Source organism: Jutongia huaianensis (assembly GCF_014384985.1).
GTDB classification, from domain to species: domain Bacteria; phylum Bacillota; class Clostridia; order Lachnospirales; family Lachnospiraceae; genus Jutongia; species Jutongia huaianensis.
Genome location: NZ_JACRSX010000010.1, coordinates 57,672 through 105,153, shown reverse-complemented (window position 1 = coordinate 105,153; position 47,482 = coordinate 57,672). Strand labels below are relative to the sequence as shown.

The following is a 47,482-nucleotide window of genomic DNA, read 5'->3' as shown; positions in this document are numbered from 1 at the left end:
CTCATTTGAATCGCTCCTTTCATTCTGTTACGAACTTACATACTATACTCAGATATTCTTGTTTCCAGAGCATTCAGCATTGTCTGTTCTTTTTCTTATTCTTATTCATTAGCAATACAATACAATGGAAAACTCAATTTAACCTCAACAAGGTTTGTTTTTTTATCCATGCAAAATCTTCTTTGTACAACAGACTGTTAGATATAGCAAAAACGGCCTTTCAAAAACAGTTAATTTCTAAATCAACTGTTTTTTGAAAGGTCGTTTCATCAGATTCTTATAGCAATCCAGCAAATAATCTCATAAATAATTGTCCCAGTCGCAAATATGCACTTCGTCCGGTTTGATATTGGTCTGTCACATCACGACATTCTCCCATCGTCCTTATCAGATCATTTTTTATTTCCACAACTGCCTGACAATCTGCCATAAAACAGCCGTTTTCAAAATGGTGATATAAACTTCGATAATCCAGATTAATTGTTCCACAAGTTGCCATACAGTCATCTGCCACACTCATTTTTGCATGACAGAAACCAGGAGTCCACTCATAAACACGAACACCATGTTTAACTAATCCATGATAAAAAGAACGAGTTATATTATAAATGAATTTTTTATCAGGGATACCAGGTGTGATAATTCTTACGTCTACCCCTCGCTTAGCAGCCAGACATAACGCATGCGTCATTTCATCTGTTATGATTAGGTATGGAGTCATAAACCAACAATATTTTTCAGCTTTATTTATCATACTGATATAAACTTCTTCTCCTACCTGCTCATTATCCATAGGGCTGTCTGCATAAGGTTGAACAAACCCAGTTTGCTGTGCCGCATAATCATAGTGGAAAAGGTATTTACTAAAATCAGGATCATTAGCATCCTTAGCACTTACTGCATTCCACATTTCCAAAAATGTCACCGTAAGCGACTGAACAGCATCTCCTTCTAAACGAATACCTGTATCTTTCCACTGTCCATACGGGTGTGTGTAATTAAAATATTCGTTTGCTAGATTATATCCACCTGTAAATCCGACTTTTCCATCAATAACTGTTATTTTTCTATGATCACGATTGTTCAAAAACAGATTTAAACCTGGCATAAACGGATTGAATACACGGCAATGAATTCCTATTGCCTCCATCTTTTTCACAAAATCTGTGTTAATAAAGCCTATAGAACCCATATCATCGTAGAATACTCTAACTTCCACACCTGCTTTTACTCGCTCTTCCAGAACATCTTGAATCTTATGCCATGTGTCTCACACTATACTAATACCAAGCAACCAGAAACTACAAATTAACTATGGAGGTATTATTATGGCAAATTACACAAAAACAACTATTGGAAAGGAAAACCGAATTGAGCTGCATGAAAAGTTGTCTTTAACAGGTGCAGAAATCAGTTTAAACGAACTACCTGCAGGAGTAAATGTCCCATTTGTTCATTCTCATAAAGAAAATGAAGAAATCTATGGAATTCTTTCAGGTAACGGCAAAGCCATAATTGATGGAGAAGAAATTAGCCTTTCAACTGGAGACTGGCTAAAAATCGCACCTGCTGCAAAGCGTCAGTTTTTTGCATCCGATATTTCTGGAATTACTTATATCTGCATTCAGGTAAAAGAAAATTCTCTGGAACATTTTACAGCAGAGGATGCCGTAATCGGCTAATTAAAAGTATTTATTTAAAAAAATGCACAGTTCACGATAAGCTAAGAACTGTGCATTTCTTTTTTGTTCAATATTACGTTTTCTCAATTTTTCAAACAAGAAGTTATCAGTGATTATCTTTTAGAAAACAGTAAACTACAGCGACGCCAAATCCAAGAACACCTAGGACATATCCCCAAAAATTATTTGTTGTCACAGCAATTCCTAAAGGTATTATTGCAATCCCCAATAACTCAATCTTAATTCCTTTCATCGCAAATACCTTCGTTACAAACTTGAATTTACTTTAATAAATATTTTTCAAACGCTTTATGATTATCAAAGTGGACTTCTCTAAAAAACAGAACTAACCAAATAATATAGGTTGGTATAGCTATATATGGGGTTAAAAAGCAGGATAATAATGCTCCTGCCAACATTATAATAGCCCACATAAAGCACTGATTTCTTATATCACGAGAGATATGAGCTTTATCATACAATGCCTGTTCTTCTTTAGAAAATGAATTAAATCCTGAAACAAATTTTGCTGCTTTTTCCTTAAAAATCGCAAATAACACACCTATAATCAGAAATGGTATTACCAAAATTATACACGACCAAAATCCTATATTCATAATACATACCTCCGCTTCAAACTCCGATTTCTCAGTTTCAAAAACCGGAAGTTGAAAGTTCCTATAAATTACAAATCATAATATATTCTTCATCATTTTCATCAACGATTTCAAATCCTACCTTCCTATACATACGGACAGCATAATTCATCTTTTGAACAGCTAATGATGCTTGTTTATATCCTTCTAGTTTTAATTTCATTAGCATCTGTTTCATTAATTCTGTTCCGATACCATAGTTTCTATACTCTTTAAGAAGTGAAATCGCAAAAGACGGTGTTTCATTATCTATATGACCGTAATCATTCATAATCCGAACCCATACAGCACCAACAATCTCATCCGCAACTTGAGCAACCAAACATAAGTCTCCCTTGTTCTCACCAAAGTCCTTTACATATACCTGCAAATCTGGTTTGTTAATGATATCTTTGGACGGTGCTGGAACACCTTCAGGAATAAAAATTGCCTCGTATAAAAAAGTATCTAATATCTTATTTTCATCTCGTTTTAATTCTCTTATTGAATAATTCATATAAACCTCCGATTTATTTTTATTTATAAATCAGTTGTCATTCCACACATAATGATTCCTCCGTTAAATATCGAATTGTGCAAAAGCCCAAGGGACTTTAATGTCCCTTATGCTTTTCTCTTTTCTTTTGCTGTTTCAACTCAAACATTCGCTGTTCTTTAGCCTCTTTTTTCTTGCGGCTTCTCTCTTTACGCTCCTGATTGTTCTGTTCCTGTTGTAATTTTAATGCCTGCTGCGATTTTGTGCCGATGCCTGTTTCCATCGTCTGCTTTTTTGCTTCTCGTTGCATACGCTTTGGATTTCTTTTTATATCCTTTACAACAGTTTCAACAGCCGGACTGAATTTCAAACTAAAATAGTATTTTTGAATATATTCCTGCACTTCGTAATCCTTTGGTTCTGCACCAAATGTTACCTTCGCCACAAATAGTTTACCATCTTCAATACGTTCAAATACACCTACCCAAAATGGTTCTTCAAAATATACCGTCAGTTTTCCACTTGCTTTGTCCATAAGAATTCTTGCAGTGACAGCTGAGCATATGTATCTGTGAACCATTGATATAATTCGCCAAGCTGATTCCACTTATAATTATCCGAAGGAGTTTTAACAGGAATACCCTTTCTTTCGTCTGATTCCCATTTAATAACAAGAGTTGTCCAGCCAACCTGATAAGCAAGATTTTCTGCCGGAGTTCGATCGATCTCATCAATTCTCTTATCTTTTAAATGCTCCGGAATATCATTAAATTCTGAAATATATTTTGCAAAGCTTTTATTTATCTCGTTTTTAAGCTCGTCTTTATTCTCATATGTTCTCAATAGTCTATCTCCTCAGCTTCCGATTTTCCAGTTTCAAAAACAGGAATTTTCAAATTAGTCTTTGCAAATAACCTTTGAACCTTCACCATCAATTACAATTCCCTGACGGTTGTTAATCGGGCATAGATTCAAATCCGAAAACTCAGTCATTATTTTCTCGGTAACTTTCTTAAATGGTGCTGTAAGATAATGCGGAAGAACATAGAAATCAATCAAATCAAGCCCTGCATCATCTTCTTGTGAGTAGTCCTCTGGCTTTTCATCCATTTGCTCGATATATTGGATGCTTGGAGCGCATATAATTGCGCCTGCCGACTCGCCGATCATCAATTTTCCATTTGCCAATTCCTTTTTCAGTAGCCCATCAGTTCCCGTTTTACGGAGCTGGTCCATAAGAAAGAAAGAATTTCCGCCGGTAAAATATATCACATCTGCTTCTTCAAAAACAGACTGTATCGTTGAATAAGCCTCCGTTGAAATATCAATTTCAGTTACGATTGCTCCCAACTTTTTGAATAATTTTCGAGCCGAGCCGACATAACCGGTGTAGCCTTCACGCAGTGAAGCTGTTGGAATAAATGCGACTTTCTTATTTTCAATTTCTTCCTTTATCAGACTTCCCACACTTGAAAAGTGCGAACATAAAAATAGTTTCATCAATATTCTCCTTTATAAATTTCGATTGAGATTTCACCTGTTTTAAGCGATTTTATAACTGTTATATTTTGTTATTAAATTTCTCACAAACCCTTGAAAACACTAAATTTGTAACAGGTGAGCTTTCCCTTATTGTTTCCCTTGTGTTATATCGTCCCATCGGTGTTTACGAACTCTGATAAGGGCAAATGCAAGGGCAAAATTTTCTGATAACACATTATAACACGAAATAAAAGTGACATGGTGAACTGATTGGAATGCTTCTGATTTTCTGATTTTGTCCAGTTCTGTACCATATTGTTATTTGTATCAGTTAAATACTTCTTGTCGTGTCATTTGCTATTCAACCACTTTGTAACCTGCATTCGTTATTACATAAATTGCATCGCTTTTTCTTTCAATATAATTAGCATGCAAACATGCGTTCAACGCTTCATCCCAAATAGCATATTGTCGTCTATCTGGATATTCCTTTGCCACTACTTCGCCGCCAATCTGGATATATGTACCTAATTCCAAACTAAAACCTATCAATATCTGCCCTTCTGGTACGGCTGCTACTTTTCTAAGGAGTTGCTTCATTTCTTCTGTAATTGTTACTGATGCAGGAGTGGTATTGTCCTTTTTTTCTAAAGTCGGATCATTTATTTCACGGATAAACTTGTCTCTTGCATCTTCCCAAATAATATCCTCGTTATCCGGGATATTAAATTCTGCTTCTAATTCCCGTCTTAACTGATTTAAACGATCTTTTACTTCTGACTGATCCCCATCCAACTTAATAGCAATGCTGTCGCTGCCAATCACACCTTTCATTCCAGAAAAATCAAAACCTGGGAGAAGAAGTGAAGTTGCATTAGATTTCAACACCCATGCAGCCCCCATCTCATTCAAACTCACTGCACTCTCATAATATTCTGGTGAGTGCACGAAAATAATATGTAAGTCATAGTTCAGGAATTGTTCTCTTAAAAAGTCAAATATATTAGCTCCGTTTGGTATTCCATATCCTGGAAGAGAACTACAAAAAATATCTCTGCGAGGGCTTAAATTGATTGAGCGCAGTAATTCAGCAATTTTCGCAACGTGAGCTTTATTCTTAGAAGAATGACTTATGAAAATAAGCGGCTTCTTTTTCACTTCAAATACACCTCCCTGTAATTGTGACAGTTCGAGTACTTCTTTTTCTTCTGGATAGTATTTATCAATGTGTTTTCTAATAGCCTGAAGTTTTCCAACAAGCTCAATAAAATATTTTTTCTCCGTAAAACCATCCAGAGGCTTGCCGCACAAATTTACAGTCTCCCAAACAAAAGTATCGTGAGTTCTGTCATAAATTTCCTGCAATTCCAATTTTATTTCTTGAATCCAGCTCTGAAACTCAGGTACATCACTAATTCGTTCAAAAGATGTATCCCGGTAAGTGCTTGCCGTAGACTGACCATCCGCCAAAACTGTCAAAATATCATTCCGAACCTCTACTGTTAGTTCTTTGTGCGGCAGCAATGCTGCCATACCGAACTTTGTGATAGAAGGAAAGATGCTCTGCATACTACTAATGGAAACCTTGCTCTGTGTTTCTCTCTGAAGCTGATCTGCCATCGCAGCTGCCACTTCATACCGCATCGCATCCGAAATAATCACAAATATCTTAGTATCCGAAGTTTTAATACGGGAACGATAAAATTCTTCCTGCTGCGGCACTTCCAAAACCTTACCGAAAGTTGCCATTTCATCCGCACACACATCCGACCAGTTATTCCCCAGCTCACCTAAGAACCAATGAGTATAGAGCCCTTCCACTTTATCGACAACGTGCTTGAATAAATCATCCAGCAGAATATTGGAAGTCTCCAGACTCTTTTGGAAACTCAGATGGAACAAACGGTAATAGGTATCCATCTGATAGTAATTTTCCGTATACTCTTTCCAGATGCCTTTTGCTTCTGCAGTGTGAAATCCAGCAGAATGTTCCTTAAAAAAACTCTGCATATTCGCCACTTGTAAAATACCGTCATAGAAATTCTCAAACGACTCATACCATGCGCATGTTCTGCGTTTTTCGACCGTGGAAGTTATGGTATCTACATCAATGATCTGGTCACTAATCTCCGTCATAATCTTGATCAGAATCACTTCGTTGATACACGGGAAACACTCGGTTCCTGCCAGGTCATCCACAGACAACTTTTCAAAACGCTGATGGAGATGCGCTTCCTCCTCAACATACCGTGCCACATCGTATAGCTGCCCCACATCCTCACTATGAAGCCATTCAGAAATAAAATCATAACAATATGCCTGATGCGGCATGGAAATAAAACTATCCAGTCCTGCAAGATACTCCTGCCGCATGGTACGGGTAGCAGCGGTCAACAACAAATGAATTGCCAGCCGTCCAAGGTCTGGTTCTTCCTCTGTAAATCCGCAGCCCTGGCGAACCATCGCCCAGAAAGCACTGTCTGCATGATATTTTATGAAATCCTGATAAATTGTATTGTTGTTCAAATCCAATCCTGCACGGAACGTGCTGCGAATAATCATATCCGGCTGTGCATCTTTCAATCCACATATTGCTGCCATAACAGCCTTGTGTAGCTGCGCCGGGGTTGTCGGCACCTTATTCTGTGTGCTAACTTTCAAGCGACGATCTTTTGCATTGAAATAGGCACGATAATTCTTGACCTGCTTCCGCATGGCCGGATTCGATACAAGCCCCATCTCATCCATCCAAATGGAAATCAAATCTGCCCGGAACTCTTCACTGTAAAGCTCCACATCTAGAAGCCAGTTATCATCTGGGCGGTCATATGCTAATGGACTGTAAACCAGATAGTTTGTCGAATATCGAAAGGAGACATACGATTATGGCAAAAGGATCTGTAAGAAAAAAAGGAAAGAAATGGTACTACCGCTTCTATGTAGAGGATGCAAGCGGCAATCTGGTTCAGAAAGAATATGCCGGAACCGAAAGCAAAAGCGAAACGGAAAAACTGCTCCGTAAGGCAATGGAGGATTACGAAAGCAAGAAATTCATTGCAACGTCGGAAAACATTACTGTTGGAGAACTGCTTGATATGTGGGCAGAAGAAGAATTGAAAGTTGGAACACTCAGCAATGGTACAGTAGAAAATTATCTTGGTGCGATCCGTTGTATCAAAAAGCATCCGATTGCAAACCGCAAATTAAAAACTGTTACCGCTGAGCATTTACAGTCATTTCTAGATCTGCTTACATTCGGTGGCAGATTTCCTGATGGAAAGACACGAAAGGGTTACAGCAAAGATTACGTTCATTCCTTTTCAGCAGTATTACAGCAGGCTTTCCGGTTTGCAGTATTTCCAAAACAGTTGATCACTTTTAATCCGATGCAGTATATTAAACTAAAAAAGCAGGCGGAGGATGTGGATCTATTTTCCGATGAGGATATCGAGGAAGGCGTTCAGCCAATCTCACATGCTGACTATGAAAGACTGATCAAATATCTCGAAGAAAAAAATCCACCTGCCATCCTTCCAATCCAGATAGCTTATTATGCAGGACTTCGTATCGGTGAGGTATGCGGATTAACCTGGCAGGATATCAACCTTGATGAACAATTCCTGACGATCAAAAGAAGTATCCGCTATGATGGTGTCAAGCACAAAAACATCATCGGACCTACCAAGCGAAAGAAAGTAAACCTGTCTTGCCTGCCAGAGTGCCATACCAGTCTTCACTCCCTGCCACTTCGCCAGATAATTCGCTGTCAATACGATTCCATGTCTTGCCTGTGGATCACCGCCTACTGCCATCGGCACATTCCTCATCTGCGGACGATGTAACATCTCCACACTCCCATAACAGGAAGTCCCTACTTTTTGGTACTGTTTACCAATCGTTTTTATCTAGTTCCTAAATGTACACTTTTTGATACCACCTCCTTAAAAATGGGTACAAAAAAAGAAGGCGTATTTCAACCTTCTTTGAATTTTACTGTCATTATCTTTCAGTTTCGTAATATTTTATTTCTGACGAAAATCTTATTTGTAAATTTAATTTATCATCAGCAGCAACAATTGTTCTCTCATATTACACCTTCTTTTCTGATTACGAAGTAGCACCTTTTATTACGCATTCAATAAAAAACCTCACCAGTATTTCTACCAGTGAGGTTATTATATCATATCGCCACTTCCATAAGCATCAAATCTGCTCATTCTCTACATCGTTTGGCGTAAAATTGGCGTATTTTTGTAATTTTACGAATTTCCACCAATAAGGTACATCACGTTTTTAGTAGAGCTTTGCACCTGCTGGAATGTGGTTATCAACCATAAGAAGATGAAGTTCTTCATCCTCTGAATCTTTAAGATTATTTACTGCAGAAAGCAGCATACCACAGGAATCAATTCCCATCATCTTTCTCGGTGGCAGATTGGTGATTGCGATCAATGTCTTGCCAACAAGCTCCTCAGGCTCATAATAAGCATGGATACCACTGAGGATCGTGCGGTCTGTGCCTGTTCCATCATCCAGCGTAAACTGTAATAACTTCTTTGACTTTGGTACAGCAACACATTCCTTAACCTTTACCGCTCTGAAATCAGACTTGCTGAAGGTTTCGAAATCTACTTCTTCCTCAAATAAAGGCTCAATCTTTACATTGGAGAAGTCAATCTTCTCTGCCGGCTTATCTGCCTCTGCAGAAACTGCCTTGGAAGACTTGGATGCTTTCTTGTCAGAATCCAGGCTCTTCATCGTCGGGAAGAGTAATACATCTCTGATCGCCGGTGAATTTGTCATCATCATTACCATACGGTCGATACCAAATCCAATGCCACCTGTCGGAGGCATACCAATGCTAAGTGCATTCAGGAAATCCTCGTCCGTATGCTCTGCCTCATCATCTCCGGCAGCCAGAGCCTTCTCCTGTGCCTCAAAACGAGCCCTCTGATCAATCGGATCATTCAACTCGGAATAAGCATTTGCCATCTCCCATCCATTCATAAAGAACTCAAAACGTTCTACATAATCCGGATTGTCCGGCTTCTTTTTTGTCAGTGGAGATATCTCAATTGGGTGATCCATAATAAAGGTAGGCTGGATCAGATGATCCTCTACATACTCCTCAAAGAACAGGTTCAGGATATCCCCCTTCTGATGACGCTCCTCAAATTCAATGCCTTTTTCCTTTGCCAGAGCCTTTGCTGCCTCAGTATCCGGAATCTCGTTAAAATCAACTCCTGCGTATTTCTTGACGGCATCTACCATCGTCAGTCTCTCGAACGGCTTGGAAAGATCCATCTCATGATCACCATACTTGAGGATCTCGGAACCTGTCACTTCCTTGGCAACGTGACGATAAAGCTTCTCGGTAAGATCCATCATACCGTGATAATCTGTATACGCCTGATAAAGCTCCATCAATGTGAACTCCGGATTATGTCTGGTATCCAGTCCCTCATTACGGAACACACGACCAATCTCGTAAACACGTTCCATGCCACCTACGATCAGTCTCTTGAGATACAGCTCCAGAGATATTCTCAGCTTCAGATCCTCATTCAGGGAATTGAAGTGAGTCTCAAATGGTCTTGCAGCAGCACCGCCGGCATTGGATACCAGCATCGGTGTCTCCACCTCCATAAAGCCCTGCTCATCCAGGAAACGCCGGATACAGCTGATCACCTTGGAACGCTTAATAAAGGTATCTTTTACATCCTCATTCATGATCAGATCCACATATCTCTGACGATATCTTGTATCGGTATCCGTCAGTCCATGATGCTTCTCCGGAAGGATCTGTAAACTCTTGGACAAAAGAACGATCTCCTCTGCATGAACAGAGATCTCGCCTGTTTTGGTCTTAAACACCTTACCCTTTACTCCAAGGATATCACCGATATCATACTTTTTGAAATCTGCATAGGATTCCTCACCGATCTCGTCTCTTGCAACATAAAGCTGCATCTTCCCTTTGAGATCCTGAATATTACAGAAGGATGCTTTTCCCATCACACGCTTAAACATCATACGGCCTGCCAGAGAAACCTCCTGTCCCTCCAGCTCATCATATCGGTCTCTGATATCCTGAGAATGTACGGTTACATCATATTTTGTAATCTGAAAAGGATCCTTTCCGGCTTCCTGTAAATTTGCAAGTTTCTCATGACGCACCTTCAACAAAGCATTGACATCCTGCTCTGCCTGCGGCTTTTTATTCTGCTGTGCCACTTTTCTATCACTCCGTTTCTATCTTATTTTGACTTCTGGATCTCCAGAATCTCGTACTTCACAACCTCTCCATTTGGTGTCTCCACCTCAATGGTGTCTCCTGCCTTCGATCCGATCAAAGCCACACCAACCGGAGACTCATTGGAAATCTTATTGCCAAGGACATCTGCCTCTGTAGATCCTACGATCTTATAAACCATTTCCTCATCAAACTCAATATCCTTTAAACGGACAGAACATCCGATATTGACCGCATCATTGTCAACATCCTCCTCAACAACGACCTCTGCGTTTTTCAGGATCTTGTCAATCTCCTCAATACGAAGCTCAATATCTCTCTGCTCATCCTTCGCTGCATCATACTCTGCATTCTCGGATAAGTCACCCTGCTCACGAGCCTCTTTGATCTTTGCGGCTACCTCTTTACGTCTATTCAGCTTTAAATCCTGAAGCTCATCCTCCAGAGCCTTCAAACCTTCATAGGTTAATATGTTTTTCTTCTCTGCCATGTTAAATCCTCCAAATTAAGACTATAAAACTTAACGCTATCGTGTTATTCTAACACGAATCCCTTCTTTCAGTCAACCGCGTGAAAACGGCTCTTTTTATCATTCATCATTCATGCTGGTACGGAACGGTGCCATTGGCAGACCATTCTTTCCGAACATATTGACCTCTGCATAGTTTCTCCAGTTATATCTTGCATAAACAGGCTCTTTTACATTTGCAGAGAACAGACGGACCTTATTGCCCTGAATCTGTACGGAATCTGCCGGATAAAATACCTTATCCTGACCAGCCACTTCAAAACCAAGAGGATTCTCACCGGTACAGATGATGCCGTCTCTGACGTGATTGAAGATCAGCCAGATATAGGACTGCAGTGTGTAGCAGGACTGATAGAACGGTCCAAAGGCTCGGACCTCGTTGTCCAGTCCATAAGCGTGGTACATTGCCTGCAATGCCAGACGCTCCCCTACCGGCTGCTTGTCAACCGGATGGATATTGCTGTACTCCCCCTTATCCAGAACAACCGCCAGACCGGTATTTTTCACCGTACGGTATACTCTGTGCTGTGCCTCACGGATCAGCGGCCAGTTGGTCAAATTCTCCTCTCCCACATTGGAGAACATCGGAAGCTGAACGATCATAAACGGCAGCTTGTCATCATGCCAGTCCTCTCTCCACTGACGGATCAGACGTGTCAGAAGATTATAGTAGCTTCTAGGCTTCTTGTCGTCCTCCTCTCCCTGATAGTACAGGAAACCGGCCAGTGTATATGGTGCGATCCTCTGGATCATAGTCTCGTAAAGACCTGCCGGACGATACTCGGAACGCGGTCCCATTGGTCCCGGATATTTATTCTCACCGCAAACCTCTAATGCACCTTCCCATGTAGGATTTGGTGTTGTCTCATAATAATGCTTGCAATTCTTGTCAAACTCTGCCTGATATACGATATATTCCTCGCGCTCTTTGCAGTATGCGTCAAAATCCTGCTCAGCCACGATGGCGTCATACTCTTCTACATAAGAAGAGATCACTTTGTCATTTTCCAGAGCCTCTCTGCTCATCCAGCAGGAAGCGGAGGTTCCTCCCCAGTTACATCCGATGATTCCCACCGGAACATCTAGCTGTGCAGCAAGCTTTCTGGCAAAATAATAACCAACGGCTGACCAGCGTCCTACATTCTCCGGACAGCAAAGCTCCCAGCAGCTTTTCTCCTCCTGCTCATAAAGCTCATCACAAAGGTAAGAAACCTTTGGGGTATAATAAAAACGAAGAAGCTCATTGTGCGCCTCTGTCACAGCAACAGCTCCATTCTTGGAATTCTGAAGCTCCAGTTCCATATTGGACTGTCCGCCGGCAAGCCAGATCTCACCGTACATTACGTCCTCGTAAACCTTTTCTTCCTCCTCATCGGTTTTAACTGTCAGCACATATGGACCGCCTGCCTCCATTGGCGGCAGGAACAACTGCCATTTGCCGTCCTGTACATAGGTCACAACACGCGCATCCTGTATCGTAACTGTCACCTTCTTAGCATCTGACTCTCCCCAGATCACAACAGGTTTTCTTCTCTGTAAGATCATATGATCACTGAATATCGCTGGTAATTTAAGCATGGTATCCGATTCCTCCATTCCCGATTGCATAATCTATGTTTTTTCTCAATTAGACCTATTATACAACTTTTTACATACTCATTGCAATTCCTTTTTATAACCTTTATAATGATAAATATAATTCAATGATATATATTGAATGATTACGTCGTCGGAGAACAGGGGGAATCGTATGAATCAATCAAAAGAACAGCATCGTCTCAGAAACAGGATCATCCTTGCGCTTATAATCCTTGCATTGATCGGATGTTTTGGCTTTCTGCGCTGGAATGCCGGTGTCCATTTCTATAAAGATGAAGGCACTACCGGAAACACCAGCACCAATTTGTTAAATGGCGGCTTGTTTGCAAAATCAGGAGATACCATTTATTTTGCAAACCCCTATGACCAAAACTCCCTCTACTCTATGGATACCAGCCTGAAACATGTAAAAAAGGTTTATAACGATTATACCAGTTATATTAATGCTGCCGGTGATTATATTTTTTATACACGGAGAAATGATAAGAAGGGTGCCGATTCCAAGGCTTTGTTTTCCTTCAGCACCACAGGACTTTACCGTATCAATACCAACGGTCAGGGATTAAAACAGCTTTATAATGATCCCTCCCAGTCACTGAATCTTCTGGGCAACCACATTTATTATCAGCGATACGACCAGAAAGAGGGCTTACAGCTTTTCCGTATCGGTATTGATGGCAAAAAGGACACCATGCTTCTGAAAGAGGGTGCAGCTCCGGTCATTGCGAATAACATCATATATTATACCGGAGTGGACAGTGACCATAATATTCATAAGCTTTCCGTATCGGGAGGCAGTCCAAGTGTCGTCTACGAGGGCAATTTCACCGGACTTTCCTATGTAAACGGATCTCTTTATTGTATGGATATGGATAATGATTATACTCTGTGCCGTCTGGATCTTTCCACGCAGGAAATGACACATCTCACCCAGGTCCGCATTGCCACCTACAATGTCAGCAGCGACGGTGCTACCGTTTATTATCAGGTTGATAACGGCAAGGACAACGGCTTATATGTTCTGGATACAAAATCCGGAGTGCAGACAGAACTTCGCTCCGGAAATTATAATTATTATCATATTATCGACAACTATCTGTTTTTTGAAGAATTTGACGGCAGTGCCGCCTATGTAATGAATCTCTCCAATGAACAGATTGAAGATTTCCATCCGAAAAAAGGAAAATAGACTTTCCGGTCAAAACAGTACCGCATCGTCTCAAGAATCTTCTCTCCCCTGAATCTGCTGCTTCATTTCCAGCATACAGCAGCCATTCAGGGGATTTTTTGCATATGGTGCAATTTCACACATCGGCTCCAGCACAAACATCCGATTTGCCATTTCAATATGAGGTACCGTCAGACTCTCTGTATGAATGATCTCCTGATCATATAAAAGGATATCCAGATCTACAGTCCGCGGTCCCCAATGAATGATCCTCTCTCTCTTCTGGCTCCTTTCAATCTCACCGATCAGTTCCAGAAGCTCCTCCGGTGTCCGCAGCGTCCGCAGCATCACAGCTCCATTCAGGAAATCATCCTGCTCCACACCTCCCACCGGTGCTGTCACAATATAGGAGGACACCTTCTCAACCCGTGTCCATGAATCCTGCCGCAAAGCCTCCACTGCCTGATCCAAATGTCCTTTTGTATCCCCCATATTGGAGCCAATACTAAGATATGCCGTATGCCACTGTCTTGTCACGGATACCGCAACCGTCTGAAGAGGAAGGTGTACCGGTGCCCATGGCTTCTCCACTTCGATTGAAACCTTTTCCACTGCTTCATAATGTAATAAAATCTCCTGCGCCAGATATTCTGCCAGCCTTTCGATCAACTGAAAAGTATTTTCCTGCGTCTTTTTGGTAACAAATTCCGCCACCTCCGCATAATTTACGGAATATGTCAGATTGTCCGTCTGTCCTGCTTTTCGTACATCACAAAACAATTCTATGGAGATTACAAATTTCTGTCCCAGAGCATTTTCCTCCGGCATTACTCCATGCTTCGCAAAAACCTCCAGCTTCTTTATCCTGATACAATCCACTACATTTCTCCTCTTTTCTCTCATATTTCGAGTTACTCATCCTGATGAAACAATACATATCCCGGTGTCATAGTACACCAAAGCACCATCTTCCGGGGCAGATGATCATAATTTTTACCAAGCTTATAGCCAATCAGCTTAAATCCACATTGCAACGCAAAATAAAATGCCTTTCCCGGCTTTCCCCGTTTCAGCAGATACAGCAGAGTGCTTTTGGCATACCCTGCGCCCTCCTTCTCAGAAGAAATGCTTTCAAAAACCTCTCTATACTGTTTTTGGGACACCCCCAGATCGAAGTTACGGTGAAACTGCTGCATACAGCTATAATTGTGGGAATGAACCACCTCGGCGCTGCCACAGTAAACCACCTGATATCCCGCCTGGATCATCCGGGAAGCCATGATCATATCTTCATTAAAGATGGTGGGATGTACAAAGCCCCCCTGTTCCATATAACGATCTAAGCGGTACATGGCACATACATCCGAGCAAAAATAGGTCTTGATCCCCAGCCGTTCCAGATCCTCCTTACTCTTTACCTGATCCTCCGGCGGATAATTGTGAACTCTGGTGAGCCGTTCCAGCAGATCAGCTTCTTCTCTTGCCAGTTGTCTGGCATAGGTAATAGCAGTCCTGTCATCACCAAAGGGTTTCACCAACCGCTCTAACAGCTCGGTTCCTGCCGGAACCGCATCCTGTGTCATAAATAAAATGTAATGCTGTGATATATCGTCACCAATGTCTTTCACTGCCAGTCCCGCTCCATAATCTCTGGTGGCACCATGATCAAATTTCTTTTTCGGAACCGGATGTACAGACATCCTCTGATCCAGTGGCTGCAGCACCTGTTCTCCGTCCTCTATGGTCTGCAGCACATAAATATGATGCGGCTTCACACTCTGCTCCAGTAACAGCCGGATCAGCTTATGAAAAGAATCATCCGGCCGGTATGCCGGTATGATCACATCAATCACCGGTATCTCTGTTTTTTCCATAATAATTTGATATTCCTTTCCCTGCCTGAAACCACAGGCATGATTTTCAAACGGATTCTTTTTATTCTGTTCTGCCGAGTAATCTTCCCACGACATTCACCGTATCCTGGGCATCCTCCCCATAGCCGTCTGCACCGATCTCATCTGCAAAGCTCTGGGTGATGACTGCTCCGCCTATCAGCACTTTACAGGACAGATTCTGTTCATGAACCATATCAACTACTTTCTTCATTTCCATCATTGTCGTGGTCATCAATGCAGACAATCCAATGATGTCTGCCTTTTCCTTAATCGCAGCCTCAATGATCGTCTCCGCCGGTACATCTTTGCCCAGATCAACCACATGATACCCATAATTCTTCAGCATTAATCCCACCAGATTTTTACCAATGTCGTGAATATCATGCTCTACGGTAGCGATCACAATGGTTCCCAGTGATTCCCCGGAACGCTTTTCGGCAAGGATCGGCTCCAGATAATCAATGGAAGCCTCCATGGTTTCGGCACTGGAGATCAGCTGCGGCAGATAATAAATCTGCTTTTCATATAATTCACCCACATGGATAATACCCGGAATCAGACTCTCATCTATAAGCTTCTGTGGATCCTTTCCATCCTTCACAGCCTGCTCCACCAGCTTCTGTGCCCGCTGCTTCTTTCCCTTGACAACCGCCTCAAAAATCTCATCCCCCTGCTTATCCTCCGGGATAGCTGCGGAGGCCTTGCTGCCACTGCTTACCGATGTTTTCAGGCTCTGACTGTCCACCTCACCACTTACCATAGTAAGCTTATGCTCATTCACTCGCTCAATATAGCGCAGATCCGCATCCGGCTTGTTCATCAGCAGATCCGAGGCATATACCGCATGCATCAGCAGATCCTGGGACGGATTTGCAATCGCCATGGTCAGACCGTTCATAATAGCCATTGCCATAAAGTTACTATTAACAAAGGCTCTCTCCGGCAGACCAAAGGAAATGTTAGAAAGACCACAGGCTGTCGCAACACCAAGCTCGTGCTTACAGTAACGGATCGTCTCCAGTGTCTCCACTGCTGCCATTTTATTGGCTCCAATGGTTGCCACCAGTCCGTCCACGATCACATCCTCCGGTGTCAGCCCATATTCTGCCGCGGCCTTTAATACTGTATGGATAATATCCTTTTTCTCCTGAATATCCTTTGGCAGTCCTTCATCGGACAACGGAAGAAGAATGAACATCGCGCCATACTTTTGGGCAATTGGAAGCAGTCGTCTCATTTTTTCCTGCTCCATAGAGATCGAATTGATCAAGGCACGTCCCGGATAGATCCGAAGTGCCGCCTCAATAACCTCTACATAACTGGAATCAATAGAAAGGGGTGTGTCCGTTAAAAGGGTCAGTTCATTGACGACCTTCCACATCATTTCCTTTTCATCAATCCCGTTGGTTCCCATGTTTACATCCAGAATTGCAGCTCCGGCCTCCACCTGTGCCTCTGCCATCTCCCCTACAAGCTCCAGGCTGCCCTCCCGCAGTTGTGCCTGTAACGCTTTCTTTCCGGTAGGATTGATACGCTCACCGATCACCTTGAAGGCTCCATCTAACTCGATTGGAAGTACATTTCTCTCCGTGGAAAGGGCACGGCGTACCACCTTTCCCTTTCTCTCAGGATATTTCATCGCCTTTCGGATCCCCTTCTCCTCTAGACGCTTTACGAGCTTTTCGATATGCTCCGGCGTGGTTCCGCAACATCCTCCCAGCACATCTGCTCCTGCCTCTGCCAGCACACACATCTCCTCCGCAAATGTCTCCGGTCCCATGTCATATACTGTCTCTCCGTCTACAAGCTGAGGTAACCCTGCATTTGGTTTGGCAACGATCGGCAGAGCCGTATACCGTCCCATCTTCTCGATCACAGACACCATTTTGTCCGGTCCCGTAGAACAGTTGACACCTATGGCATCCACGCCCATAGCCGTCATCACAAGAGCCGCTGTCTCCGGATTTGTTCCAAACAGTGTTCTTCCATCCTCTGCAAAAGTCAGTGTCACCATCACCGGAAGCTCTGACGCTTCCTTCACTGCCAGTACTGCCGCCCTGCACTCCTGCAGACTCATCATGGTCTCCACCACGATAAAATCCACTCCGGCCTCTACCAGATATCCAATCTGTTCTTTATAGATATCTACCAGCTCTTCGAAGGGCAGATTTCCTACCGGATACAACTGCTGTCCGGTCATAGTGATATCACCGGCTACCAGCACCTGACGATCCGTATCTGCCTGACGGATCGCCTCAAAGGACAAACCAGCCAGCTTCCGGTTCATCTCTCCGATCTGATCTGCCAGACCATACTCCTCCAGCTTAATCCGGTTGCCAGAAAAGGTCGGAGCATACAGCACGTCAGATCCCGCCTCTATATATTCTCTCTGGAGTCCCACCAGCACATCCGGATGCTCCAGAATCCACTCCTCCGGACATACTCCCGTGGGCATTCCGCGTTTCTGAAGGTTTGAGCCTGTGGCTCCATCCAGGATCATTTTTCCTTTTGCGATAAACTCCTGAAATTCTTTTCTCGTCATATATATTTCTTCACCTTTCTCGTTACAAGTATTTTTTAGCGTTTTCATAGTACCACATATCCCCCATATGGTTCAAGAATAAGCATTTGCTATTTTCTTTTTTTTCATTTTCATATATACTGGTACAGATGAAAGAACAACGGAGGATTTTTATTATGATCTTACAATGCAATCATATCAACAAGTCTTTTGATGGCAATACCATCCTTGATGATATCTCTTTTCACATAAATGAACAGGAAAAAACAGCCATCGTCGGAATCAACGGCTCCGGCAAATCTACCCTGTTAAAAATACTCATGGGCGAATACGAAGCAGATAGCGGCGAGATCATCATACAGAAGGATGCCGTGATCGGATATCTGGCGCAAAATCAGGACATTGATTCCGCCAAATCTATTCTGGAAGAGATGCAGGATGCCAAAAAGGACGTCATCGCTTTAGAACAGGAACTCAATGATACCACAGAGCTGATGAACCACGCCGAAGGTGCGGAGCTGGAAAAACTGATCCAAAAGGCAGACAATCTTCGCCATCGTTTTGAACTTGCCGGAGGATACACCTACCACAGTGAGCTGATCGGCGTCCTGAAAGGTCTTGGTTTTACCGAGGAGGAGTTTTCCAAACCGGTTTCTGCCCTTTCCGGCGGTGAACGCACCCGTGTAGCTCTCGGTAAAATGCTTCTCACCTCACCGGATCTGATCATTTTGGATGAGCCGACCAACCATCTGGATATGAAAGCAATCCACTGGCTGGAGAATTATCTGTCCGGCTACCGTGGTGCCGTGATCATCGTGGCACATGACCGGTATTTTCTGGATAAGATCGTTACAAAGGTAGTGGAGATCCGCCAGCATAAGGCAACCGTTTATCAGGGCAACTACAGCCAGTTTTCCGAGAAGAAACAGGCAATGTTAGATACCCAGATGAAGCAGTATATGAACCAGCAGGCGGAAATCAAACATCAGGAAGCAGTCATTGCCAAATTAAAATCCTTTAACCGGGAAAAATCCATCAAGCGTGCGGAAAGCCGCGAGAAACAGTTAGATAAAATAGAACGTCTGGAAAAGCCGGTAGAAGAAAATACCCGTATGAACCTGCTGTTCTCTCCAAGGATCCAGAGTGGTAATGATGTCCTTTCAATCGAGCACTTAAGCAAATCTTTTGACACCGAGACCCTTTTTACGGACATCAGTTTCGATTTAAAGCGCGGGGAACGTGTTGCCATCATTGGCGATAACGGCTCCGGCAAAACGACGATCCTGAAGATCATCAACAATCTGGTAGATGCTGATGGCGGTACCGTCCGGCTCGGAACAAATGTAGACATCGGCTACTACGATCAGGCACATCAGGTACTCCACGGAGAAAAAACGATCTTTGAAGAGCTGCAGGATGATTACCCGACTATGACCAATACAGAGATCCGCAATATCCTTGCCGCATTTCTTTTTACGGAGGATGATGTTTTCAAACAGATTTCCAAACTCAGCGGCGGTGAACGCGGACGTGTTTCCCTTGCCAAGCTGATGCTCTCTGATGCCAATTTTCTGATCCTGGACGAGCCGACCAACCACCTGGATATTGATTCCAAAGAAATTCTGGAACGCGCAGTCAACCATTTCGAAGGGACTGTTTTATATGTTTCCCACGACCGGTATTTTATTAACCGTACCGCAACCCGTATCCTGGATCTGACCCAGAAGCAGCTTGTTAATTACATCGGTAATTATGATTATTACCTTGAGAAAAAGGAAGCCAACGAACTGGCACAACTGACCGCCCCGGTCATCGACACAGCCGGCCAGCCGGCGGATACTGCCTCCGACTCTAAACTTACCTGGCAGCAACAGAAGGAGGAACAGGCACGTCTTCGCAAAAAACAGAACGCACTGAATAAGGTCGAAAAAGAAATTGCAGAACTGGAAGAAAAAAACGAGTCTCTGGGAGAACAGTTATCCGATCCCAAAAATGGGACAGATATCGCACTTCTCCAGAAACTCGCATCCGAAAAGGAAGCCAATGACGAGCGCCTCCTTGTCCTTATGGAAGAATGGGAAAATCTCGCAGAGAATTAAATAAACTCTGCGATTCTCCCCGGAATGGTGATCACCGGATCTCCACTCCGGGATAAGATTTTGCCTTTCTTCTTTTTTTATTTTCATACATTTTATCATCTGCAATTCTCAAATAATTTTCTACGGTCCGTTTTCCATCCGGCACTCCCATATAATATCCAAGACTTGCACCAATCTTATATGGTTTGTTTAAGGATTCATTGGCACTGTCAATAAACTCCTGAAAACGCTTTATATACATCTCCACCTTTTCATCGGAATAATTTTTACCAATCACCACATACTCATCACCACCGGAACGGATACAGATTTCCCGATCCTTTGCCGCATACATCATGGCATTGGCAATCGTGGTAATGCAGACATCTCCTTCCTCATGGCCATACTGGTCATTGACCTGCTTCAAGCCATCCATATCAATCTCCATAATCATAAACTGTTCGTTATTACGGACACAGTCCTCACACATCTTTTCACCGAACTTCTCCAGACCACGGCGGTTATACAGACCCGTCAGGGTATCTCTGATATAAAGACGCTCTAACTCCTCTGCCACCAGATGAAGCCGCTGTTTCATACGGAAGTTTTCCAGCGCACTGTCCAGATGAATAAACCATGATTTGATGTTGACATTAGATACCAGATCATAATCAATCTGCAAAACTACATATCCCATATAATACTGCAGATAATGAAGCGGTATGATATAAACCGGATCATCGTCTTTCACAAACACTCCGGGTATCAACTGACACGCTGGGAATCTCTGTGGCTCCAGAATACGGGATTTATAGATTCCCATGACCATATCTATCATACACATGCTCTTACCATAGGACATCCCCGGTAACGGAAGCTGCTGCTCCCAATGGTCCGCCAGGCACAGAGTAAAACTCTTAAAACCGGTCTCCCGAAGTACATACTTCTGAAGACACTGTGTAAACTCTTCCAGATCCTTTGCATTGGCAAGCATCGTAACCATGGCTGATGCAGCTGTCTCCAGATATAATACCTTATCAAGCTCTGTACTGAGCTTTGTGGCATACTGACCACCCTCATCGCCTCCGTTTGCACCACAGCCACAGGACTGGCGAAACACAATCTCCTCCGGCAGATATGTATCACAGGGAACCTCTTCTCCATTCCAGATCCGTTCCAGAATATCAATGGCCGTCTCTCCCATCTGACGCATCGGCTGACGGATCGTCGTAATGGACGGTTCACAAAAACGTCCCTCTGTCACATCATCATAACCGGACACCATAATCTGCTCCGGCACCTTGATCCCATGCATTTTCAATGCACTGATCACTGAAATTGCCATATAATCATTGGCACAGACAATCGCCTCCGGAAGCTCCTTTCCGGAAGAAAGAATCTCCTCTACAATCCCCTGACCACAGTTTTTCCAAAAATTTCCCCAATGGATCCGTTCCTTCTCCACCGGCAGACCATTCTGCTCCAGGACCTCTTTATAAATATCCAGCCGGAACATAGAATGCGGATTGTCCTGGGGACCGGTTACAAGATCTACCTTCGTGCAATGATGCTTTTCGATGAAATGACGGATCATTTCCGCAAAAGCCTCTCTATCATCTACATAGATGTTGTGTACATTATCAAGCTCTATTTCCATAGGAGTCCGAAAATTAATAACGGGACAATCATAACGATTTTTGATCAGATTATTGATCTCTGCATACTGCGATCTTGCAAATGCATCATATAAGAGCAGTACACCATCTGCCGCATCAGGATCTGCCAGACGAAAAACACTCCGCTCTCCCTCATCATATCGAATATTGGTTGCTTCCTCGATGCCTATATTACTATTATCTCCAAAGCAGGTAAAAAACAGCAGACGATATCCTCGTTCTTTCCCCACTCTCTCGATGGAATGACGCAATTCCGAAATATACTCTGCATATACCTGTGGAAGATATACCACAATATTTTTTCTCTTTTTGGTATCAGTCATTTCTTTCTATCCCTTCCCAAACAAAAGCTTTCGTATAAAAAGAATTATATATCTTTTGTTTTACAATGTCAACGAATCTGCCGTATTTCTGCTATGATACAGGCATTTACTTTTCTGCTGCCAACGGGTACAATATAAATATATTGCAATAAAATTTCAGGATGTTTTACCCTGACATAATTTGTCCATCTATACCATTTTGGGGACAGATTCAGGAAAGGAATGGTGATGATTATGAATAGTATCTACGATAAACTTATGAAATGCTATGATTGTTTTCAAAAGAAGATCAATTTCACTCCGGAAATCGCTCTGGTTCTGGGTTCCGGCCTCGGAAATTATGCTTCCAAAATAAAGATTGAAGCAACCCTGGATTATCACGATATCGACGGTTTCCCGGTTTCTACCGTACCCGGTCATCAGGGACGGTATATTTTCGGTTATGTGGAGAATGTTCCCGTGGTCTGTATGCAGGGGCGTGTTCACTATTATGAAGGCTATCCCATCAGCGATGTAGTGCTTCCGATCCGACTGATGAAATTAATGGGTGCAAAGGTTCTTTTTCTGACCAATGCCGCCGGAGGGATTAACAAAAACTTTCACGCCGGAAATTTTATGCTGATCCGGGATCAGATCTCCAGCTTTGTCCCTTCCCCACTGATCGGACCAAATATTGACGAGCTTGGAGTTCGTTTTCCTGATATGAGTGATATCTATGATCAGAAGCTCCGCCATGTGATCCGCCGTACAGCCGGTCATCTGGAAATCCCATTGCATGAGGGAGTATATATCCAGCTTACCGGACCAAACTATGAATCTCCGGCAGAGGTACAGATGTGCAAGGCTCTCGGTGCCGATGCCGTTGGTATGAGCACCGCCTGCGAAGCAGTGGCTGCAAACCATATGGGTATGCAGATCTGTGGTATTTCATGCATTTCCAATCTCGCCTGTGGCATTTCTGAGCAGCCTCTGAATCACGCTGAAGTGCAGGAAATGGCAGACAAGGCTGCACCTCTTTTTGAAAAGCTTGTCACCGGGTGTATCATTGATATCTCAGCTTCACTCAATAAGAAATAACATAAAAGTAAACATTTTGTCATATTCGATACCGATAATGAATTAACAGAGAGAAGGTGCCTTATGGAAAAACAATCAAACAATATACGAATCCACCATGCCCGTATCCTTTCCATGACAAAGGACACATCAGATGGATCTTCAGAGCTTCCTGTCATACATGGCGAGATCCATATCTGTAATGACAAGATCACTTATGTGGGAGATCCCCGATTCGCTCCTTCTGCAGACTGGGATCGGGAAATTGATGCAGATGGCAATATTATTATGCCCGGCTTTAAAAATGCACATACCCACTCCGGCATGACCTTTCTGCGCTCCTACGCTGACGATCTTCCGCTTCAGAACTGGCTCTATGATAAGGTGTTTCCTCTGGAAGCCCTGCTGACATCGGAAGATATCTATTGGTGCTCCCGCCTCGCGATCATGGAGTACCTGACCAGCGGCATCACTGCTAATTTTGATATGTACCAAAAAACGGACGCTATTGTCAGGGCCTCTGTGGATTCCTGCTACCGGACCGTTCTCTGTGGAAGCGTCAACAATTTTGTAAGCAGTGTAGAGGAACTGGAACAAAATTATCTCCGGTATAATAACTATGATCCATTGATCTCTTCCCAGCTTGGATTTCACGCAGAATATACTACAAGTGAGGAGCTCCTCCATGGGATTGCAGATCTAAGTCACAAATATAAAGCTCCCGTGTATACACACAATTCAGAAACAGCAGATGAGGTTTCCGACTGCGTCAAACGCACCGGTTATACACCAACGGTTTACATGGAGCGTCTGGGACTCCTGGATCATGGCGGAGGCGGCTTTCATTGTGTTCATATGACCGAAGAGGATCTGGATATTTATAAAGAAAAGGGCTTATGGGCTGTCACAAACCCATCCTCAAATCTCAAGCTTGCCAGCGGAATTGCCCCACTGACCCATATGCTTGACAAAGGAATCTCTCTGGCGATCGGTACTGATGGTCCTGCCAGCAATAACTGTCTGGATATGTTCCGGGAGATGTTTTTGACCACAGCTTTACAAAAGGTCACAGAGCAGAACGCTTCTGCCATGGATGCCAATATCGTACTTCGTATGGCAGCATCAAACGGAGCCCCGGCAATGTGTCTGCCGGACTGTGACTGCCTTGCTCCCGGCAAACAGGCAGATCTCATCATGCTGGATATTCACCAGCCAAATATGCAGCCGGTAAACGATGTATCGAAAAACATCGTTTACAGCGGCAGCAAGCAAAATGTTTTAATGACTATGATTGCCGGCAATATTTTGTATGAAAATGGCATATACAAAATAGGCGAAGATCCTGAACGGATCTCCGCCAAAGTAAACGAAACTATCCACCGTATCTCCCGGTCATAACATTCGATTTTTTTTGAATATAACAAAAAGCACAACACAGATCAATACCGTGGCAACCGAAATAATTGAAAAAGCATGTGCTGTCTGTGCCAGCGGAACGCTTACATTCATACCGAAAAAACCGGATATGATCGTTGGCACAGCCATCACCAATGTAATGGCTGTCAGATACTTCATGACATTATTCAGCCGGTTATCGATCACTGAAGACAAAAGTTCTCTGGTTCCATTGATAATATCACGATAAATACCTGTCATCTCGATCGCCTGCTGGTTCTCCACGATAATATCATCCAAAAGCTCTTTATCCTCCGGATACTGCTCCAATCTCTTATATCGTGTCAGTCGATCCAGAACCACTGCATTTGCCCTCAGGGAGGTTGCAAAGTATACAAGTGTGGACTCCAATGCGTGAAGATCGATCAGATCGATATCCTCGGTATCTCCATCAATTCGTTCCTCAATCTCTGTTCTCTTTTTGTCAATGATCCGCAGTGCACTCTGATATAACGTGGCAATCCGGAACAATATCTGATATACAAAACGAAGTCTTTTCTTGGTACTAAACTCCTTAACTCTCCCCAGGACAAAGGACTGCAGCACCGGTGTATCTTCCGTGCAGACTGTAATAATCGCGTCCTGTGTCAATATAATACCCAGAGGAATTGTGGTATATGCTTCCTTATCCATACGGATCTCCGTCGTTGGAATATCCACCAAGATCAGCGTATAGCCATCCTCCAGTTCGATACGGGAGCTCTCCTCTTCATCCAACGCCGCCAGCAGATCTGAAATATCTACATCAAGCTTTCTGGCATATTCCTCGCCCTCTCCCTCCGAAGGATTGACCATCTGCACCCAGACTCCCTCTGTCAATTCATCCTCTTCGTGGATTTTTCTATCATCTGTACGATATATCTTAACCAATCCAATCACACCAATCTATAGTTTCTATCAAACCCCATATACAAGTCAAATTATCTGTATAAACAGTATAACATTTTTCTTTCATATTCGACAACCCTCAACTTACGGGAAAACAAATGCTTTACATACTTTTTACGTCCCTTGTCAAAACAAAGGAATTCCCTGTTTGGGCAGTTCCTCCTTGATCTTCTCTAACATCCGGTAACGGACATCCCAGTAATGCTCTGTCGCAACCCACGCCTTTGCCTGAAGCTTTACTCTGCCCGGATTTAGTTTATCAATATTTACGCTCCGGGCACGGTCCTGACAGATCTGCATGTCCTGTTCCATCAACTCAAGAATAATCTCCCGCACCTTGGAAATATCAGCATCATACCCCACCATAAAATCAAGGATCAAAAGCCGGTAATCCTCCTGGGATGTATTAATAATATTTCCATTTGACAACGTACCATTCGGTATCACGACCACTTTATTGTCCGTAGTAACGATCCGGGTATAAAAAATATCAATATTGCGCACTGTGCCCTCTACACCGGTTGCCACAATATAATCTCCCACCCGGAACGGTTTCATCAAAAGGATCAGGATTCCACCTGCAAGATTTGACAGACTTCCCTGCAGAGCAAGACCTACTGCCAGACCTGCGGAACCAATGATCGCCACAATGGAGCTGGTGCCAACTCCCAGAATCCCTGCAACACAAAAAATCAACAGAATATATAGCACCACATTGCCAAGAGACATGATAAACTTGTGCACACTGACTTCTACGCCGCCCCGTTCCATCCATCGGTTCAGCAGCTTCAAAAGCAGGGAGATCACTTTTCTGCCGATCAGAAAAACGATCAGCGCGATCAGCAGTGTCTTACCAAAATTCATCAGAGGTTCTCTCTGTGCCATAAGATATTCCAGTAAAAAACTGGTCTTTTCCTCTGCCGAAGCACTGGAATTCATTTGTTCCACGACCTCCTGCACATCCGCCGGTACCGGACTTTCCGTGGGAACCGGCGTTCCTGTAGCCGCCGTGGCAGCAAGCATCATAAAGCCTCTTGTTAAAATCTGTCCTGTCATATCTGTCATCACATCTTTCTATTGTTCTAACCCGTTATTTCTCTATATACTTAAATACACTGATTCCCAACGGTGGAACCTCGATTGAAATGGAATACTCTCTTCCATCCCAGGAAACAGCTTTGGCGCACTTTTGTCTCGGATTTCCATGACCGGAACCACCAAACACCTCTGCATCGCTGTTAAATATTTCCTTATACTTGCCGGCATGTGGCACTCCTACTTTAAAGTTCTCATACAAAACCGGAGTAAAATTGCATATCACAAGAAGACTTTCCTGCTTTTCCTCACTGTACCGCATAAATGTAATAATGCTGTGATCTGCATCCATACTGCTCAGCCACTCAAAGCCGTCCTCCTTATTATCCATCTCGTATAAAGCCGGATGTGCCTGATAAAATGCGTTTAATTCCGCCACATAATGCTGCAATTTCTGATGCTCCGTATCCTCTGCCTCATTCCATGGCAGGCTTTCCTTTTCATTCCACTCTGTGGTCTGTCCAAATTCCTGTCCCATAAAAAGAAGTTTTTTGCCGGGATGCATCATCATAAATCCATATGCTGCCCTTAAATTAGCAAATTTCTGATCTTCATCTCCCGGCATTTTGGCATACATGGAACCTTTCAGATGAACCACCTCATCATGGGACAATACCAGAATAAAGCTTTCACTGTACGCATAGATCATACTGAATGTAAGCATTCCATGACGTCCCTTTCGGAATAACGGATCTGTCTGCATATAGGAAATGAAATCATTCATCCATCCCATATTCCACTTCAGATCAAATCCAAGTCCGTCATCAGCCGGATTAGCCGTCACCTTTGGCCATGCCGTGGACTCCTCTGCGATCAGCCATGCTCCCGGACATTCCTTGTGGAATATTTCACTGAGATTTTTTAACATCTCAATGGCCTCCAGATTTTCATTGCTGCCGTACATATTTGCAACCCATTCGCCGTCCTTTTTGCCATAATCCAGATAAAGCATAGAAGCCACCGCATCCATACGAATTCCATCTGCATGATATCTTTTTACCCAGAATAAGGCATTCGCGATCAGAAAATTAACTACCTGAGGCCTGCCATAATTATAGATCAATGTTCCCCAGTGAGGATGTTCCCCCTGTCTCGGATCCATATGCTCATACAGACATGTCCCATCAAATCTCGCCAGTCCATTCTCATCCTTTGGAAAATGAGCCGGTACCCAGTCCAGGATCACACCGATTCCGTGGCGATGCATATAATCCATAAAATACATGAAATCCTCCGGAGATCCATATCTTGATGTGACCGCATAATAATCTGTCACCTGATATCCCCAGGATTCATCTAACGGATGCTCCATTACAGGCATCAGCTCCACATGGGTATAATGCATCTTTTTCACATAATCAGCCAAAAGAGGAGCTAACTCTCTGTAATTATAAAACTCCTGGTCACAGGTTACATTTTCCGGAGAACTGCAATCCTTTTTCATCCATGATCCTAAATGTACTTCATAAATCGAAACCGGTTCTTTGTCAATTTTTTTTAATTTACGATCTTCCAGCCATTTATCGTCCTTCCATTTGAAGTCCGTCGTATTGCAGACAATACTTGCATTGGCCGGTCTCTGCTCGCAGCATGTGCCATAAGGATCTGTTTTTAATAATAATGTCTTATAATTGACCTTAATTTCATACTTATATACCGCTCCCTGATCCACACCCGGAATAAACAAAGCAAATACGCCACTGTCTCCCAGCCGGCTCATCTGATGGATCCGTCCGTCCCAATGGTTAAAGTCACCCACAACACTGACTCTCATGGCATTTGGTGCCCATACAGCAAAATGCGTGCCATATACGCCATTCTTTCCGGCAGAACGTACATCCCACTCCGGTTCTGCCTGACTGCCACATCCATAGACAGCCATGGTATGCGCTCCCAGATAGTCATAAACAGAATAATGAATTCCGTTACTGAAACGGTTTAATTCGTTGCTTCCTAAAAGCTCTGTATAAAGATAAGGATCTTCCACCTCTACACTGTCCCCATTTTCGTACACCACTTCAAAAACATAGGGAATCAATTTCTTTTCCTGTAATATCCCTGCAAAAAAACCGGCATCATCTGCCTGTTCCATAACAATCGTTTTCCCTGACTTCTTCAACTTCAAAGAAACTTGCTTTGCATCCGGCTGAAAGGTCTGTACCAGAAATCCACCTCTGATCTTGTGTGCTCCCAACAGCCTTTCCGGATGATCCTCCTCTGAATAAACGATTCCCTCTATGCCTGCCCAATCCATCAAATCATATAATTTTTTATTCATTCTTATCTCCTCCCTCCAGATACCACGGTTTGTCCTTATGCTCCTCTGCATAAAGCATATCTTCCGGATCTATACCGGCATCGTCTGAAGTAACTTCTTCCTCCTCCGGAGTATATTGAATCAATATTTTTTCCATGATCAAAGAGATCAATAACATATATGCCGACGGCATGATCAGCAAGATCACCGGTAGAAATTTCCAGCCCATCATAATCAATGTCGCAAGTCCCAAGGTCAAAACCAGCATATAAACAGTCTCTCCACCATGATGAATGGAAATGAGCACCGCATTTTGTATCGTTCCTTTTGCATTGACCGTAAAACGGGACAATACAGCAAAAGCATATATCATCATTGCCAGTGTAAAAAGGAAACCGGCCATCGCAAGACCAATAACAGCCGCTGATAAACTGCCATGTCCATGAACCAGCAGCCGGAACGTCAATACCGCAAACACTCCCTCCACAACTGCCAATATCACCCATACTCCGGTTGCTGTCTTAAAATTCACGACAAAGCTATGTTTATATTCCTGCCATACCTTTCCCCTGTCTCTCCGGATCACCTTTACGCAGGTATAATACATAGCAGTCCATGCTGCACCAATGGTAAAAACAGGGATACAGCTTATCAGAAAAATCACATTCAGTATGATCATATCAATAAATTTTGACATATATACTACTGGTTTGCTTTCAAAAAATCGTTTCATAAAAAACCCCTAAATCTAAATCTCATGTATAAATAATCCGCTGCGAAGCTTTGGCTCAAACCATGTGGATTTTGGCGGCATTAAAAGACCGGCATCAGCCACCGCAAACAGCTCTGCAATCGAAGTCGGATACATAGCAAATGCCACCTTCATATCTGTCTGTGTGCGCTTCTCCAGCTCCTCCAGTCCACGAATGCCTCCGACAAAATCAATCCTGTCATCCGTACGGGGATCGTGAATTCCCAGCACCGGTTCCAGCAGATACTCCTGCAGCAGCGAAACATCCAGAGATTTCACGGCATCTGACTCAGTAAGCATCGCCTCTGATGCTTCCAAAAGATACCACTGTCCCTCCAGATACATTGTAAACTGTCCCTTATGCTGTGGAGACTGTGCATTCTCTCCGAGCACAGAAACGTGAAAAATCTCCTCTGTCTTTTTCAGGAAATCCTCAGTTGTAAGACCATTGAGATCACGAACTACTCTGTTGTAATCCATGATCATCAACTGATCGTCCGGGAATAAAACAGACAGAAAATAATTAAACTCCTCTGTACCGTCATATCCCGGATGCTCCTGTCGTCTCTTCAGGCCTACCTTCACTGCCGAAGCAGCCCGGTGATGACCATCTGCAATATAAATATCATCAATGGATGCAAACGTATCCTGTATCCTCTTTACCTGATCCTGTGCTGAAATTTTCCATACGGTATGAGAAATTCCATCTACTGCGGTAAAATCATACAGAGGTGCTTCCTGTTCCATAACAGAGGCAACCACCTGATTGATCTCTTCTTTGGAACGGTATGCCAAAAAGATCGGACCTGTCTGGGCACTCAGGGTATCCACATGGCGAATACGATCCTGCTCCTTTTCTTCCCGCGTATTTTCATGTTTTTTAATTACATTTTCCAGATAATCATCCACGGAAGCACATGCCACAATACCAGTCTGTGCTCTTCCATTCATTGTCAAACGATAAATATAGTATGCCTTATCGTGATCCGATACATAAACACCATCCTTCTCCATTTCCTTCAGAAGCTCGGTCGCTTTCTGATATACACATGGATCATATGTATCAACCTCATCCGGGAACTGAGTCTCCGCTCTGTCAATCTTCAAAAAAGAAAGAGGCTCTCTCTGTACTTCTTTTTTGGCCTCCTGACGATTATATACATCATAGGGAAGAGCTGCCACTCTGTCTGCAAGTTCCTCCACCGGTCTTACTGCCATAAACGGTTTTATCTGTGCCATAGTGTCTTAACAATCCTCCTATAAATATTACATCAATTATATCAGAAAATGCTATGAAATCCTATCCCCTTTCACAAAAAATGTGCTATACTCTAAGGAATATACACGCATAACATAATTCACAAGGAGATCTTTATATGTTTTCATTAGAAACCGAACGCCTGGTGATCCGGGAAATGACCCAAAACGACTTCGATGCTTATTTTCGCATCTGCCATCAACCGGAAGTCCATCCATATGTTCCTCATATTTCTGATAACCGTGACATAGAATATGGCCGCTTTGTCTCTTACATCCAGATGGTTTACAGTTTCTACGGCTTTGGTTTATGGGGTATTTTTTTGAAGGAACAGGACATTCTGATCGGACAGGCAGGAATTGAAAGCCAGATTGTTGATGAAAACGGAGAAATTATGCTGTCCTATTTTCTGGGCAACAACTTCCGCTCCATGGGTTACGCACAGGAAGCTTGCGGAAAAATTCTGGAATATGCACGGGAGGAGCTGGAATTCGACCGTATTGTCGCTGTCATTACTCCGGATAATCTGCCTTCCATCCGCTTAGCCGTCTCTCTTGGATTTCGACGCGCCAAAGAAACAGTTTATCAGGAAAAAACGGGAGATCTGTATGTATGGCAGGAACATCCGGCATCTTAGCACCTGTACACAGAATAACAGGACCGCCGGTGTCTGATCACTGACAGCCCTGTTATTTTTTCAGGCATATATTTCCACCATTATCTCATGTTCGTATTTTTTGTATGATTCTTTTTATTGTTCGTTGTCTTGTTATTTTTCTTATTTCCGGTATTGTTATTTGTATCATTGGTATCATCATCGCCATCCAAAGCATCTGCTGCATCATCCACAGCATCCTCTGTGCCATCGATCACATCATCCACGGCATCTTCTGCCCCATCCACAGCATCATCGACACCGTCTTCCAGATCATCCACAACGCCATCATCCCCATCCGGAGAATATTGCGGATCCTTAGTATTCAGGTTTCTGTCATCCTCCACGGACGGAGAAGCAGTTGACTGATCTGTTACAGAATTGTTGTTTGTACCACATCCCACCAGACAACCTGCAGCCAGTGTCATTACAGTTCCCAATATCAATACTTTCTTTCTCATATCAACACCATACCTTTCCTTTTCATTGTTCTGTACTATTATTTCACGCCCCAATGAAAATATACATCTTTCTGACAAAAACTTCCCACATCGAATATCAGAATAAGCCCATAATACTTGAAATGTCCGGGGACTGTGATCTGAAAATTGTCTTGTCACCCTACGGTTTTCGAAAAGTCTTTGCTTTGCAATGTTTCGATAATTTCACATTATTTATTTTTATGAATATATTTATCGTAAACCACTGTCTACATGAGGGCTGATATGAATCATCTGTTAGAAGTCAAAAATCTCTCCTATGCCTATCATACACTGCAGGGAGAAACGCTGGTTCTGGATCGGGTAAGCTTTTCCATTGAACCCGGAGAATTTGTGGCAATCGTGGGACCCAGCGGCTGCGGTAAATCCACACTTCTTTCCCTGATCTGCCGGCTTCTGCAGCCCGATCAGGGGACGATTCTGCTGCAGGAAAACAAGAAAACCGGATACATGCTGCAAAAAGACCATCTTCTGGAATGGCGTACGACACATAAGAACATTGCACTGGGACCGGAAATTACTCATCAAACGGCCGACGGACTGCCTCAGAAAATTGATAATATGTTAAAAAAATATCAGTTAGATGGTTTCCGTAACGCCAAACCAAACCAGCTTTCCGGCGGTATGCGACAAAGAGCTGCTCTGATCCGGACACTGATGCTGGAGCCGGATCTGCTTCTCCTGGATGAGCCCTTTTCCGCTCTGGATTATCAGACACGACTTTCCGTCTCCGATGATGTCTGGGCAATCCTGAAAAAAGAAAACAAAACGGCTCTTCTGATCACTCACGACATTTCGGAAGCCATCAGTATGGCAGACCGCATTATCATCTTATCTTCCCGGCCTGCCACCGTCAAAAAAGAAATCACGCTGCAATTAAGCTGTCCGGGAGAACGAACTCCATTTCTTGCCCGGAGTTCTCCGGAATTTAAAGATTATTTCAATCTGGTATGGAAGGAGCTGAATAATAATGAGTGATCTGCAACAGCAGTTTTTGAGAAAAGCCGCCCGGCAAAAAAGAAAAATTCTCTTTCTGCGTATTTTATTTTTTGTTATTTTCATTGCTATTTGGGAAATTGCCACAAGGCTGGAATGGATGGATTCGTTTATTTTCAGCAGTCCGTCAAGAATTATTTTATGTTTTGTGGAGATGGCAAAAAGCCACACGATCTTTTATCATATCGGTGTGACTCTGGGAGAAACCTTTTTAAGTTTTTTTCTGGTGATCGTCATCGGCATTTTACTTGCCATCCTGCTTTGGTGGAACGAAACCATTGCCAAAGTATTAGAGCCCTATCTGGTTGTCCTGAACAGCCTGCCCAAAACAGCGTTGGCTCCTGTTTTTATTGTATGGCTGGGCAATAATATGAAAACCATCATTGTCGCCGCAGTCAGTGTTGCTGTTTTCAGCACCACCATCACACTCTATAACACATTTTTGGAAATGGATCCGGGAAAGATTAAAATGATACAGACTCTGGGGGGATCCAAAAAAGATATTCTCTGTAAATTAATACTCCCCGGCAATATTCCCGCCATTATCAGTGCCATGAAGGTCGATATCGGCCTGACTCTGGTGGGTGTTATCATCGGGGAGTTTGTCGCTGCCAAAGCAGGACTGGGTTATTTAATTATTTACGGCAGTCAGGTGTTTAAACTTGACTACGTTCTTCTTTCCATTGTTATCCTGTGCCTGATCTCTACGGGACTATATCTTTTTATTTCCTTTCTGGAAAAATATTATCAAAGGCACTACTCTGTATAACAAAGAACGGACATCACTACTTTCTTTTGCTTCTTTCAGTAAATCTTCTGTGATGTCCTACATATTTGTACGCAGGACGAATAATCTTACCTCTGTTTACAAGCTCTTCCAGACGATGCGCACTCCATCCGGCAATACGTGAGATTGCAAAAAGCGGAGTAAACATTTCTCTTGGAATTCCAAGCATAGTATATACAAAACCACTGTAAAAATCTACATTGGCACAAACCGGTTTTAATACATGGCGGTTCTTCTGCAGCAGATCTGCCGATATCGTCTCAACTCTGTCATAAAGCTCAAAATCCTGACGAAGGCCCTTCTCCTCTGCAAGTTTTTCTGCCAGTGATTTCAGGACAACCTCTCTCGGATCTGAAAGAGTATATACTGCATGACCCATTCCATAGATCAGACCACTCTTGTCAAAGGCCTCGCGATTTAATACTTTGGACAGATATCCGCGAACCTGATCATCATCCGTGGTATCGGTACAGTTTGCTCTCAGATCATCAAACATCTGCTGAACCTTGAGGTTGGCTCCACCATGACGAGGTCCTTTCAGAGACGCGATTGATGCTGCCACAGCAGAATATGTATCGGTTCCGGATGATGTCACCACGTGATTGGTAAAAGTAGAGTTATTACCACCACCATGCTCTGCATGGAGAACAAGGGCTGCATCCAGAACTCTTGCTTCCAACGGAGTAAACTTCCCGTTTGGACGGAGCATATAAAGAATGTTCTCTGCTGTACAATATTCATTCTTCGGCTGCTTGATCACCAGACTCTCTGCAAATGTAAAATGACGATAAGCATGATAGCTGTATACGGCGATCAGCGGAAGCTTTGCGATCAGCTGCAATGACTGACGCAAAACATTTGCCACGGAAATATCATCCGGACAACTGTCATAAGAATACAGTGTCAATACACTTTTCATCAGACCATTCATCAGATTTTCACTTGGCGCCTTCATAATAACGTCTCTTACAAAAGGACCTGACAGCTCCTGCAGACTGGCAAGAATCTCCCGAAACACCTTAAACTCCGTTTCATTCGGAAGACGTCCAAACAATAACAGATATGTAGCCTCCTCAAACGCAAATCTTTTCTGGGGATCAGAGCCTACCAGCTGTTTGACATCATAGCCCTGATAATACAATTTACCATCTGCCGGCTCCTTGACTCCATCTACCACCTGAAAGCCCACTACATCTGAGATCTCTGTCAATCCCGTCAATACACCCTTTCCGGCACTATCACGAAGTCCCCTTTTCACATCATATTCCTGATATAAATTTAAATCAATGGCGCCGGATGTCATACAGTTATTTACCAGATTGTCAAATTCCGCATCCAGCTCCTTTGTCAATTCCATCATTGATTTGCTATCCATAACCAGGCCCCCTTTCTTCATCAATCTTGCATACATGTATACAAAGCTTACATATAATATCCCTTACATATTACATACAACTTTTCAAGTATACCCTAATTCTCACTATTCCGTCAAGCAGTTGTCAGCTGCCTGACGGACATTTCTGCCTATTGATGATCCCGGAAACCTGCCTGTTTCCTTAGGAAACAATCTTTTCCCGATACTCCAGCCGGAATCTGTCTGTCAGTAATGCAAGAAATTCTGAGTTAGTCGGTTTTCCTTTTCCGGCACAAACAGTATTGCCAAAAATCTCCTCCAATACCTCCATATTTCCTCTGCGCCATGCTACCTCAATCGCATGACGTATCGTGCGCTCTACGCTGCTGGATGTGGTTTTGTTTTTCTTGGCAATCGCCGGATAAAGATACTTCGTAATATACTGAAGCATGCTTCTGTCATGAAATGACATTATAATTCCCTGACGTATGTACTGATATCCTTTGATATGCGCCGGGATTCCTATTTCCAGCAAAACATTTGTGACGTCTTTTTCCAGATCACCGGAATATCTGCTGTGTCCTGTTATCTGCTTTGATGCTGGTGCCGTGTAAGATGGTTTTCTGTCAAAATGTACCACGTTATCCTCCATCTGATGCACTATTTCTCCCTGTGAATGTGTCTGTTCACCGGCTACCGCATATTCCTCTGCGGCATATTCCTGTTCCGGTGTCTGTGACGGTTTGGACTGATTCCCACGTTCCTGCATCTCCTCTGCAATCTGTGTCAGTCTCTTTCCAAATACTTTGTTGGATACCGGCTTCATCATATAATAACCGGCTCCCTTCTGCAGTGCTTTTGAAACCATCTGGGACGTTTTCAATGCGGTTACGATCATAATAACAGGCCGCTTAAGCCTGTCCACCTGTTCCATCTCTTCCAGTATTCCTATGCCGTCAAGTCCCGGAAGGATCATGTCCATAACTACAATATCCGGCTGTTCGCGATAAATCGCATCAAGTGCTTTCTTTCCGTCTCCTGTCGAAAAGACCACCTGCATTCCGGCTTCTTCAATTGCTTTCGTCCTGGTTTCTCTGTCTTGTACATTGTTGTCAGCAAGTACCACTTTAATTCCTTTCTTTTCCATATTTTTCTCCTTTTTACCTTTTTCAAGTTTGTTTGACAACGTCATTTTACAACCTTCTTTTGCCATAAGGTGGAACAAAAAGTGAAAAAATAATTCATTTTATGGGAATCAAAATGGAATTTCAGCAAAAATTTTGTAATTCGCGCAAAAAACAGAGCTATTCGTGTAAAATATGGTCTAACAATGCTGTCTGACTTTCGGACCAGCTGTAATCCAGCAAATAATTTCCCATATACCGGGCTTTTATTTTCTGGTTTCCGTCCAGCAGCTCGTACATATCACATTGGAAGCTTTCCACATTCACACTCCTGCTCCCTCGTGCAACAACAAGCATTTCCTCTGCACCGGCAGCCCGCAGTTCCCGCTGCAGCGTCTTTACCAGCTTACAGCAGAGATTCTGGGTAGACTCATCATTTGGTCTGTCCTCCCAAAGTACATTGATCATCTGATCGGTTGTTACCGTACCTCCCCGTCTGTCAATCAGAAACGCCAGAAACTCCTTTGCTTTGGCACTTTTAAACATGATAGGCTTTCCATCCACAAAAACATCAAAATGTCCAAATGTTCTGGCATAAATCCTCTTTCTTTTCCTTTTTGACAGCAAATACGCAGATTCTACAACGTATCGTATCTCTCCCTCACGAAACGGCACCTCCATCACCGCAACCGGATGAAGTCGAATCAGATTCATGAGACTCCTCTGTTCCTTTGTCAGATAGATCAGCAAAATATCGGGATTTTTCTTTTTTAATTTCCATCCTATATCAGCCCCATCCGACTTTTCCATATCAAGGTCTATGATCGCCAGATCTACTTCCTGCCTGCCGACCATATCATAAGCTTCCTGCTCATCCTGAAAAGTCCGGAGAATTTCCAGTTCTTCCACATACCTTGCCTCATGTAAAAATCCCTCAATAACGCAGGATTTCCTGCTAATTAAAATTGTTTTCATAATCTCCTCCAAAATGAAAAAACATATTATTATTTTATTACTATTCTTTCCGGAAGTCAATAATGCTATTTTTAATAATGTATTATATTTTCTTGACTTATAGAGCAAAATGGGCATACTATTATTTAGAAAATTAACTTTATTTTATAAAGGAGACTTCCATGCATATGATTCACATCAAGGAATTATTTCAACACGCGGAGCAGTATTATGACCAGACTATTCAGGTATGTGGCTGGATCCGCAGCATCCGCGATTCCAAAAATTTCGGATTTATAGTAATAAATGATGGCACTTTTTTTCAGCCCTTACAAATTGTCTACGATAATACATTAGATAATCTGGAGCAGATCCGCCATCTGAATGTTGGTGCTTCTCTCATTATTTCCGGCCGCTTTATTGCAACACCGGGCGCCAAACAACCGTTTGAGCTGCATGCCGGCCGGATCACTATCGAAGGCACCTCCAGTCCCGATTATCCTCTTCAAAAAAAGAGACATTCTCTGGAATATCTGCGCACGATTCCTCATCTGCGTCCTCGCACCAATACATTTCAGGCTGTATTCCGGATCCGCTCTCTGGCTGCATATGCCATACACAAATTTTTTCAGGAAAACGATTTTGTCTATGTCCACACGCCATTGATCACAGCTAACGATTGTGAAGGAGCCGGGGAAATGTTTCACGTCACCACCTTTGATCTGGATCATGTTCCTGAGAATGATCAGGGCCGGCCGGATTATTCTCAGGATTTTTTCGGAAAAGAAACAAACCTCACGGTCAGCGGCCAGTTAAACGGCGAAACCTATGCCATGGCATTTCAAAACATCTATACTTTCGGTCCTACATTTCGTGCGGAAAACTCCAATACCGCAAGACACGCTGCCGAATTCTGGATGATTGAACCGGAAATGGCATTTGCAGATCTGAAGGATGATATGACCGTAGCAGAAAATATGTTAAAATATATTATTCAATACGTCCTGGACCACGCACCGGAGGAAATGACATTTCTCAATCAATATATCGATAAGGAACTGTTAAACCGCCTTCATCACGTCGTAAACTCTGATTTTGCCCACGTCACATATACGGAAGCCATTGAGCTGTTAAAGAAGCACCAGGAGCAATTTACCTATCCGGTAGAATGGGGATGTGACCTGCAGACCGAACACGAGCGTTATCTGACCGAACAGATCTTTCAACGTCCTGTCTTTGTCACCGACTATCCGAAAGAGATTAAGGCCTTTTATATGAAGCTGAACCCGGACGGGAAAACAGTTGCCGCTATGGACTGCCTTGTTCCTGGTATCGGAGAAATTATTGGTGGCAGCCAGCGTGAAGAAAATCTGGAGCTTTTGATACAGCGAATGGAAGAAACCGGTATGAATACAGAAAATTATGATTTCTACCTGGATCTCCGAAAATATGGCTCAACCCGTCACGCAGGCTTTGGATTGGGCTTTGAGCGATGTGTGATGTATCTTACCGGAATCTCAAATATCCGGGACGTTATTCCATTTCCGCGCACCACGGGAAATTGCGAATATTAATCTTTCCCATTAGCAGAAAATCCTCAGGATCATATATGATCCTGAGGATTTTCTTTGTATTATTATAAAATGTCTGAAAATAACCAATTATTTTACAAATTTAATACGATATACACCACTGGCAGACTTTGTCACCTTAGACACCTTGATATAATATGTGCCGGCAGCAAGCTTATTTCTAGAAGCAAGCTTCTTTCCCTTATTCCCAATCAAGGATGTGCTGTTAATCAATGTATAATGACGATTTGCAGGAATAATCTGTACCTTCAGGTTTGATACAACACCGGTACAGGCTGCAGTAATGTTGATACGAAGCTTAGAACGCTTTGTCAGCTTAACCTTATACCAGTCGCCCTTCTTCATTCCCTCATTGACCATTACCATTCCATCTGCAGATTTTCCTTTTTTGATGGTCGCTGCTTTCTTTTTACTCTTTCCACTCTTATCTTTCCAGGCCTTACTTTCCGCCTTCAGCTGATATCTCTGGCTGGAAGAAACTGCTACATAATATGTTCCCTTCTTCAGCGCATATTTCTCAGTATATGTATTCAAACTAGAAAGATATGCATTGTGAAGAGGTTTCTTTTTTGCATTGCAAAGCTGAATATTTAATCCGGCAGCCTGGAGTGAAGTACCACTTTCACGATACTCATTACCACAGATTGCAACAAGGCCGCTTTTCTTAACAACCAGTTTATGATACAGAGTTTTTCCTGTGTTACCTATAAATACCGGCTGGAAAATATTTTTCAATGTTACTTCCTGTCCGGCATATGCGTATGTAACCAGCTTAATTGTTGCTGCCCCATTCGGTACAATAGAGGACCATTTAAATCTCACATAATAAGTAGCTGCTGTGGGTGCCACAAATGTCTTATCAACGATCTGTGTGCTGCCTGCTGCCATGGTTGTAGAAACTCCGGCAGATGCAGTACAATTCTGATCAGAGAAAAAGCCCATCTCAATTGATGCTGCCGCGCCAGATGTAACTGCTGCTGCCACCTCTACAACACCAGGATTCTCCACCCGAAGCGGTACAACTACATTCGGAGTCACAGATGACTTGCCCTGTAACGTTACCGTTGCCTGTGCCGGTGTCGGTAATGAAGCATAATCTGTAACAACCGGAGGATTTACGATAGACGCTGTCTCCGCCTTAACATCAGATACGTTTCCTGCTCCGGATACCACACCTGCTGTCATTGCCAGTGCAAGTACCATAGATAAAACTTTCTTTAAACTTTTCTTCATTTTGCTCTCCATTTCTTCATTATGTACGAAAGGCGTCTATGCCTCCCCTGCACCCATTGTAATTGATGCAGTCCAGGATATGAAAAAAGTCGTAAAACCGAATCATTCAATTTTACGACCTTCACTGGGCTACAAGGATTCGAACCTTGAAATGCTGGAGTCAGAGTCCAGTGCCTTACCGTTTGGCGATAGCCCACTATGCTGTGCTTATGCGTTTCTGTCTCACAAGCCTTGCTTAGTATAAAACAATTTTTCAGGTTTTGCAAGTGTTTTTTTTATTTTTTTTTATTTTTTTATAAAAACAATCTGCAACCCCTGATAAAATAGGCATTTACGCGACTCCAATTTTTTCACGGATTTTCCGGATCAATGCAAAAATCAGGAAAAATGATAAATTTACCAGCACAATACTTGCTCCTGCCGGCGTAGAAACACAATAAGAAACAACCATTCCGACGCAAAAACATACAACGGACAATACTCCTGAGCTGATAATCACCGCTCGAAAGCTTTTAAACAGCCTCATGGATGTCAGTGCCGGAAAAATGATCAGACTGGAGATCAACATAGCCCCCATCATCTGCATTCCCAATACAATGGTAACGGCCGTCAAAATCGAGAGAAGTGTATTATACCATCCCACCCGGACACCGGTTGCCTTGGAGAAATTCTCATCAAATGTAACTGCAAATATATTGTGATAAGAAAAAACAAATAAGATCAATACCAGCACGGAGAGAATAACGCTTAAAACCACATCCTCCTTTGTCATCGCCAGTATACTTCCAAACATATAGCTGCACACATCTGTTGTCATTCCGGTTGTAAGGGCTGTTACGGACACACCAATTGCAAGCGTCGATGCAGAAAGGGCTGCAATAGCCGCATCACTCTTGATCTTATTATTTTCTGTCATACGAAGAAGAAAAAAGGCAGAAACAATCACCACCGGAATTGACAGCTTCAGGGGCGCAATTCCACATGCAAGGGCAATGGACAGTGCACCATATGATACATGGGACAGACCATCTCCTATCATAGAATATTGCTTTAAAACAAGGCTTACTCCAAGAAGTGCCGCACAAAGAGACACTAAAATTCCCACCACAAATGCCCGTACCATAAAAGGGTACGACATTATCTGTATCACCAGATCGATCATTGATCATCCTCCATTTCCATCTGTTGTGCTGCCGTATTATTTCAGCAAAAATATCTGCGCCAGTTCTGACTTTTTATACTCCTCCACTGTTCCAAAGAAATATCCCTCATCACTGATATGAAGGATCTTATCTGCGTATTTCAATGCGTTTCCCATGTCATGCGTTACCATAACAATTGCCATCCCCTCCTGATGCAGCAGTTCCATGCTCTCATACAGGGTATTGGCCGCCACGGGATCCAGGCCGGTAACCGGTTCATCCAATACCAGTATTTTATCTGCTGCACAGAGTGCCCTTGCTAACAATACTCTCTGCTGCTGTCCTCCGGAAAGCTCTCCGTAGCATTCTGCCGCCAGATCTGCAATTCCCAGATGCTCCAAATGGCGTTTCGCTTCCTGCTTTTCTTTTTTATTATAAAATGGGCGGAAACGCATATCATTTAAAAATCCTGACAGGACTACTTCCATCACACTCACCGGAAAGTTTCTCTGTATCTGTGTCTGCTGCGGCAGATATCCCACAGCCCCCTTTCCTACCTGGCGGTTGATCTGTACCGTTCCACTCACCGGCTTTAACAATCCAAGCAGGGACTTGATCAGTGTACTTTTTCCCGATCCGTTTTCCCCAATCACACAAATATACTGTCCTTCCAGAATCTCAATATTTAAATGCTCCAATACCGCTTTATTCTCATATCCCAACCCTGCATCCCGGCATGAGATCAGCCATTTTTTTTCTATATCATTATCCATATTTCTCCTCCATAGGTACAATCCAGCCATTAAATTTGAAAACTCTTTTCATTTTACTCATTTTCTGTCTTTTGTCAAGATATAAACTGTTTCCATATTTATGCAAAATCGTCAGTCGGACAAACCACAAATGCAAAAAAACGGAGAGACTACAGTATCATATATACTGCCGCTCTCCGTTTCATTATTTTCTATTACAGCTTTGTCCTCATAAAACAAAACTGCCCTCCACATCACTTATTACTGCAAGGCAACTGATATCTTTGCTGCCGACAATGACTCTAAGAGACATAATATTGCATCTACAACCCGATGGCACAATTCAATAATATATTGGCAATCACGCATGACCACACTTTCCATCTGGAGATACCGGTTATGCATCTGGCGGATCATTGTCAGAATATCATCTGGAGTCTGCATTCCCAGCTTTTTACGCTTTCGAATCGCCTCCGGGCTGTGTACATAGGCACGAAGCTCCTTTTTCAGCTCCTCCTCATAGATACAATGATCTTTTAAATTTCCCGGGTAATTCGCATTGTGTGGAAATGTGAAATAATCAGAAACATAATGGGTGATCATTCCTAAATGTCTGCAAAAATAACAGTTAATCCCTTTTTTCGGATCAAAATGTGATACCAGTTTCTGAAATTCCTTCTCTAATACTTCAAAGGAATCCTCAATCGTATGTCTGCGTACCAGAAATGATGGCATGCAGTCCGGCAATACACTGCCCATATAAAAAGATCCTTTATGAAGTTTTAAAGCATCCATTCCTTCACTATTCATCAGATACCATGCAAGTGAAATATGGGATTTTTTTCTCATATCGACCTCCCCACCGATATACCCTTTTGTTTTCATCCGGTGTATATCGCCTTTCTGAAATAATTGTACCTCTATCCATTGTTATTTTCAAGTATTTTCTGATATTTTTGATTTTTTTCCAAAATTGTCAGAAAATACCTCTTCGTATGACAACATCTTGACAAGAGACTTCCGGCTAGGTAAAATAGGAGCGATACTATCTAATTATATTATTAAGAAATGGAGTTGATTTTTTGGATTCGAGTGACGCCTCGCAGATTATCATTTTGTTGATTTTACTGCTTCTTTCTGCTTTTTTTTCATCAGCAGAAACGTGTCTGACAACTGTAAACAAGGTACGTATGCAATCTATGGCAGAGGACCATGTCAAAAATGCCTCAACTGTTTTAAAGCTGATTGAAAAGCCAACACAACTTCTGAGCGGCATTCTGATCGGCAACAACATTGTCAATCTGACGGCATCTTCTCTCACCACTTCTTACGCAATTCATATTGCACAGAGAAATGGTCTTCCTATATCGGCCAGTGTATTTACCGGCGTAGCAACCGGTGTTTTAACTGTCCTGATCCTGATCTTCGGTGAGATCGTACCAAAGTCACTTGCCACGGTAAACGCAGAAAAGCTCGCCTTGCTGTATGCAAAGCCGGTCTATGCGCTGACACAGATACTTCGTCCGGTTTCATTTCTGATGAACCAGATTTCGTTTGGTCTTTTAAAGCTTTTACGTGTGGATGTATCTCCCCGCCCGGTGATCACCGAAAACGAACTGCTGACAATGGTAAATGTCAGTCACGAGGAAGGCGTGATCGAGAGCGAGGAACGGGAAATGATCACAAATGTAGTGGATTTCGGAGATTCCCTTGCCAAAGACGTTATGGTTCCGAAGATGGATGTGGAGTTTGCAAACATTGATTTTACCTATCAGGAATTAATGGAATGCTACGGCAAAAAGAAATTCACACGAATGCCTGTATATAAAGAAAGCCGCGACAACATTCTCGGCATTATCAACTTAAAGGATATTTTCTTCTATGAGGGTTCCCATGAAGATTTCAAGATATCCGAAGTAATGAGAGAGCCTTATTTCACTTATGAATATAAGAAAATCTCAGAACTCTTTTTTGAAATGAAAAAGGAATCCATTCCTATGGCAATCGTCCTGGATGAATATGGAGCAACAGCCGGTCTTCTGACAATCGAGGATCTGATCGAGGAGATCGTAGGAGAGATCCGTGATGAGTATGATGGTTACGAGGAAGACGAAATCACCCGGTTAGATGACGAGAACTACATATTGCTGGGTGTTGCCAAGCTTGACGATATCAACGAACAGCTTGGTATTGATATAGAGTCAGAGGACTACGACTCCATCGCCGGTCATATTATTAATCTTTTGGATCATTTTCCAAAAACCGGAGAACGTGTTTCTGATAAATATGCAGAATATCTCGTTTTATCCGCAGAAAAGAATCGTATTGATAAAGTGAAGCTTCATCTGCTGCCTCAAACCAATAAAGAGGAGGAGTGTGATTTAGATCAAACCTCCTGCGATGATGCATCAAACGACTGATATTTTCTTTACCATATAACAAAGAAGCCTGCAATTTTGTGTCCAACCGGATACAGATTGCAGGCTTCTTTCATTTTAGCAATTATTCTTCCACTAATCCCCGGATATACAATCCGTAAATTCACATTCTGTCATTTGATTTCCAACTGCCCTGTCTACAGCACCGCCACTGATATCAGAAATACAGCGCACAAACTGACTCTGCCGTATCAAACCTTTCTTGCCAACCATTGTCACACCGGCTCCACTTTTGCCTCTGCAATTCACAAACAGACAGTGTTGGATCGTGCCTCCCTGGCAATGAATCCCGCCATTCTGACAATAATTAAAGATACAGGATGTGATTTGTGGCTGATACGCATTAAAAACAGCTCTCCCGCCTTTCATATTACAAAATACTGTCTTTTCAGCCTCAAGCTTGGTGGCTGCCGAAAAAATCCCGCTTTTCTGCCCCATTCCGTCCAGACGGCTTTTCGTGATCCGGCATCCTCTGGCATGCTCCAGCACAATCATATCCTGATGCTGCATGTTATCAGCCAGAAGACATACCCTGTCCATTTCCAAAGAACCTCTGCACCGAATAGGATATCTTAAATATACAACGGCATCGTGAAGCCACAAACTACCCTGCGATGTGATATCCAATTCACAATCCAGAATTGTATTCACACCAATCTCCACCCTCTCCGAAATTTCAATACCTCTCGGCTCTACAATATACTGGATCAGTTCTGTCCGCTCAGGAAAACATTCTGTGTAATGCAGACCTGAAATCTTATTTTGTATCATTCCTATACAAAATACAGCTGCTCCATATTCCGAAGCATAACATTTCTTAAAAAAGCAGTCCCGGATCTCCATGAAATTTCTTCCATACACAGCACCTCCACGAACCGCCTCGCAATGCCAGAAACGACATTGTACGATACGCGCTGATCCCTCACGGATCAGTACAGCTCCACCCTCCTCGTTGGAATAGCAGTGATGAAACAGGGTTCCTTCTATCTGCAATGCAGTGCCCCAGAAACGTACAGCAGCCCCTCTGGTGGTATGATGAATCTCACAGTCGCGAATTAACGCTGCTCCGTCCTGCGCCCGTAACAACATACCGTAATTTCTACAATCAATGTCACATTGTTCCATCCGGACTTTTCCTGCCCGCCGAATATTCAGACATGCCCTGTGAGAACCGCTTTTACGAATGATCCGGCTGTGTTCCGCAACAAATGTTCCACCATCAATAGTAATATTTCCATAAATTCTGACAACCGCATGATCCATTCTCAGCTCCATACCATCCCGTAAGACAAGATCCTCCCGAATGACACAGCGATCCACCAGACGTATCCGTTTATCCTTTTCCAGCATGTCCTGAGTACATTCAAAAACATCATACAGGGTCATAAGATAATATTTTAACTCCATCAGGGACAATTCTATTTTGCACTCTGTCATCATAGCAAATATCCTGCGGCATTCTCCCTCATTCTCCTTCCGGGCTCCACGGATAAAATGCTCAAACAACCTCATATATTTCTCCGGAATCTCCAGCATATGAGCAAACAACCACAAATTATCTGTCTCCTGTCTGCTAAGCTCCTCCTCCGAAGATATATTATAAAGATCCAGCATCAGCAGATAACGTTTCATTCCCAGGTCTGTATGACTATACAGATAATCCAGAACTTCACCGGGATCCGCTGCCTTTTTCAGCACCCGGGCCATCTGTCCTGCATTCAGATCCAGACCATGATGCAGCAAACGTTCCAACTCATAATTTTGCTCCGGCGGCATAGACTGATTTTTCTCAGCATGGATCATAACCGCAGACGCATAATAGATCTTGAACTCCTCTTCCTCGAAATATAGCGGATGCTTTGGCGTCAGCCATGATTTCTTTTTATAATATAACTTTGTCTGGTTTCCTATGATCATACGGCACCTCCCTGCCCCTGGTTATAATATATTAAAAAATACATTTTCCGGCGGATCACAATCAATACACTGACAATCTTCTACCCGCTGTCCTAATTTCTGAAATTTGAAATATACGGCTGCTGCCAGATACTTTGCCTGACAGGACCGAAAAGTACAATGCTCCAGCAGTACATCATGAATCGTGTCTGCATAAACAGCCCCGCCATACTCTGCGATCCCCTCCTGAAACTCACAGTTTACAATCTCTGCACTTGCTCCTCCCTGTATGGATACCATTCCATTCATGCATCTGCTAAAATGCGTATTGTGTATTCTGATGGCATCCCCCTCAAAGGAAATAGCCCTTGCCCCTGCCGTCTGGCGGACCCAGCAGTCATTCACCAGCAGATATCCTGTTTTCTGTTCCAGCAAACCACATTTTTCCTTACAATCTACAGAGGTATCTGTCAACATCACCACAGCCGCTCCCTCAATGGACAGCCAGTAATCAGAAGTGCATTCTGTAATCTCTATATGTCCATGATCTGCCTGAAGCCTTCCACCTCGGACAATCACCCTTCCATCCATCTGCATATCCGCTCCATAAATCAGTAAAGATCCTCCCTTATCCACCTCGATGTCTCCCCGGATGATCGTTGGACAGTCCAAAATAACTGTTTCCCCATCTCTTATTCTCATCCCCTGATATCGCTTTTCCATATAAAACTGCGGATAAAACCATGTAAGAAAATCATACCGGATACTGTAGCCTTCCTCTGAAAATTTCTGCACAGCCGCAATGGCTCCCTGTTCATCCTGTGTCCTCATACACTTGTCAAATTCCTGAAAAAAAGCTCTTTCCGCATGGGAAAACTGAAACACCTGCAGATAGTCCTCCAGAACAGCACTGCAATATTCCCCGGACCATACCGTGTGACTCAGGATACGGTACAGATCCA

Annotated in this window: 38 protein-coding genes, 1 tRNA gene and 4 pseudogenes (1 of these 43 running past the window's edge); 11 read left to right on the top strand and 32 right to left on the bottom strand. The window is 43.0% G+C overall.

Annotated elements, in window-relative coordinates; translation table 11 throughout:
* Positions 1–277 precede the first annotated feature (277 nt).
* Positions 278–1,270, bottom strand: a pseudogene (locus H8704_RS08620) (phospholipase D-like domain-containing protein); the annotation flags it as partial.
* A gap of 58 nt (positions 1,271–1,328) precedes the next feature.
* On the opposite strand from H8704_RS08620, the gene H8704_RS08615 reads away from it, so the two are divergent.
* Entirely contained in the window at positions 1,329–1,682 is a 354-nt protein-coding gene (locus H8704_RS08615) for a cupin domain-containing protein (RefSeq protein ID WP_118676431.1), read from the top strand.
* 106 nt (positions 1,683–1,788) lie between these two features.
* Here the strand turns inward: H8704_RS08615 and H8704_RS08610 are convergent, their stop codons facing one another.
* The 7 genes and pseudogenes from H8704_RS08610 to pglZ all read right to left on the bottom strand — a co-directional run.
* Positions 1,789–1,935, bottom strand: coding sequence for a hypothetical protein (locus H8704_RS08610; RefSeq protein WP_249297972.1), 147 nt, complete (start codon positions 1,933–1,935; stop codon positions 1,789–1,791).
* A gap of 28 nt (positions 1,936–1,963) precedes the next feature.
* The gene (locus H8704_RS08605) at positions 1,964–2,299 is read right to left on the bottom strand and encodes a DUF3784 domain-containing protein (protein WP_021982867.1); all 336 of its coding nucleotides are present in this window, start codon (positions 2,297–2,299) and stop codon (positions 1,964–1,966) included.
* A gap of 61 nt (positions 2,300–2,360) precedes the next feature.
* Positions 2,361–2,834 carry a GNAT family N-acetyltransferase gene (locus H8704_RS08600; protein WP_118676435.1) on the bottom strand — a complete coding sequence of 158 codons (474 nt, stop codon included), beginning with the start codon at positions 2,832–2,834 and terminating at the stop codon, positions 2,361–2,363.
* Positions 2,835–2,931: 97 nt separating this feature from the next.
* Positions 2,932–3,348 carry a YjdF family protein gene (locus tag H8704_RS08595; RefSeq protein ID WP_118676437.1) on the bottom strand — a complete coding sequence of 139 codons (417 nt, stop codon included), beginning with the start codon at positions 3,346–3,348 and terminating at the stop codon, positions 2,932–2,934.
* A complete protein-coding gene (locus tag H8704_RS08590; protein ID WP_456298672.1) occupies positions 3,324–3,656 on the bottom strand; it encodes a ClbS/DfsB family four-helix bundle protein in 333 nt (110 codons plus the stop codon). Before H8704_RS08590 ends, H8704_RS08595 begins: the two co-directional genes overlap by 25 nt.
* 54 nt (positions 3,657–3,710) lie before the next feature.
* The gene (locus tag H8704_RS08585) at positions 3,711–4,313 is read right to left on the bottom strand and encodes a Type 1 glutamine amidotransferase-like domain-containing protein (RefSeq protein ID WP_055271744.1); all 603 of its coding nucleotides are present in this window, start codon (positions 4,311–4,313) and stop codon (positions 3,711–3,713) included.
* Positions 4,314–4,652: 339 nt separating this feature from the next.
* Positions 4,653–7,157, bottom strand: a pseudogene (gene pglZ / locus H8704_RS14265) (BREX-1 system phosphatase PglZ type A); the annotation flags it as partial.
* Between the two features lie 23 nt (positions 7,158–7,180).
* On the opposite strand from pglZ, the pseudogene H8704_RS08575 reads away from it, so the two are divergent.
* Positions 7,181–7,999, top strand: a pseudogene (locus H8704_RS08575) (tyrosine-type recombinase/integrase); the annotation flags it as partial.
* On the opposite strand, the gene H8704_RS14600 reads toward H8704_RS08575, so the two are convergent.
* The 4 genes from H8704_RS14600 to H8704_RS08555 form a co-directional block, all read right to left on the bottom strand.
* A complete protein-coding gene (locus H8704_RS14600; protein WP_456298673.1) occupies positions 7,880–8,140 on the bottom strand; it encodes a Y-family DNA polymerase in 261 nt (86 codons plus the stop codon). The pseudogene H8704_RS08575 and the gene H8704_RS14600 sit on opposite strands and share 120 nt — an antisense overlap.
* A 448-nt stretch (positions 8,141–8,588) precedes the next feature.
* Complete coding sequence (lysS, locus tag H8704_RS08565; protein ID WP_118676449.1) at positions 8,589–10,529, bottom strand: lysine--tRNA ligase; 1,941 nt, start codon at positions 10,527–10,529, stop codon at positions 8,589–8,591.
* Positions 10,530–10,552: 23 nt separating this feature from the next.
* Complete coding sequence (gene greA, locus H8704_RS08560) at positions 10,553–11,038, bottom strand: transcription elongation factor GreA (RefSeq protein WP_118676451.1); 486 nt, start codon at positions 11,036–11,038, stop codon at positions 10,553–10,555.
* Between the two features lie 99 nt (positions 11,039–11,137).
* Positions 11,138–12,655, bottom strand: a complete 1,518-nt coding sequence (locus H8704_RS08555) for a sialate O-acetylesterase (protein ID WP_118676453.1) — start codon at positions 12,653–12,655, stop codon at positions 11,138–11,140.
* Between the two features lie 172 nt (positions 12,656–12,827).
* Between H8704_RS08555 and H8704_RS08550 the strand changes: the two genes are divergently transcribed.
* Positions 12,828–13,865: a DUF5050 domain-containing protein gene (locus H8704_RS08550; protein WP_249297971.1), complete on the top strand. Its 1,038-nt coding sequence runs from the start codon at positions 12,828–12,830 to the stop codon at positions 13,863–13,865.
* 30 nt (positions 13,866–13,895) lie between these two features.
* Here the strand turns inward: H8704_RS08550 and folK are convergent, their stop codons facing one another.
* From folK to H8704_RS08535, 3 genes are all read right to left on the bottom strand, one after another.
* Positions 13,896–14,747 carry a 2-amino-4-hydroxy-6-hydroxymethyldihydropteridine diphosphokinase gene (gene folK, locus H8704_RS08545; protein WP_249297970.1) on the bottom strand — a complete coding sequence of 284 codons (852 nt, stop codon included), beginning with the start codon at positions 14,745–14,747 and terminating at the stop codon, positions 13,896–13,898.
* Between the two features lie 8 nt (positions 14,748–14,755).
* The gene (locus H8704_RS08540; protein ID WP_249297969.1) at positions 14,756–15,718 is read right to left on the bottom strand and encodes a glycosyltransferase family 2 protein; all 963 of its coding nucleotides are present in this window, start codon (positions 15,716–15,718) and stop codon (positions 14,756–14,758) included.
* Between the two features lie 61 nt (positions 15,719–15,779).
* Positions 15,780–18,281, bottom strand: a complete 2,502-nt coding sequence (locus H8704_RS08535; RefSeq protein WP_249297968.1) for a homocysteine S-methyltransferase family protein — start codon at positions 18,279–18,281, stop codon at positions 15,780–15,782.
* Positions 18,282–18,436: 155 nt separating this feature from the next.
* Between H8704_RS08535 and H8704_RS08530 the strand changes: the two genes are divergently transcribed.
* Entirely contained in the window at positions 18,437–20,359 is a 1,923-nt protein-coding gene (locus H8704_RS08530; protein ID WP_249297967.1) for an ABC-F family ATP-binding cassette domain-containing protein, read from the top strand.
* A 31-nt stretch (positions 20,360–20,390) separates the two neighbouring features.
* Here the strand turns inward: H8704_RS08530 and H8704_RS08525 are convergent, their stop codons facing one another.
* Positions 20,391–22,337, bottom strand: a complete 1,947-nt coding sequence (locus H8704_RS08525) for a diguanylate cyclase (protein WP_249297966.1) — start codon at positions 22,335–22,337, stop codon at positions 20,391–20,393.
* 228 nt (positions 22,338–22,565) lie between these two features.
* On the opposite strand from H8704_RS08525, the gene H8704_RS08520 reads away from it, so the two are divergent.
* The gene (locus tag H8704_RS08520) at positions 22,566–23,414 is read left to right on the top strand and encodes a purine-nucleoside phosphorylase (RefSeq protein WP_249297965.1); all 849 of its coding nucleotides are present in this window, start codon (positions 22,566–22,568) and stop codon (positions 23,412–23,414) included.
* Between the two features lie 63 nt (positions 23,415–23,477).
* Positions 23,478–24,791 carry an amidohydrolase gene (locus H8704_RS08515; protein ID WP_330605901.1) on the top strand — a complete coding sequence of 438 codons (1,314 nt, stop codon included), beginning with the start codon at positions 23,478–23,480 and terminating at the stop codon, positions 24,789–24,791.
* Here the strand turns inward: H8704_RS08515 and H8704_RS08510 are convergent.
* The 5 genes and pseudogenes from H8704_RS08510 to H8704_RS08490 all read right to left on the bottom strand — a co-directional run bounded on the left by H8704_RS08510 (position 24,786) and on the right by H8704_RS08490 (position 31,078).
* Positions 24,786–25,718: a magnesium transporter CorA family protein gene (locus H8704_RS08510; RefSeq protein WP_118676595.1), complete on the bottom strand. Its 933-nt coding sequence runs from the start codon at positions 25,716–25,718 to the stop codon at positions 24,786–24,788. The genes H8704_RS08515 and H8704_RS08510 overlap by 6 nt on opposite strands.
* Positions 25,719–25,862: 144 nt before the next feature.
* Positions 25,863–26,801 (bottom strand): mechanosensitive ion channel family protein, encoded by a 939-nt coding sequence (locus tag H8704_RS08505; RefSeq protein WP_249297964.1) that lies wholly within the window; start codon positions 26,799–26,801, stop codon positions 25,863–25,865.
* A 43-nt stretch (positions 26,802–26,844) separates the two neighbouring features.
* Positions 26,845–29,109 (bottom strand): annotated as a pseudogene (glgB, locus tag H8704_RS08500) (1,4-alpha-glucan branching protein GlgB); the annotation flags it as partial.
* Positions 29,102–29,821 carry a YesL family protein gene (locus tag H8704_RS08495; protein WP_249297963.1) on the bottom strand — a complete coding sequence of 240 codons (720 nt, stop codon included), beginning with the start codon at positions 29,819–29,821 and terminating at the stop codon, positions 29,102–29,104. The gene H8704_RS08495 and the pseudogene glgB, both read right to left, overlap by 8 nt.
* 15 nt (positions 29,822–29,836) lie before the next feature.
* Positions 29,837–31,078 (bottom strand): DUF1015 domain-containing protein, encoded by a 1,242-nt coding sequence (locus tag H8704_RS08490; RefSeq protein WP_249297962.1) that lies wholly within the window; start codon positions 31,076–31,078, stop codon positions 29,837–29,839.
* Between the two features lie 137 nt (positions 31,079–31,215).
* On the opposite strand from H8704_RS08490, the gene H8704_RS08485 reads away from it, so the two are divergent.
* The gene (locus H8704_RS08485; RefSeq protein ID WP_249297961.1) at positions 31,216–31,734 is read left to right on the top strand and encodes a GNAT family N-acetyltransferase; all 519 of its coding nucleotides are present in this window, start codon (positions 31,216–31,218) and stop codon (positions 31,732–31,734) included.
* Positions 31,735–31,814: 80 nt separating this feature from the next.
* Here H8704_RS08485 and H8704_RS08480 read toward each other — a convergent pair whose 3' ends face one another.
* Complete coding sequence (locus tag H8704_RS08480; RefSeq protein WP_249297960.1) at positions 31,815–32,213, bottom strand: hypothetical protein; 399 nt, start codon at positions 32,211–32,213, stop codon at positions 31,815–31,817.
* A gap of 264 nt (positions 32,214–32,477) precedes the next feature.
* Between H8704_RS08480 and H8704_RS08475 the strand changes: the two genes are divergently transcribed.
* Together H8704_RS08475 and H8704_RS08470 are read left to right on the top strand one after the other, a co-directional pair.
* Positions 32,478–33,230, top strand: a complete 753-nt coding sequence (locus H8704_RS08475) for an ABC transporter ATP-binding protein (protein ID WP_022464366.1) — start codon at positions 32,478–32,480, stop codon at positions 33,228–33,230.
* Positions 33,223–34,017: an ABC transporter permease gene (locus tag H8704_RS08470; RefSeq protein ID WP_022464367.1), complete on the top strand. Its 795-nt coding sequence runs from the start codon at positions 33,223–33,225 to the stop codon at positions 34,015–34,017. The genes H8704_RS08475 and H8704_RS08470 overlap by 8 nt, the downstream gene beginning before the upstream one ends.
* A 16-nt stretch (positions 34,018–34,033) precedes the next feature.
* Here the strand turns inward: H8704_RS08470 and H8704_RS08465 are convergent, their stop codons facing one another.
* From H8704_RS08465 to H8704_RS08455, 3 genes are all read right to left on the bottom strand, one after another.
* Complete coding sequence (locus tag H8704_RS08465; RefSeq protein WP_118676597.1) at positions 34,034–35,410, bottom strand: citrate/2-methylcitrate synthase; 1,377 nt, start codon at positions 35,408–35,410, stop codon at positions 34,034–34,036.
* A gap of 181 nt (positions 35,411–35,591) precedes the next feature.
* Positions 35,592–36,536, bottom strand: a complete 945-nt coding sequence (locus H8704_RS08460; RefSeq protein WP_249297959.1) for a sporulation initiation factor Spo0A C-terminal domain-containing protein — start codon at positions 36,534–36,536, stop codon at positions 35,592–35,594.
* Between the two features lie 157 nt (positions 36,537–36,693).
* Positions 36,694–37,488, bottom strand: coding sequence for a response regulator (locus H8704_RS08455; RefSeq protein WP_022464370.1), 795 nt, complete (start codon positions 37,486–37,488; stop codon positions 36,694–36,696).
* Between the two features lie 161 nt (positions 37,489–37,649).
* Between H8704_RS08455 and asnS the strand changes: the two genes are divergently transcribed.
* Positions 37,650–39,041, top strand: a complete 1,392-nt coding sequence (gene asnS, locus H8704_RS08450) for an asparagine--tRNA ligase (RefSeq protein WP_249297958.1) — start codon at positions 37,650–37,652, stop codon at positions 39,039–39,041.
* Positions 39,042–39,128: 87 nt separating this feature from the next.
* Here the strand turns inward: asnS and H8704_RS08445 are convergent, their stop codons facing one another.
* The 5 genes from H8704_RS08445 to H8704_RS08425 form a co-directional block, all read right to left on the bottom strand.
* Positions 39,129–40,292, bottom strand: coding sequence for a hypothetical protein (locus tag H8704_RS08445; RefSeq protein ID WP_022464372.1), 1,164 nt, complete (start codon positions 40,290–40,292; stop codon positions 39,129–39,131).
* 124 nt (positions 40,293–40,416) lie between these two features.
* Positions 40,417–40,488 (bottom strand) — tRNA-Gln (locus H8704_RS08440).
* A gap of 135 nt (positions 40,489–40,623) precedes the next feature.
* Entirely contained in the window at positions 40,624–41,454 is an 831-nt protein-coding gene (locus tag H8704_RS08435; protein ID WP_283241970.1) for a metal ABC transporter permease, read from the bottom strand.
* A 36-nt stretch (positions 41,455–41,490) separates the two neighbouring features.
* Positions 41,491–42,207: a metal ABC transporter ATP-binding protein gene (locus tag H8704_RS08430; protein ID WP_022464374.1), complete on the bottom strand. Its 717-nt coding sequence runs from the start codon at positions 42,205–42,207 to the stop codon at positions 41,491–41,493.
* A gap of 240 nt (positions 42,208–42,447) precedes the next feature.
* A complete protein-coding gene (locus H8704_RS08425; RefSeq protein ID WP_022464375.1) occupies positions 42,448–43,035 on the bottom strand; it encodes a zinc dependent phospholipase C family protein in 588 nt (195 codons plus the stop codon).
* A gap of 233 nt (positions 43,036–43,268) precedes the next feature.
* Between H8704_RS08425 and H8704_RS08420 the strand changes: the two genes are divergently transcribed.
* The gene (locus H8704_RS08420) at positions 43,269–44,606 is read left to right on the top strand and encodes a hemolysin family protein (protein WP_249297957.1); all 1,338 of its coding nucleotides are present in this window, start codon (positions 43,269–43,271) and stop codon (positions 44,604–44,606) included.
* A gap of 93 nt (positions 44,607–44,699) precedes the next feature.
* Here H8704_RS08420 and H8704_RS08415 read toward each other — a convergent pair whose 3' ends face one another.
* Together H8704_RS08415 and H8704_RS08410 are read right to left on the bottom strand one after the other, a co-directional pair.
* Positions 44,700–46,541 (bottom strand): right-handed parallel beta-helix repeat-containing protein, encoded by a 1,842-nt coding sequence (locus H8704_RS08415; RefSeq protein WP_249297956.1) that lies wholly within the window; start codon positions 46,539–46,541, stop codon positions 44,700–44,702.
* Positions 46,542–46,562: 21 nt separating this feature from the next.
* On the bottom strand, positions 46,563–47,482 hold the 3' portion of the coding sequence (locus H8704_RS08410) for a right-handed parallel beta-helix repeat-containing protein (protein WP_249297955.1). 271 nt of this gene lie beyond the right edge of the window; 920 of the gene's 1,191 nt are visible here — the last part of the coding sequence; its start codon lies off the right edge, out of view; the stop codon is at positions 46,563–46,565.

Coding starts and splice junctions, on each gene's coding strand:
- H8704_RS08515 (WP_330605901.1), top strand. CDS start 23,478: ATGGAAAAACAATCAAACAATATACGAATCCACCATGCCCGTATCCTT.
- H8704_RS08455 (WP_022464370.1), bottom strand. CDS start 37,488: ATGAAAACAATTTTAATTAGCAGGAAATCCTGCGTTATTGAGGGATTT.
- H8704_RS08495 (WP_249297963.1), bottom strand. CDS start 29,821: ATGAAACGATTTTTTGAAAGCAAACCAGTAGTATATATGTCAAAATTT.
- H8704_RS08445 (WP_022464372.1), bottom strand. CDS start 40,292: ATGAAGAAAAGTTTAAAGAAAGTTTTATCTATGGTACTTGCACTGGCA.
- H8704_RS08525 (WP_249297966.1), bottom strand. CDS start 22,337: ATGACTGATACCAAAAAGAGAAAAAATATTGTGGTATATCTTCCACAG.
- H8704_RS08610 (WP_249297972.1), bottom strand. CDS start 1,935: ATGAAAGGAATTAAGATTGAGTTATTGGGGATTGCAATAATACCTTTA.
- asnS (WP_249297958.1), top strand. CDS start 37,650: ATGCATATGATTCACATCAAGGAATTATTTCAACACGCGGAGCAGTAT.
- greA (WP_118676451.1), bottom strand. CDS start 11,038: ATGGCAGAGAAGAAAAACATATTAACCTATGAAGGTTTGAAGGCTCTG.
- H8704_RS08535 (WP_249297968.1), bottom strand. CDS start 18,281: ATGACGAGAAAAGAATTTCAGGAGTTTATCGCAAAAGGAAAAATGATC.
- H8704_RS08465 (WP_118676597.1), bottom strand. CDS start 35,410: ATGGATAGCAAATCAATGATGGAATTGACAAAGGAGCTGGATGCGGAA.
- H8704_RS08595 (WP_118676437.1), bottom strand. CDS start 3,348: ATGGACAAAGCAAGTGGAAAACTGACGGTATATTTTGAAGAACCATTT.
- H8704_RS08550 (WP_249297971.1), top strand. CDS start 12,828: ATGAATCAATCAAAAGAACAGCATCGTCTCAGAAACAGGATCATCCTT.
- H8704_RS08555 (WP_118676453.1), bottom strand. CDS start 12,655: ATGCTTAAATTACCAGCGATATTCAGTGATCATATGATCTTACAGAGA.
- H8704_RS08600 (WP_118676435.1), bottom strand. CDS start 2,834: ATGAATTATTCAATAAGAGAATTAAAACGAGATGAAAATAAGATATTA.
- H8704_RS08475 (WP_022464366.1), top strand. CDS start 32,478: ATGAATCATCTGTTAGAAGTCAAAAATCTCTCCTATGCCTATCATACA.
- H8704_RS08540 (WP_249297969.1), bottom strand. CDS start 15,718: ATGGAAAAAACAGAGATACCGGTGATTGATGTGATCATACCGGCATAC.
- H8704_RS08530 (WP_249297967.1), top strand. CDS start 18,437: ATGATCTTACAATGCAATCATATCAACAAGTCTTTTGATGGCAATACC.
- H8704_RS08505 (WP_249297964.1), bottom strand. CDS start 26,801: ATGACAGATATGACAGGACAGATTTTAACAAGAGGCTTTATGATGCTT.
- H8704_RS08490 (WP_249297962.1), bottom strand. CDS start 31,078: ATGGCACAGATAAAACCGTTTATGGCAGTAAGACCGGTGGAGGAACTT.
- H8704_RS08430 (WP_022464374.1), bottom strand. CDS start 42,207: ATGGATAATGATATAGAAAAAAAATGGCTGATCTCATGCCGGGATGCA.
- H8704_RS14600 (WP_456298673.1), bottom strand. CDS start 8,140: ATGTTACATCGTCCGCAGATGAGGAATGTGCCGATGGCAGTAGGCGGT.
- H8704_RS08605 (WP_021982867.1), bottom strand. CDS start 2,299: ATGAATATAGGATTTTGGTCGTGTATAATTTTGGTAATACCATTTCTG.
- H8704_RS08485 (WP_249297961.1), top strand. CDS start 31,216: ATGTTTTCATTAGAAACCGAACGCCTGGTGATCCGGGAAATGACCCAA.
- H8704_RS08435 (WP_283241970.1), bottom strand. CDS start 41,454: ATGATCGATCTGGTGATACAGATAATGTCGTACCCTTTTATGGTACGG.
- H8704_RS08480 (WP_249297960.1), bottom strand. CDS start 32,213: ATGAGAAAGAAAGTATTGATATTGGGAACTGTAATGACACTGGCTGCA.
- H8704_RS08615 (WP_118676431.1), top strand. CDS start 1,329: ATGGCAAATTACACAAAAACAACTATTGGAAAGGAAAACCGAATTGAG.
- H8704_RS08425 (WP_022464375.1), bottom strand. CDS start 43,035: ATGAGAAAAAAATCCCATATTTCACTTGCATGGTATCTGATGAATAGT.
- H8704_RS08520 (WP_249297965.1), top strand. CDS start 22,566: ATGATTATGAATAGTATCTACGATAAACTTATGAAATGCTATGATTGT.
- H8704_RS08585 (WP_055271744.1), bottom strand. CDS start 4,313: ATGAAACTATTTTTATGTTCGCACTTTTCAAGTGTGGGAAGTCTGATA.
- H8704_RS08415 (WP_249297956.1), bottom strand. CDS start 46,541: ATGATCATAGGAAACCAGACAAAGTTATATTATAAAAAGAAATCATGG.
- folK (WP_249297970.1), bottom strand. CDS start 14,747: ATGAGAGAAAAGAGGAGAAATGTAGTGGATTGTATCAGGATAAAGAAG.
- H8704_RS08460 (WP_249297959.1), bottom strand. CDS start 36,536: ATGGAAAAGAAAGGAATTAAAGTGGTACTTGCTGACAACAATGTACAA.
- H8704_RS08470 (WP_022464367.1), top strand. CDS start 33,223: ATGAGTGATCTGCAACAGCAGTTTTTGAGAAAAGCCGCCCGGCAAAAA.